The sequence below is a fragment of the Streptomyces roseirectus genome (genome assembly GCF_014489635.1).
Lineage (GTDB): Bacteria > Actinomycetota > Actinomycetes > Streptomycetales > Streptomycetaceae > Streptomyces > Streptomyces roseirectus.
Map to the genome: position 1 here is coordinate 6,308,195 of NZ_CP060828.1, position 57,671 is coordinate 6,365,865.

Annotated in this window: 45 protein-coding genes and 2 tRNA genes (2 of these 47 running past the window's edge); 30 read left to right on the forward strand and 17 right to left on the reverse strand. The window is 70.6% G+C overall.

Translation table 11 applies throughout. The features are described from left to right. A protein-coding gene (locus IAG44_RS26990; protein WP_187749664.1) for a hypothetical protein crosses the window boundary here: on the reverse strand, positions 1–219 show its 5' portion. It extends 39 nt beyond the left edge of the window; 219 of the gene's 258 nt are visible here — the first part of the coding sequence; it begins with the start codon at positions 217–219; its stop codon lies beyond the left edge, outside the window. A gap of 131 nt (positions 220–350) precedes the next feature. Between IAG44_RS26990 and IAG44_RS26995 the strand changes: the two genes are divergently transcribed. Beyond that, a complete protein-coding gene (locus IAG44_RS26995; protein ID WP_187749665.1) occupies positions 351–1,127 on the forward strand; it encodes an SAM-dependent methyltransferase in 777 nt (258 codons plus the stop codon). Positions 1,128–1,242: 115 nt separating this feature from the next. Here IAG44_RS26995 and IAG44_RS27000 read toward each other — a convergent pair whose 3' ends face one another. Further along, the gene (locus IAG44_RS27000; RefSeq protein ID WP_187749666.1) at positions 1,243–1,890 is read right to left on the reverse strand and encodes a superoxide dismutase; all 648 of its coding nucleotides are present in this window, start codon (positions 1,888–1,890) and stop codon (positions 1,243–1,245) included. A gap of 144 nt (positions 1,891–2,034) precedes the next feature. Next, positions 2,035–3,396, reverse strand: coding sequence for an amino acid permease (locus tag IAG44_RS27005; protein ID WP_187749667.1), 1,362 nt, complete (start codon positions 3,394–3,396; stop codon positions 2,035–2,037). A 238-nt stretch (positions 3,397–3,634) separates the two neighbouring features. On the opposite strand from IAG44_RS27005, the gene IAG44_RS27010 reads away from it, so the two are divergent. Then, a complete protein-coding gene (locus IAG44_RS27010; RefSeq protein ID WP_187749668.1) occupies positions 3,635–4,216 on the forward strand; it encodes a biotin transporter BioY in 582 nt (193 codons plus the stop codon). Positions 4,217–4,410: 194 nt separating this feature from the next. Here the strand turns inward: IAG44_RS27010 and IAG44_RS27015 are convergent, their stop codons facing one another. Continuing rightward, on the reverse strand, positions 4,411–5,121 hold the full coding sequence (locus IAG44_RS27015) for an LPXTG cell wall anchor domain-containing protein (RefSeq protein WP_187749669.1): 711 nt from the start codon (positions 5,119–5,121) through the stop codon (positions 4,411–4,413). Between the two features lie 234 nt (positions 5,122–5,355). On the opposite strand from IAG44_RS27015, the gene IAG44_RS27020 reads away from it, so the two are divergent. Further along, positions 5,356–6,798 carry a serine/threonine-protein kinase gene (locus IAG44_RS27020; RefSeq protein WP_246562129.1) on the forward strand — a complete coding sequence of 481 codons (1,443 nt, stop codon included), beginning with the start codon at positions 5,356–5,358 and terminating at the stop codon, positions 6,796–6,798. Between the two features lie 10 nt (positions 6,799–6,808). Here IAG44_RS27020 and IAG44_RS27025 read toward each other — a convergent pair whose 3' ends face one another. Next, positions 6,809–8,242, reverse strand: coding sequence for an amino acid permease (locus IAG44_RS27025; protein WP_187749670.1), 1,434 nt, complete (start codon positions 8,240–8,242; stop codon positions 6,809–6,811). 204 nt (positions 8,243–8,446) lie between these two features. On the opposite strand from IAG44_RS27025, the gene IAG44_RS27030 reads away from it, so the two are divergent. The 4 genes from IAG44_RS27030 to IAG44_RS27045 all read left to right on the forward strand — a co-directional run bounded on the left by IAG44_RS27030 (position 8,447) and on the right by IAG44_RS27045 (position 11,557). Continuing rightward, a complete protein-coding gene (locus IAG44_RS27030) occupies positions 8,447–8,932 on the forward strand; it encodes a ribose-5-phosphate isomerase (RefSeq protein WP_187749671.1) in 486 nt (161 codons plus the stop codon). A 158-nt stretch (positions 8,933–9,090) separates the two neighbouring features. Beyond that, positions 9,091–9,900, forward strand: a complete 810-nt coding sequence (locus tag IAG44_RS27035) for an Fpg/Nei family DNA glycosylase (protein ID WP_187749672.1) — start codon at positions 9,091–9,093, stop codon at positions 9,898–9,900. Between the two features lie 193 nt (positions 9,901–10,093). Then, on the forward strand, positions 10,094–11,275 hold the full coding sequence (locus tag IAG44_RS27040; RefSeq protein ID WP_187749673.1) for a PP2C family protein-serine/threonine phosphatase: 1,182 nt from the start codon (positions 10,094–10,096) through the stop codon (positions 11,273–11,275). A gap of 87 nt (positions 11,276–11,362) precedes the next feature. Beyond that, positions 11,363–11,557: a hypothetical protein gene (locus tag IAG44_RS27045; RefSeq protein WP_187749674.1), complete on the forward strand. Its 195-nt coding sequence runs from the start codon at positions 11,363–11,365 to the stop codon at positions 11,555–11,557. Positions 11,558–11,645: 88 nt separating this feature from the next. Here IAG44_RS27045 and IAG44_RS27050 read toward each other — a convergent pair. Then, positions 11,646–11,716, reverse strand: a tRNA-Gly gene (locus tag IAG44_RS27050). Positions 11,717–11,860: 144 nt separating this feature from the next. Here IAG44_RS27050 and IAG44_RS27055 point away from each other — a divergent pair. From IAG44_RS27055 to clpX, 5 genes are all read left to right on the forward strand, one after another. Continuing rightward, positions 11,861–11,937, forward strand: a tRNA-Pro gene (locus IAG44_RS27055). 170 nt (positions 11,938–12,107) lie between these two features. Next, the gene (gene tig / locus IAG44_RS27060; RefSeq protein ID WP_187749675.1) at positions 12,108–13,496 is read left to right on the forward strand and encodes a trigger factor; all 1,389 of its coding nucleotides are present in this window, start codon (positions 12,108–12,110) and stop codon (positions 13,494–13,496) included. Positions 13,497–13,744: 248 nt separating this feature from the next. Beyond that, on the forward strand, positions 13,745–14,353 hold the full coding sequence (locus IAG44_RS27065; RefSeq protein WP_187752879.1) for an ATP-dependent Clp protease proteolytic subunit: 609 nt from the start codon (positions 13,745–13,747) through the stop codon (positions 14,351–14,353). A gap of 1,035 nt (positions 14,354–15,388) precedes the next feature. Then, complete coding sequence (locus IAG44_RS27070) at positions 15,389–16,069, forward strand: ATP-dependent Clp protease proteolytic subunit (protein ID WP_281404305.1); 681 nt, start codon at positions 15,389–15,391, stop codon at positions 16,067–16,069. A 180-nt stretch (positions 16,070–16,249) separates the two neighbouring features. Beyond that, on the forward strand, positions 16,250–17,539 hold the full coding sequence (gene clpX / locus IAG44_RS27075) for an ATP-dependent Clp protease ATP-binding subunit ClpX (protein WP_187749676.1): 1,290 nt from the start codon (positions 16,250–16,252) through the stop codon (positions 17,537–17,539). A gap of 72 nt (positions 17,540–17,611) precedes the next feature. Here the strand turns inward: clpX and IAG44_RS27080 are convergent, their stop codons facing one another. Then, the gene (locus tag IAG44_RS27080) at positions 17,612–18,670 is read right to left on the reverse strand and encodes a hypothetical protein (protein ID WP_187749677.1); all 1,059 of its coding nucleotides are present in this window, start codon (positions 18,668–18,670) and stop codon (positions 17,612–17,614) included. Between the two features lie 137 nt (positions 18,671–18,807). Here IAG44_RS27080 and IAG44_RS27085 point away from each other — a divergent pair, with 137 nt between their 5' ends. Continuing rightward, entirely contained in the window at positions 18,808–21,429 is a 2,622-nt protein-coding gene (locus IAG44_RS27085; RefSeq protein WP_187749678.1) for a valine--tRNA ligase, read from the forward strand. Between the two features lie 56 nt (positions 21,430–21,485). On the opposite strand, the gene IAG44_RS27090 is transcribed toward IAG44_RS27085, so the two are convergent. Continuing rightward, a complete protein-coding gene (locus IAG44_RS27090; RefSeq protein WP_187749679.1) occupies positions 21,486–21,737 on the reverse strand; it encodes a hypothetical protein in 252 nt (83 codons plus the stop codon). Between the two features lie 156 nt (positions 21,738–21,893). Between IAG44_RS27090 and folC the strand changes: the two genes are divergently transcribed. From folC to obgE, 17 genes are all read left to right on the forward strand, one after another. Beyond that, positions 21,894–23,381 (forward strand): bifunctional tetrahydrofolate synthase/dihydrofolate synthase, encoded by a 1,488-nt coding sequence (folC, locus tag IAG44_RS27095; RefSeq protein ID WP_187749680.1) that lies wholly within the window; start codon positions 21,894–21,896, stop codon positions 23,379–23,381. A 2-nt stretch (positions 23,382–23,383) separates the two neighbouring features. Then, the gene (locus IAG44_RS27100) at positions 23,384–23,740 is read left to right on the forward strand and encodes a DUF4233 domain-containing protein (protein WP_187749681.1); all 357 of its coding nucleotides are present in this window, start codon (positions 23,384–23,386) and stop codon (positions 23,738–23,740) included. Positions 23,741–23,803: 63 nt separating this feature from the next. Then, on the forward strand, positions 23,804–24,217 hold the full coding sequence (gene ndk / locus IAG44_RS27105; RefSeq protein WP_187749682.1) for a nucleoside-diphosphate kinase: 414 nt from the start codon (positions 23,804–23,806) through the stop codon (positions 24,215–24,217). A gap of 331 nt (positions 24,218–24,548) precedes the next feature. After that, a complete protein-coding gene (locus IAG44_RS27110) occupies positions 24,549–25,568 on the forward strand; it encodes a rod shape-determining protein (protein ID WP_055721576.1) in 1,020 nt (339 codons plus the stop codon). 170 nt (positions 25,569–25,738) lie between these two features. Further along, positions 25,739–26,698 (forward strand): rod shape-determining protein MreC, encoded by a 960-nt coding sequence (mreC, locus tag IAG44_RS27115; RefSeq protein WP_187749683.1) that lies wholly within the window; start codon positions 25,739–25,741, stop codon positions 26,696–26,698. A gap of 14 nt (positions 26,699–26,712) precedes the next feature. After that, positions 26,713–27,387: a rod shape-determining protein MreD gene (mreD, locus tag IAG44_RS27120; protein WP_187749684.1), complete on the forward strand. Its 675-nt coding sequence runs from the start codon at positions 26,713–26,715 to the stop codon at positions 27,385–27,387. Between the two features lie 115 nt (positions 27,388–27,502). Further along, positions 27,503–29,845: a penicillin-binding protein 2 gene (gene mrdA / locus IAG44_RS27125; protein ID WP_187749685.1), complete on the forward strand. Its 2,343-nt coding sequence runs from the start codon at positions 27,503–27,505 to the stop codon at positions 29,843–29,845. Further along, positions 29,842–31,038, forward strand: a complete 1,197-nt coding sequence (gene rodA, locus IAG44_RS27130; RefSeq protein ID WP_187749686.1) for a rod shape-determining protein RodA — start codon at positions 29,842–29,844, stop codon at positions 31,036–31,038. The genes mrdA and rodA overlap by 4 nt, the downstream gene beginning before the upstream one ends. 109 nt (positions 31,039–31,147) lie before the next feature. Further along, positions 31,148–32,854: a CYTH and CHAD domain-containing protein gene (locus IAG44_RS27135; protein ID WP_187749687.1), complete on the forward strand. Its 1,707-nt coding sequence runs from the start codon at positions 31,148–31,150 to the stop codon at positions 32,852–32,854. A 72-nt stretch (positions 32,855–32,926) separates the two neighbouring features. Then, the gene (locus tag IAG44_RS27140) at positions 32,927–34,855 is read left to right on the forward strand and encodes a TIGR03960 family B12-binding radical SAM protein (protein ID WP_187749688.1); all 1,929 of its coding nucleotides are present in this window, start codon (positions 32,927–32,929) and stop codon (positions 34,853–34,855) included. A 110-nt stretch (positions 34,856–34,965) separates the two neighbouring features. After that, complete coding sequence (locus IAG44_RS27145) at positions 34,966–36,981, forward strand: restriction endonuclease (protein ID WP_187749689.1); 2,016 nt, start codon at positions 34,966–34,968, stop codon at positions 36,979–36,981. 87 nt (positions 36,982–37,068) lie between these two features. Further along, positions 37,069–38,166, forward strand: a complete 1,098-nt coding sequence (locus IAG44_RS27150) for a hypothetical protein (protein ID WP_187749690.1) — start codon at positions 37,069–37,071, stop codon at positions 38,164–38,166. A 48-nt stretch (positions 38,167–38,214) separates the two neighbouring features. After that, positions 38,215–38,982, forward strand: a complete 768-nt coding sequence (locus IAG44_RS27155) for a TIGR03936 family radical SAM-associated protein (RefSeq protein WP_187749691.1) — start codon at positions 38,215–38,217, stop codon at positions 38,980–38,982. Positions 38,983–39,257: 275 nt separating this feature from the next. Beyond that, a complete protein-coding gene (locus IAG44_RS27160; protein WP_187749692.1) occupies positions 39,258–43,172 on the forward strand; it encodes an Rne/Rng family ribonuclease in 3,915 nt (1,304 codons plus the stop codon). A 340-nt stretch (positions 43,173–43,512) separates the two neighbouring features. Next, positions 43,513–43,833 (forward strand): 50S ribosomal protein L21, encoded by a 321-nt coding sequence (rplU, locus tag IAG44_RS27165; protein ID WP_187749693.1) that lies wholly within the window; start codon positions 43,513–43,515, stop codon positions 43,831–43,833. Between the two features lie 14 nt (positions 43,834–43,847). Continuing rightward, positions 43,848–44,102, forward strand: a complete 255-nt coding sequence (gene rpmA / locus IAG44_RS27170; RefSeq protein ID WP_040253648.1) for a 50S ribosomal protein L27 — start codon at positions 43,848–43,850, stop codon at positions 44,100–44,102. A gap of 116 nt (positions 44,103–44,218) precedes the next feature. Next, entirely contained in the window at positions 44,219–45,655 is a 1,437-nt protein-coding gene (gene obgE, locus IAG44_RS27175; protein WP_187749694.1) for a GTPase ObgE, read from the forward strand. Between the two features lie 93 nt (positions 45,656–45,748). Here obgE and IAG44_RS27180 read toward each other — a convergent pair whose 3' ends face one another. From IAG44_RS27180 to rfbB, 9 genes are all read right to left on the reverse strand, one after another. Beyond that, the gene (locus IAG44_RS27180; protein ID WP_187749695.1) at positions 45,749–47,299 is read right to left on the reverse strand and encodes a DUF6020 family protein; all 1,551 of its coding nucleotides are present in this window, start codon (positions 47,297–47,299) and stop codon (positions 45,749–45,751) included. Between the two features lie 20 nt (positions 47,300–47,319). Further along, positions 47,320–50,862, reverse strand: coding sequence for a bifunctional glycosyltransferase/CDP-glycerol:glycerophosphate glycerophosphotransferase (locus tag IAG44_RS27185; protein ID WP_187749696.1), 3,543 nt, complete (start codon positions 50,860–50,862; stop codon positions 47,320–47,322). A 72-nt stretch (positions 50,863–50,934) separates the two neighbouring features. Next, complete coding sequence (locus tag IAG44_RS27190) at positions 50,935–53,109, reverse strand: bifunctional glycosyltransferase/CDP-glycerol:glycerophosphate glycerophosphotransferase (protein WP_187749697.1); 2,175 nt, start codon at positions 53,107–53,109, stop codon at positions 50,935–50,937. A 131-nt stretch (positions 53,110–53,240) separates the two neighbouring features. Continuing rightward, complete coding sequence (locus IAG44_RS27195) at positions 53,241–54,137, reverse strand: glycosyltransferase family 2 protein (RefSeq protein ID WP_187749698.1); 897 nt, start codon at positions 54,135–54,137, stop codon at positions 53,241–53,243. Continuing rightward, positions 54,134–54,904 (reverse strand): glycosyltransferase family 2 protein, encoded by a 771-nt coding sequence (locus IAG44_RS27200; RefSeq protein WP_187749699.1) that lies wholly within the window; start codon positions 54,902–54,904, stop codon positions 54,134–54,136. Before IAG44_RS27200 ends, IAG44_RS27195 begins: the two co-directional genes overlap by 4 nt. Then, positions 54,901–55,284: a DUF2304 domain-containing protein gene (locus tag IAG44_RS27205; RefSeq protein ID WP_246562130.1), complete on the reverse strand. Its 384-nt coding sequence runs from the start codon at positions 55,282–55,284 to the stop codon at positions 54,901–54,903. The genes IAG44_RS27200 and IAG44_RS27205 overlap by 4 nt, the downstream gene beginning before the upstream one ends. A gap of 163 nt (positions 55,285–55,447) precedes the next feature. Beyond that, a complete protein-coding gene (locus IAG44_RS27210) occupies positions 55,448–56,713 on the reverse strand; it encodes a lipopolysaccharide biosynthesis protein (RefSeq protein ID WP_187749701.1) in 1,266 nt (421 codons plus the stop codon). Then, complete coding sequence (rfbD, locus tag IAG44_RS27215; RefSeq protein WP_187749702.1) at positions 56,710–57,552, reverse strand: dTDP-4-dehydrorhamnose reductase; 843 nt, start codon at positions 57,550–57,552, stop codon at positions 56,710–56,712. Before rfbD ends, IAG44_RS27210 begins: the two co-directional genes overlap by 4 nt. Beyond that, positions 57,549–57,671: the end of a dTDP-glucose 4,6-dehydratase gene (gene rfbB / locus IAG44_RS27220; protein ID WP_187749703.1), read on the reverse strand. 867 nt of this gene lie beyond the right edge of the window; 123 of the gene's 990 nt are visible here — the last part of the coding sequence; its start codon lies off the right edge, out of view; its stop codon occupies positions 57,549–57,551. The genes rfbD and rfbB overlap by 4 nt, the downstream gene beginning before the upstream one ends.

Genomic DNA, 57,671 nt, shown 5'->3' on the forward strand with positions numbered 1-57,671 from the left:
CAGGTTCCCGCCCATCTTCCAGTTGTCCTTCCGCTGCACCCGACGGCACCCCGTCCCCGTGCACCGGTGATACGCCGACGGCCTGAAACGCGCACCGCGCTCGCTCGCACAGTGGCCCATCACCTCCGCCGCGGCGGCGATCTCGTCCCCCTCCAGCTCCCGGAACCGCCGCAGCGGCCCCGCATCACAGGTCGGGTTCGGGCATCGGACGTCGGACACGCATACCTCCTCGCACCGGAAGGAGGAGCATAAAGCGACCCGGCGCCCGCGCGGGAGCCCGGAACCGGACCTTCCGCCCGCCAACGCGAAGTGCTCGCGCACCAGTTCACCCAGAGGGCACCATGGACCGCATGACGAAGATCGACAGCACGGTGCCGCACTCGGCCCGGATCTGGAACTACTGGCTCGGCGGCAAGGACAACTACCCGGTGGACGAGGCGGCGGGCGACGCCTACACGGCCGTCTTCCCCGGCATCGTCACCATCGCGCGCAGCAGCCGCGCCTTCCTCGGCCGCTCCATCCGCCACCTCGTCGAGGAGGCCGGCATCCGCCAGTTCCTGGACGTCGGCACCGGCCTGCCCACGGCCGACAACACGCACGAGGTCGCCCAGCGGTACGCCCCCGAGTCGAAGATCGTGTACGTCGACAACGACCCCCTGATCCTCGCGCACGCCCGCACGCTGCTCTACTCCTCCCCGGAGGGCAAGACCGCGTACGAACACCTCGACCTGTACGACCCGGAGCGCATCGTCGAGGCGGCGGGCAAGACCCTCGACCTCACTCAGCCCGTCGCCCTGATCCTCAGCGGCATCCTCGGCCACGTCGACGGCTACGACCGCGCCCGCGACCTGGTCCGCGCCTTCCTCGCACAGCTCCCCTCGGGCAGCTACCTCTGCCTCAACGAGGGCTCGCGCGGCACCGACCCGGCGTACGAGCACGCCCAGGACGGCTACAACGAGACCGGCGCCGTCCCCTACTTCCTGCGCCCCATCGCCGAGATCGAGGGCTACTTCGAGGGCCTGGAACTCGTCGAACCGGGCGTCGTCTCCGTCCCCCTGTGGCGCCCCGAGCCCGGCGCGGACACGACCCCGATCGGCCAGCACGGCGGCGTCGGCCGTAAGCCGTAAGCGCCCGCACATACAGGAAGCCCCCGTGAGTCACGTCCTCACGGGGGCTTCCCTCAATCCGCCCGCCCCACGTGACAGTTGAGAAGACGATCACGAGGCAGGACGCTCAGAAAAATCACGCACCCAGCAGCAGCACGTCCGCCCGCGCCTTCGTGGCCGCGTAACGCCGCGCCACGTCCTGCCAGTTGACGACCGCCCACATCGCGTCGATGAAGTCGACCTTCTGGTTCTTGTACTGGAGATAGAAGGCGTGCTCCCACGCGTCGAACACGAGGACCGGCACCGACCCCTGCCCCACGTTCCCCTGGTGGTCGTAGACCTGCTCGACGACGAGCCGCCCGCTGAGCGGTTCGTACGCGAGGACGCCCCACCCGGACCCCTGCGTCGTCGCGGCGGCCTTGGTGAGCTGCGCCTTGAACCCGGCGAACGACCCGAACGACTCGGTGATGGCGTCCGCCAGCTCGCCCACGCCGTCGGCGGCCAGCGGCTCGCCGCCGCCGTCCTTGGGGCCGGTCATGTTCTGCCAGTAGATGCTGTGCAGGATGTGCCCGGAGAGGTGGAACGCGAGGTTCTTCTCCAGCCCGTTGATCGAGCCCCAGCTCTCCTTGTCCCGGGCCTCCGCGAGCTGTTCCAGCGTGTCGTTCGCACCCTTCACGTACGCCGCGTGGTGCTTGTCGTGGTGCAGCTCGATGATCTCCGGGCTGATCACGGGGGCCAGCGCGGAGTAGTCGTACGGGAGTTCAGGCAGCGTGTAGACGGGCATGGGGGGTCCTCTCAGAACCTTTCCTGCGCACCACTTCTTATTGCAACTAGCTTGCAGGTGCAGGCTAGCAAGGGGAACCCGCCCCCGCGCAAGAAAGGGCCCCCTTACACGCACTCAGCGCGCAAGGGGGCCCGAAAGAAACGATCAGCGCGAAGCCCGCGCCCGCTGCCACCCGTACCCGGCTCCGGCCAGCACCACCGTCATCGCCCCCGTCCACACCAACTGCGTCCGCGTGTCCGCCTCCCGCGCCATCAGCACGAACACCCCGACCATCCCCGCGAGCGCGACCCACGTCAGCCACGGGAACCCCCACATCCGCACGACCAGCTTCTCCGGCGCCGTCCGCCGCCGCAGCAGCAGTTGCGAGACGGCGATGAAGAACCAGACGACGAGGATGACCGCGCCGATCATGTTCAGCAGCCACATGAAGACGTCGTCCGGCCGCCAGTAGCTCAGCAGCACGCACCCGAACCCGACGACCGATGAGACGAGGACGGCGACCCGGGGCACCCCGCCGGAGACGGCGCCCAGCGCGCGCGGCGCCTGCCCCCGCTCGACCAGCGAGTACGCCATGCGCGAGGCCCCGTAGATGTTCGCGTTCATCGCGGACAGCAGCGCGACCAGCACGATGACGTTCATCAGCTGACCGGCACCCGGGATGCCGAGGTGGTCGAGCGCGGCGACGTACGGGCCCTTCTCGACGACGTCCTTCGAGTCCCACGGCACCAGCGTCACGATGACGGCCATCGAGCCGACGTAGAACAGCGCGATCCGCCACATCGCCGTCCGCACCGCGCTCGCCACCCCCTTCACCGGGTCCTCGGACTCGGCCGCCGCGATGGTGACCGTCTCCAGACCGCCGTACGCGAAGACGGTCGCGAGGAGGCCGACGACGAAGCCCTCGCCGCCGCCCGGCAGGAGGTCACCGAGGTTGGCGGTGCCCGGGGCGTCCGTACCGGGCAGGAGCCCCGCTATCGCGAGCACGCCGAGGATCAGGAACAGGGAGATCGCCCCGACCTTCAGCGCCGCGAACCAGAACTCGAACTCGCCGAAGTTCTTCACGGCCGCCAGGTTCATCCCGCAGAACACGACCATGAACAGCGCGACCCAGGCCCACTCCGGCGTCCCCGGCAGCCACCCCGTCACGATCTTCGCGGCACCGATCCCCTCCAGGCCGACGACCGTGCAGAGCAGGATCCAGAACGCCCAGCCGACCGTGAACCCGGCCCACGGGCCGATCGCCCGCTCGGCGTGCGCCGAGAACGAGCCCGACGACGGATGCGCCGCCGACATCTCGCCCAGCATCCGCATCACCAGCATCACGAGGATCCCGGAGAGGGCGTAGGCGAGGACGATCGACGGACCGGCGGCGGCGATACCGGACCCCGACCCGACGAAGAGACCGGCGCCGATGACGCCGCCGAGGGCGATCATCGACAGATGGCGCTGTTTGAGAGCGTGGGTGAGGCCGGGCGCGGTGGCGCGGGACTCGGTACTGGTGGGCATGGGCGCGGCTCGTCCAATGCGTGAGGTGGGCAAAGAGACCCAGCGTACCGACGGGCATCACATCCGGTCCGTGACCGGAGTCACGTTATGGGGCGGCCCTTTGTCCGGAGCCCACCAACCCCCTGACCTGCCGTTTGTCGACGAGTGACGGTTCTCGGACGCGGGCGCCTGGGATAGCGTCCTTTAGGTCCCTCTTATCAGCCCCGGATTCATTCGTCCCCGAGCCCGCGGAGTCCCCATGAGCACCCTCGCCGCCTCGTCCGCCCCCGGGCGGGTCCTCGCCGACCTCCTCCCGGCCGGCCGCGTCCGTGACATCGCCCTCGTCGCCGGCGGTGCCGCCCTCACCGGCGTCGCCGCGCAGCTCGCCGTCCCGGTCCCCGGCTCGCCCGTCCCGGTCACCGGCCAGACCTTCGCCGCGCTGCTCGTCGGCACCTCGCTCGGCGCCGGGCGCGGCTTCCTCTCCCTCGCGCTGTACGCCCTCGCCGGCGTCGTCGGCGTGCCGTGGTTCGCCGAGGGCGGCTCCGGCGCGGGCATGGTGTCGTTCGGGTACGTCCTCGGGCTGATGCTGGCGGCCACCGTCGTCGGCGCGCTCGCCCGCCGGGGCGCCGACCGTAACGTCTGGCGCATGGCCGGCGCGGTCCTGCTCGGCGAGGCCCTGATCTACGCCGTCGGCGTCCCCTACCTCGCGTACGCCGCCGACATGTCCGCCTCCCAGGCCATCGCCGCCGGCCTCACCCCGTACCTCCTCGGCGACGCCCTCAAGGCGGCCCTCGCGATGGGCCTGGTCCCGGCTGTGTGGAAGCTGCTCGACCGACGCTGAGCGCTCCGCTGGAAGTGCCGCGACGGCCGTCAGCCGGCTGCGGCGCCGTCGTGGCTGGTCGCGCAGTTCCCCGCGCCCCTTCAGGGCGCTGCCGAACCGCCGAGCCTTCGCCCGCCCCGCTCAGCCCCGGATGCCGGCGCCGGCCCCGGATACGCAGGGCCGTACCGCTCAGACGGTACGGCCCTTTCGTGTGCTCACCCCGTGCGGCGCCTCGACCACCACACGCCCGCCGCCCCCGCTGCCAGCAGCGCGGCGCCCGTCGCGCCCAGGGGGAGGAGGTCTTCCGCCGGTCCGGTGCTGGGGAGTTGGCCGGTGCCGGGGGTGACCGGCTTGTTGTCGGTGCCGAGCAGGAGCGGGGTGGCAGGGGCGTTCGGGGCCGGGTTGACGGTGCCGAAGGGGACCGGACCCTGCTGCCAGAACGTCTTCGAACCGTCCGCCGCCTGAACCGGAAGGCAGATCCTCCCCTTTTTCGTCAGGTCGTAGCTCGCGTCGACCGCGTACGACTTCGTGGCGCCCGCCGCGAGATTGTCCAGCGGGCAGTTGAAACCACTGTTCGAACCCTCGGGGAGGTTTTCTTTCGTGAGTGGCGTGCAGCCTTCGACTTTGTTGATCGAAAGGCCGTCGAAACCGACGACCAAGAGCCTGATCTTTCCGCTCTCCTTCGTTCCCTCGTTTTTCACGGTGGCGGTGAGAGAGGTTTTCCTGGTGCTGTTGTCGACCGAGATACGGACGGGCAGTGTGGTCGTGAGTTTCACCCCGGCCGGCGCCGGATCGACCGCCTTGCCGCCCTGCGCACTGCCCGGCTCCTGCCCGTTGGCACCCGCCTGCGGCGCCAGGACCAGCGCCGATACCAGCCCTGCCGAGACAAGGACCCCGGCGACGGCCGCACTGCGACGAGAACTCATGTTCGTCCCCCTTTGACTCCCCCTGAGCCGCGCCTGAATTCGCGGTACTTGAAGAGGTACCACAAGATTTCTCCGCACTATGCTGGTACGGCCTGAAGTGTGACCATTGTGTTTCCGGTGGTACGACCGGTGAAAGGGAGCAGTGGATTGCCGGGGAACAGCAGCAGCGGCGGTGTTGCCGGGCTTTTGGTGGCCGGGCGTTATCGGTTGGTCGAAAGCATCGGGCAGGGAGGAATGGGGCGGGTGTGGCGGGCCGCCGACGAAATACTCGACCGGCTGGTCGCGGTGAAGGAAATACGCATCGACGGCCCCGACGCCGAGGACACCAGGACCCGCCGCGAACGCACCCTGCGCGAGGCCCGCGCCACCGCCCGCATCGACCACCCCAACGTGGTGCGCGTCTACGACGTCGTCGACGAGGGCGAACTCCTGTGGATCATCATGGAGTTGGTCCGCGGCCGCTCCCTGGAACGGGTCACCGCCGACGACGGCCCGCTCGGCCCCGTCGCCGCCGCCCGCGTCGGCCTCGGCCTCGTCGCCGCGCTCCAGCAGGTCCACGCGCGCGGCGTCCTGCACCGGGACATCAAACCCGGGAACGTGCTGGTGGAGGGGGCCGGCGAGCGGATCGTCCTCACCGACTTCGGGATCGCCGCGATGCAGGACGCCAAGGCGCTCACCATGGTCGGGATGCTGGTCGGCTCGCCCGACTACATGGCCCCCGAGCGCGTCGCCGGGCGCCCCCAGGGACCGCCGTCCGACATCTGGTCCGTCGGCGCGACCCTGTGCGCCGCCCTCGCCGGACACTCGCCCTTCGCCCGCGACACGACGCTGGCCACCCTGCACGCCGTCCTCCACGAGGAACCCCGACTCCCCGACAACGTCGGGACGCTGCGCGGCGTCCTGACCGGACTCCTCGCCAAGGACCCCGAACTCCGCCCGGACCTCGCCGAGTTGGAGACGGAACTGAGGCGCACGGCCTTCCCGGAACCGACGCCGACGGTACGGGTGGGGGAGATGCCGCGCGCGGAGCTGCGATCACCCCCGCCCGACCTCGCCACCACCCCCCTCCCACGTCTGCCGGAACACCCCCGGCACCGGCGCACAACAGCCCTCGCCGCGGCAGGAGTCGCCGCGGTCATCGCCATCGTCGTCACCGCCGTCCTCCTCACCTCGGGCGGCACACCCCCCGCCCACGAAGCCGCCGTCACACCCACCCCCACCCCCACCGTCGAAGGCACCGCCCGCACCCGCACCCTGCCGCCCGGCGCCCACGAGGAAGCCGGCGGCTACGCCTGGAAGACCCCGGACGGCTGGCGGCGGGACGTGAAGACCGGCGCCGAGGTGCACTACACGTCCCCCGACGGCACACAGGAACTCCTCGCCAAGTCCTCCCTCGCGCGCGGCAAGTTGATCGACGCGTGGCGCAAGTCCGAGCTGGACGCGCACCGTGGCGAGGACTACCGCAAACTCCGCCTGGCCGAGACCGAGTTCAGGGGGAACCCGGCGGTCGAGTGGGAGTACACGTTCACACTGAAGGGCACCCCCTGGCACGCCCGGCTGCTCGGGTTCGACCAGGACGGGAAGTCGTTCCAGGTGAACACGTGGTACCGGCCGGACGTGGAAGAGAGTGCCCTCAGGGTCTACGCGGAGGTGAAGGCAAGCTTCACGGTGCTGTGACGCCCCCGCGTCACGGCGTGGTGACGCCCTTGCGCACCTTGTCCTTGACCAGCGACACGACCAGCACGCCCGCCGCGACCAACAGCGACAACAGCACCGTCGTCCGCCCGTCATGCTCCGTGTCGGTCAGCATGTAACCCAGCACGAAGACGATCAACCCGGCCGTCGCCCAGGTCAGATACGGGTACAGCCACATCTTCACGACCAGCTTCTCCGGCGCCTCCGCCTGGATGATCTTCCGCATCCGCAGCTGCGAGAAGCAGATCACCAGCCACACGAACAGGGCCACCGCACCGGAGGAGTTGACCAGGAACAGGAACACCGAGTCCGGGTACTGGTAGTTGAAGAACACCGCGACGAACCCGAACACCACGGACGACAGGATCGCCGCCATCGGCACGCCCCGCGAGGTGGTCCGCGCGAACGACTTCGGCGCGTCCCCGCGCTGCCCGAGCGAGAACGCCATCCGCGAGGCCGTGTAGAGACCGGAGTTGAGGCAGGACAGCACCGACGTCAGCACGATGAAGTTCATGATCTGCCCGGCGTGCGCGATGCCGAGCGAGTCCAGGGCCGCGACGTACGAGCCCTCCTCCTTGATCGACGGGTCGTCCCACGGCAGCAGGGTCACCACGACGAAGATCGACCCCAGGTAGAACACCGCGATCCGCCAGATCACACTGTTCGTCGACTTCGTCACCGCCCGCTGCGGGTTCTCAGACTCGCCCGCCGCCAGCGTCGCGATCTCACTGCCCATGAAGGAGAAGACGACGAGCAGGACGCCGGTGAGGATCGCGCCCGGCCCGTTCGGCAGGAAGCCGCCGTGGTCCGTGAGGTTGCCGAGCCCCGCCTTGTCGCTGTCCACCCCGGGCAGCACCCCGAACACGGCCAGCCCGCCGATCACGATGAACGCGGCGATCGCGACGACCTTGATACCGGCGAACCAGAACTCGAACTCGCCGTAGGAGCCGACGGAGACCAGGTTCGTCGCCGTCAGCACGATCATCACGATCAGCGCCCAGCCCCACTGCGGGACGGCCGGGATCCACGACTCCAGGATCGCCGCGCCCGCGGTCGCCTCGACCGCCAGCACCACGACCCAGAAGAACCAGTACAGCCAGCCGATCGTGAACCCCGCCCACGGGCCGAGCGCGCGGTCGGCGTGCGCCGAGAAGGAGCCGGACGTCGGGTTCGCGGCCGACATCTCACCCAGCATCCGCATCACCAGCACCACGAGCGTGCCGACGAGGAAGTACGACAGGAGGATGCCGGGACCGGCGGTCGCGATGCCCGAGCTGGAGCCGACGAACAGACCGGCGCCGATCACGCCACCGATCGCGATCATGGAAAGGTGCCGGTTCTTCAGGCCCGCCTGCAGGCCGGGCCCGGGTTCCTCGGGATTCTCCTGGCCGGAACCGGCCGGTGACAGGGTCGGAGGCGATGCCATGGGGGACGTCCTTTGCGCGGCGTGGGGGAGGGGGGACAGGGGGTGCGGGTGCTGGCGGTCAGTGAAACGGAGGTGAAGGATTTCGTGTACCCGCCATTAAGGATCGGTGACGCCGGTTTTCTCGACGTTTCGTCGAGTTTCCCGATGTGACCGGGGCCCGCACCCCTTCCTCCCTGCCCGCAACCCGCATGTCACACTCGTCCCATGCGCGTGTACCTCGGCTCCGACCATGCCGGCTACGAACTCAAGAACCACCTCGTCGAATGGCTCAAGGCGGCCGGGCACGACCCCGTCGACTGCGGCCCGCACATCTACGACGCCCAGGACGACTACCCCCCCTTCTGCCTCCGCGCCGCCGAACGCACCGCCGCCGACCCCGACTCCCTCGGCATCGTCATCGGCGGCTCCGGCAACGGCGAACAGATCGCCGCGAACAAGGTGAAGGGGGTGCGGGCCGCTCTGGCGTGGAGCGAGGAAACGGCGTCTCTGGGCCGCCAGCACAACAACGCCAACGTCGTCGCCGTGGGCGCCCGCATGCACACCCAGGACGAAGCGACGAAGTTTGTGGAGACCTTCCTCGCAACTCCCTTCTCCGGTGACGAACGCCACATCCGCCGCATCGACATGCTGAGTGGGTACGAGACGACGGGCGTCCTGCCGGAAATCCCGGCACACCACCCGAAGCAGTAACTCCAAAACGCTGGCCGGCATCTCAGCCCGTCCGGCGTTTGAGGACGAGGCCCCTTCAGGGCCGAAGCGGGGTCGAAGGGGCGGCAGCCCCTTCAAAGGATGGGACGGGTAGGGGCGGCGGGGGCGAGAAACCCCCCGCCCCGACGAGAGGAGCCACCGTGCCGGAGGGCCACACAATCCACCGCCTGGCCCAGGACTACGCGTCCCACTTCCAAGGCACACCCCCCGAAGTGACCAGCCCTCAGGGCAAGTTCTCCGACGCCGCCGCCCTCCTCACCGGCACGGAACTCACCACCACCGAAGCCCACGGCAAACACCTCTTCCTGGGCTTCGCACAAACCGGCTGGGTCCACATCCACCTCGGCCTCTTCGGCAAGGTCACCTTCGGCGACACCCCCGCGCCCCCACCCACGGACACCACCCGCCTCCGCCTGCGCAACACCACCTCGTACGTCGACCTCAAGGGCCCCACGACCTGCGCGTTGATCACCCCGGAGGAGAAGCGGGCGATACACACCCGCCTGGGCCCCGACCCCCTGCGCCCCGACGCCGACCCGGCGCAGGCGTACGCCCGCATCCACCGCAGCCGCACGACGATCGCCGCCCTCCTCCTGGACCAGAAGATCATCGCCGGCGTCGGGAACGTCTACCGGGCGGAAGTCCTGTTCCGCCACCACATCGACCCGTACCGCCCCGGCAAGGACCTCACCGAGCAGGAGTGGACGGCGATCTGGACGGACCTGGTCGCGCTGATGCGCGAGGGCGTCCGCAACAACCGCATCGACACGGTCCGCCCGGAACACACCCCCGAGGCCATGAACCGCCCCCCGAGGGTGGACGACCACGGCGGCGAGGTCTACGTCTACCGCCGCACGAACCAGCCCTGCCACCTGTGCGCCACCCCGGTCCGCACGGCGGACCTGGCCGCCCGCAACCTCTTCTGGTGCCCGACCTGCCAGCCGAGCTGACCCCCGACCCGCCGGCCGAGTCGACACCCCGCACCCACCCGTAACCCCCCAACTCCGGACGACCGAGCGAATTTCTCCCTCCTCTCCCGGAGAGCGCTTTCCATGAAGTTCACTGTGAAGTCGAACCTCGGACGGGGGACAAGTGGGACCTCCCGTGCCAAGCGGCGGGTTGGATGGATAGGGTCCCGAACTAATGACAGCAGGACGACAACGGCGCGCGGAAGCCGAGACGTTCACGGCCCGGTTGCGGCACCTCATGCACCGGGTCCGCACCGGCCTGCGCAGAAGCGCCGTGGACTACTTCCGGGGCGACGGCTCGGACTGGGTCGCCCTGGCCGGCCTCCTGCTCACCGTCCCGGTCATCACGACGGCCACCCTCGCGAACTCCGTCTGGTTCTCCCCGGCCGCCCTGGTCCTCCCGATCGTCGCCGGCGGCCTCCTGCTGCGCCCCTCCAGCCTGCTCGCCCTGTACGCGGCGGCGGCGACCGCGCTGATCGTCGAGTCCGTCCAGCTGGGCCCGTACACCGAGGGCCCCTCCCGGGTCACCCCGGGCGTCGTCCTGGTCGTCGCCGCGTGCGGGTTCTTCGGCCTGCTGATCGCCCAGTTCCGCAGCCGCGTCGGCGTCCCCTGGAGACGCGGCGGCACGATGCTCTTCGACCTGCGCGAACGCATCCGCGTCCAGAGCAAGCTGCCGAAGCTCCCGCCGGGCTGGCACCGCGAGATGGCGCTGCGCCCGGCCGGCGGCCAGTCCTTCTCCGGTGACTTCGTCGTCGCGGCCCGCACGAACGGCGGCCGCACGCTGGAGGTCGTCCTCACCGACGTCTCCGGCAAGGGCATGGACGCCGGCTCGCGCGCCCTCCTGCTCTCCGGCGCCTTCGGCGGCCTCCTCGGCTCCCTGCCCCCGCACGCCTTCCTCCCCGCCGCCAACGGCTACCTGCTGCGCCAGGACTGGGACGAGGGCTTCGCGACCTCCATCCACCTCGTCCTCGACCTCGACTCCGGCGACTACGAGCTGTACTCGGCCGGCCATCCCCCGGGCCTCCAGCTCAGCGCCGGCAGCGGCCGCTGGGAGGAGAAGGCGGCCGAGGGCCCGCTGCTCGGCGTCTACGAGGGCGCCCAGTTCGACCCCGTCAAGGGCTCGCTGCGCCCCGGCGACGTCCTCATGCTGTTCACCGACGGCCTCGTCGAGACGTCCGACCGGGACATCGTCGAGGGCATCGACCGGCTGACCGGCGAGGCGGACCGGTACGTCGCCGGCGGCTTCCAGGGCGCGGCCTGGCATCTGATCGAGGCCGTCGCGAAGGACGTCAACGACGACCGGGCGCTGCTGCTGGTGTGCCGGGAGGGTCCCACGGCGTCGTCGGTCCGCTACTGATTGATTCCCAACACCCCGATTGACGGGCCCTTGTTGGTGGCACGATGGTCTCGGGAGAGCGAACCGAACGAGGGTGTGTGATCAGTCGTGGCCATTTCACTGTCAGTGGTGCTGCTGTTGGCGATCATCCTGGTGGTCATGATCAGGGGCGGCAGCATCAAGGGAGGCCCCGCGGTCGTCGCCGTCCTCTTCGGCTTCTTCCTCGCCTCGACCGGCCTCGCGCCGACGATAAACGACCTCATGGACTCGATCACCAAGGCGATCGCCGACATCGATTTCTGACGGCGGCCCGGCGCGAACAACCGCGCCGCATACGACAAGAGCCGGACTCGGAGGGTCAACCTCCGGTCCGGCTCGGGCCGTTGAAGAGAGCGGGCGACGGGAATCGAACCCGCGTAGCCAGTTTGGAAGACTGGGGCTCTACCATTGAGCTACGCCCGCACCAAGCACGCCGCAGGTCAGAGCTCCCCGCGACACAAGACGCATCGTAGCCGCTGAACCCCCTCCGGCGCACACCGCATACCCGCGTACGGAATGCGGCAGCCGGAGCGCGTGCGGCCATGTACCCTACGTGTCGCACCAGCACGGGGTATGGCGCAGCTTGGTAGCGCGTCCGCTTTGGGAGCGGAAGGCCGTGGGTTCAAATCCCGCTACCCCGACCAGCTACGCGATCACTGTCGTGATCGGCTTTGGGGCGTCTCGGCGGCTGCGGTTACTATGCAGGCTGCACGCCCGTGTCTCTCTACTCTCTGGAAGTCTCCGGGCGGCGATCGGCGGACCATTCGAGGTCCCGCCGGCAAACCAAGAAGTCAGCCACCAAGGAGACCGAACCGTGAAGAGCGCCGTGGAGACCCTGAACCCGACTCGGGTTCGGCTCACTGTCGAGGTGCCCTTCGAGGAGCTCAAGGACAGCCTCGACGCGGCGTACAAGAAGATCAACCAGCAGGTCACGGTCAAGGGCTTCCGCAAGGGCAAGATCCCGGCCCGGGTCATCGACCAGCGCTTCGGCCGCGGTGCGGTGCTGGAGGAGGCCGTCAACGACGCCCTCCCGAAGTTCTACACGGACGCGGTCAACGAGGCCGAGCTGAGCGTCCTGGGCCAGCCCGAGGTCGACATCACCGAGCTGAAGGACGGCGAGACGCTGAACTTCACCGCCGAGGTCGACGTCCGCCCCGCCCTTGAGCTCCCCGAGGACTTCTCCTCCATCGAGGTCGAGGTCGACGCGGTCGAGGTCACCGACGAGGACGTCGAGAAGTCGGTCGAGCAGCTGCGCGAGCGCTTCGCCTCCACCTCGCCGGTCGAGCGCGCCGCCGAGGAGGGCGACGTCGTCACCGTCGACCTGGAGGCCAAGGTCGACGGCGAGGTGCTGGAGGACGGCATCGCCAGCGGCGTCTCCTACACCATCGGCTCCGGCGAACTGCTCGAAGGCATCGACGACGCCGTGAAGGGCCTGGAGGCCGGTGGCGAGGCCACCTTCACCTCCGAGCTGAAGGGCGGCACCGGCGCGGGCAAGGAGGCCGAGGTCACCGTCAAGGTCACCCAGGTCGCCGCCCGTGAACTGCCCGAGCTGGACGACGAGTTCGCGCAGCTCGCCTCCGAGTTCGACACGCTGGAGGAGCTGAAGGCGGACAGCCGCAAGCGCCTGGCGAACATGAAGCAGTACGACCAGGCCACGCAGGCCCAGGAGCGCGTCCTGGAGAAGCTGCTGGAGCTCGTCGAGGTCCCCGTCCCCGAGAAGCTTCTCGAGGACGAGGTCAACACCCGCAAGCACAACCTGGAGCACCACCAGCTCCCGCAGATGGGCCTCGACCTCGACAAGTACCTGGAGCTCCAGGGCAAGACCGCCGAGGAGTTCGAGACCGAGACGCGTGACGCCGCGGTCAAGGGCATCAAGACCCAGTTCGTCCTGGACGAGCTGACCAAGCGCGAGAAGCTTTCCGTGAACCAGGAAGAGCTGACCGAGCACCTGATGCGCCGTGCCGCCTCCTCCGGCATGTCCCCCGACCAGTTCGCGCAGGCCGTCGTCGAGGGCAACCAGGTCCAGCTGCTCGTCGGCGAGGTCGCCCGCGGCAAGGCCCTGGCCCTGGTCGTCGAGTCCGCCACGGTGAAGGACACCAACGGCGAGGTCATCGACCTGGACGACGAGGACGAGGACGAGGAGGGCGCCGAGGCGTCCGCCGAGACCGCCGACGCCGCCGCCGAGGAGAAGGCCGACGCCTGAGCCTGACGGCCGGTAGCAGACAGACGGCGAGCCCCGAGCGCACCTCGGGGCTCGCCGCCGTTTTCCGGGCCCCGGTCTACGCCCCCGGCGAACACTGACCTTTGCGGGATTCTCTGAACGGAGCGGCGCGTTAGGGTCCATTGATACGGGGCCGGAGATCTCGGCTGGACCGCCGAGGGCCCCCGCAGGGAAACGTGAGACGGCCCGGCGCCGTCGTAAGACGAGCAGGTGGATACGTGACGAATCTGATGCCCTCCGCCGCCGGCGAGCCCTCCATCGGCGGTGGCCTCGGCGACCATGTCTACAACCGACTGCTCAACGAGCGGATCATCTTCCTCGGCCAGCCGGTCGACGACGACATCGCGAACCGGATCACCGCGCAGTTGCTCCTCCTCGCGGCGGCTGACCCCGCCAAGGACATCAACCTCTACATCAACAGCCCCGGCGGCTCGATCACCGCGGGCATGGCGATCTACGACACCATGCAGTTCATCAAGAACGACGTGGTGACGATCGCGATGGGCCTCGCCGCCTCCATGGGCCAGTTCCTGCTCAGCGCGGGCACCCCCGGCAAGCGGTTCGCGCTGCCGAACGCCGAGATCCTGATCCACCAGCCCTCCGCCGGCCTCGCCGGCTCGGCCTCGGACATCAAGATCCACGCCGAGCGCCTGCTGCACACCAAGAAGCGCATGGCCGAGCTGACCTCCCTGCACACCGGCCAGACGGTCGAGCAGATCACCCGCGACTCGGACCGCGACCGCTGGTTCGACGCGCACGAGGCCAAGGAGTACGGCCTCATCGACGACGTCATCGCCACGGCCGCCGGCATGCCGGGCGGCGGCGGCACCGGAGCGTAGCCCTCCGGGGGTCACCCAGGGTTTGGCCCGGCCCCGCAAGGGGCCGACCCGGAACGCCGTCCCGGCGGGGCCGGCCTCGGAAGGGCCGGGAACCTCGGAGGGACACGAACCCGGCGGGGCCGGTCTCGAAGAAGGGGCCGATTGTCCCGAAGGGACGCGAACCCCGATGGGGCCGGTCCGGAAGGGCCGGGAACCCGGAGGGCCGCGAATCCCGGAGGGGCCAGCCCTGAAGGGGCCGGGAACCCCGAAGGGGTGCGAACCCGATGAGGCCGGTCTCGAAAGGGTCGGGGCCTCGGAGGGGCGCGGACCCGGCGGGGCCGGGCCCTCAAGGGGCCGGGAACCTGAAGGGGCCGTATCCGGAGGGGACTTGCTTCCCCGCCGGCCCGGTCCCGAGGGGTCACGACTCCGAGGGGACGTTCCGGAGGGGCCGAAACTCCGACGGGGCGGTCCGGAAGGGTCGTCGTCCGAGGAGGCCGGTCCGGAAGGGTCGTCGTCCGAGGAGGCCGGTCCGGAAGGGTCGTCGTCCGAGGAGGCCGGTCCGGAAGGGTCGTCGTCCGAGGGAGCCGGTCCGGAAGGGTCGTCGTCCGAGGAGGCCGGTCCGGAAGGGTCGTCGTCCGAGGGAGCCGGTCCGGAAGGGTCGTCGTCCGAGGGAGCCGGTCCGGAAGGGTCGTCGTCCGAGGGAGCCGGGCCGGACAGGGCCGGATCCCCGCAGGGCGGCCCGGACGGTTCGGGGTCCCTGGGAGGATGCCCTCGGCGGACGCGGAGTCCCGGCGAGGCCCCCGGTCCCGGCGGAGCCCTTGTGGTCTCTGGGAGGCCGGCAAGGCCCCGCGAGGGGCCGTGTGGCCAGCCGGACCCCGTAGGCCCCATAGGAACCCCGGAGGACCCCGTGTCCGACGGCCCGCAGGATCCCGTCCCAGCCCTCCGGCCCAGGCCCGTACGCCCCGTACGCCCCACGGTCCCGGCCCCCGAAGACGACGCCCGACGCACCCCCGCCCCACCAGCCACCGCCCAGCACAGCTTTCTCAGGAGAACACCGTGAACAGCTTCCCCGGCAGCGGACTGTACGACCGCGCGCAGGCCGAGTACACCGGCCCCAAGGCCGAGTCCCGCTACGTCATCCCGCGCTTCGTCGAGCGCACCTCGCAGGGCGTCCGTGAGTACGACCCGTACGCGAAGCTCTTCGAGGAGCGCGTCATCTTCCTCGGCGTGCAGATCGACGACGCCTCCGCGAACGACGTCATGGCGCAGCTCCTGTGCCTGGAGTCGATGGACCCGGACCGGGACATCTCGGTCTACATCAACAGCCCCGGCGGCTCCTTCACCGCGCTGACCGCGATCTACGACACGATGCAGTTCGTGAAGCCGGACATCCAGACGGTCTGCATGGGCCAGGCGGCCTCCGCCGCCGCGATCCTGCTCGCCGCCGGTACCCCCGGCAAGCGCATGGCCCTGCCGAACGCCCGCGTCCTGATCCACCAGCCCTACAGCGAGACCGGCCGCGGCCAGGTCTCCGACCTGGAGATCGCCGCCAACGAAATCCTCCGGATGCGCGGCCAGCTGGAGGACATGCTCGCCAAGCACTCCACCACGCCGATCGAGAAGATCCGCGAGGACATCGAGCGCGACAAGATCCTGACCGCCGAGGACGCCCTGTCCTACGGTCTGATCGACCAGATCATCTCCACCCGGAAGATGAACAACTCGTCCATCCGTTGACGGCCGGACGCATTCGTCCGGCGCCCCTTGGCACGGTTTGACCCGGTCCACGGCAAAGTGAACCGTGCCAAGGGGGGCCCGAACGGGGGGCCAGGCAAGGTACCGTCGACATAAGGCAGCACCAGGAGCCGCTGGACTCGTAGCGTCCAGTCGTCTCCCATGGCGAAGGGGAAGCACACCGTGGCACGCATCGGTGACGGCGGCGATCTGCTCAAGTGCTCGTTCTGCGGCAAGAGCCAGAAGCAGGTCAAGAAGCTCATCGCAGGGCCTGGTGTGTACATCTGCGACGAGTGCATCGATCTCTGCAACGAGATCATCGAGGAGGAGCTCGCCGAGACGAGCGAGGTGCGCTGGGAGGAACTGCCCAAGCCCCGCGAGATCTACGAGTTCCTGGAGGGCTACGTCGTCGGCCAGGAGGCCGCGAAGAAGGCCCTCTCGGTAGCGGTCTACAACCACTACAAGCGCGTCCAGGCCGGCGAGAACGGCGGCGGCCAGGGCCGCGAGGACGCCATCGAGCTGGCCAAGTCCAACATCCTCCTGCTCGGCCCCACCGGCTCGGGCAAGACGCTCCTCGCCCAGACCCTCGCGCGCATGCTGAACGTCCCGTTCGCCATCGCCGACGCGACGGCGCTCACCGAGGCCGGGTACGTCGGCGAGGACGTCGAGAACATCCTGCTGAAGCTGATCCAGGCGGCCGACTACGACGTCAAGAAGGCCGAGACCGGGATCATCTACATCGACGAGATCGACAAGGTCGCCCGCAAGAGCGAGAACCCGTCGATCACGCGTGACGTGTCCGGTGAGGGCGTCCAGCAGGCCCTGCTGAAGATCCTGGAGGGCACCACCGCCTCCGTGCCCCCGCAGGGCGGACGCAAGCACCCGCACCAGGAGTTCATCCAGATCGACACGACGAACGTCCTGTTCATCGTGGGCGGCGCCTTCGCGGGCCTGGAGAAGATCATCGAGTCCCGGGCCGGCGCGAAGGGCATCGGCTTCGGCGCGACGATCCGCTCCAAGCGCGAGCTGCAGTCCAAGGACCAGTTCGAGGAGGTCATGCCGGAAGACCTCGTCAAGTTCGGCATGATCCCCGAGTTCATCGGCCGCCTGCCCGTCATCACCTCGGTGCACAACCTCGACCGCGAGGCCCTGCTCCAGATCCTCATCGAGCCGCGCAACGCGCTGGTGAAGCAGTACCAGCGCCTCTTCGAACTCGACGGCGTGGAGCTGGACTTCGAGCGCGAGGCGCTGGAGGCCATCGCCGACCAGGCGATCCTGCGCCAGACCGGCGCCCGCGGCCTGCGCGCCATCATGGAAGAGGTCCTGCAGGGCGTGATGTACGAGGTCCCGTCCCGCAAGGACGTCGCCCGCGTCGTCATCACCGCCGACGTCGTCCTCTCCAACGTCAACCCGACGCTCATCCCGCGCGACTCGCGCGGCGGACGCGGGCCGGGGGAGCAGAAGTCCGCGTGAGCGAACGCCAGTTGTGACGCCGAAGGGCCCCCGGAATCCACGTCCGGGGGCCCTTCGTCATCACCGCACGCCTCACACCTTGACGCGGACTTCCTTGCGCAGCTTGTTCGTCAGGTCGACCGCCGTCGCCTTGTCGGTGCTCTTCGTGTTGTCGCCGGGGGAGACCATCGCGACCGTGCTGTAGTCCGCCCAGACGCAGAACCAGTCCGTGGAGACCTTCTTCGTCAGGGCGTTGACGCTCGACGCCGCCTGGCACTTGGCCACGGCCCCGTCGATGTCGACCTCCTCCGGCTGCCCCTCAAGCGTCGTCTTCGACGCCGTGGCGGACGAGGTGCCGCCCGACTCGGCCTTCTTGTTGTTCGCCTCGATCTGCGCCGAGATCGCCACGAAGTACTTGTCGAGCGTCGTCTTCGGGTCGGCTATCTCGCCGTAACCGCCGAGCAGCGTCACGCCCCGCGCGGTCAGCAGCTCACTCTGCGGCGGGAGGTCGGCCGGGTCGGGGTTCTGCGGGTCGTAGTCCCCGAAGTCCGCCGTCGACCACTGCCCGACGACGGCCTTGCCGTTCTTGACGCCGCTGGTCTGGAGGTATTTGACGGTGTCCCCGTCCGACGTCTCGCCGCCCTTGCCGACCCGCTTGTACTCGCCGACGACCGTCTGCGGGGTGTCCAGCCGGTGCGCCCCGTCGTCCGCCAGCCCGCTCCCACCGCTCCCGCTGGTCACGACGTACGCGCCCACGGCGACCGCCACGACGACGGCGGCGACCCCGACGATCAGTCCCGCGCGCTTCTTCTTGGGCGCCGGGGCGGGCGGCGGCTGCATCGGGGGAGTCCCGTAGGGGGCCTGCCCGTAAGGGGGTTGCTGCCCGTAGGGGGCCTGACCGTACGGCGCCTGCGGGGCCTGGACGCTGCCCATCGGCTGCGTCGGCTGGTTGTACGGGTTGGCCTGCGGCGGGAAACCCTGCGGCGCGCCCTGGGGGGACGGCTGGGGGGACTGCTGGGGGTACCCGTAGCCGGGCTGCGGCGCCTGCGGCGCCTGGCCGTACGGACCCGGCTGCCCGTAGGGGCCCGGCGAGCCGTACGGACCGGGCTGCTGCGGCTGACCGCCGTACGGTCCCGGCTGGTTGTTGCTCATCCCTGGGTTCCCCTCCAGATGTCTCACGTGTTCCTGACATCCTGGCCGAGCCGCGGCCCGCCCACGGCATCGGGGTCCCGGCCGTTACAGAACAATCGCGTTTCTGGACCGCCCGGTGACACCCCTAAACTGGGCCCGTGACCGAGAACGCTCAGCAGCACCCAGCGCCCACCACCGACCTGCCGACCCAGTACGCGCCGGCCGAGGTAGAGGGGCCGCTGTACGAGCGCTGGGTGGAGCGGGGCTACTTCGAGGCACACGCGGACAGCGACAAGCCGCCGTACACGATCGTCATCCCCCCGCCGAACGTCACCGGCTCCCTGCACCTGGGCCACGCCTTCCAGCACACGCTGATGGACGCCCTGGCCCGCCGCAAGCGCATGCAGGGCTTCGAGTCCCTGTGGCTGCCCGGCATGGACCACGCCGGCATCGCCACTCAGAACAAGGTCGAGCAGCAGCTCGCCGAGGAGGGCAAGTCCCGCCACGACCTGGGCCGCGAGGAGTTCACCGCGCGCGTGTGGCAGTGGAAGGACGAGTACGGCGGCAAGATCCTCGGCCAGATGCGCCGCCTCGGCGACGGCGTCGACTGGTCCCGCGAACGCTTCACCATGGACGAGGGCCTGTCCAAGGCCGTCCAGACCATCTTCAAGCGCCTCTACGACGACGAGCTGATCTACCGCGCCGAGCGCATCATCAACTGGTGCCCGCGCTGCCTCACGGCGATCTCCGACATCGAGGTCGAGTACCAGGAGGACGCCGGCGAGCTGGTCTCCATCCGGTACGGCGAGGGCGAGGACAGCCTCGTCGTCGCCACGACCCGCGCCGAGACGATGCTCGGCGACACGGCCGTCGCCGTCCACCCCGACGACGAGCGGTACCAGCACCTCGTCGGCAAGCGGATCAAGCTGCCCCTGACCGACCGCACGATCCCGGTCGTCGCGGACGCGCACGTCGACCCCGAGTTCGGCACCGGCGCCGTCAAGGTGACCCCGGCGCACGACCCGAACGACTTCGAGATCGGCCGCCGGCACGACCTGCCGAACATGACGATCATGGACGAGCACGGGATCATCACCGTCCACGGTCCTTTCCTCGGCCTCGACCGCTTCGAGGCGCGCTCGGCGGTCGTCGGCGCGCTCAAGGAGCAGGGGCGGATCGTCGCCGAGAAGCGGCCGTACATGCACTCCGTGGGCCACTGCTCGCGCTGCAGGACGACCGTCGAGCCCCGGCTGTCCATGCAGTGGTGGGTCAAGGTCGCGCCGCTCGCGAAGGCCGCCGGGGACGCCGTCCGGGACGGGCGCGTCGCGATCCACCCCGAGGACATGTCGAAGCGGTACTTCGACTGGGTCGACAACATGCACGACTGGTGCATCTCGCGCCAGCTGTGGTGGGGCCACCGCATCCCGATCTGGTACGGCCCTGACGGCGAGGTCGTCTGCGTCGGCCCCGACGAGGAGCCGCCCACCGGCGAGGGCTGGACGCAGGACTCCGACGTCCTCGACACCTGGTTCTCCTCCGGCCTGTGGCCCTTCTCCACGCTCGGCTGGCCCGAGAAGACGCCCGACCTGGAGAAGTTCTACTCGACGGACGTCCTGCTCACCGGCCACGACATCATCTTCTTCTGGGTCGCCCGGATGATGATGTTCGGCCTGTACGCGATGGACGGCGAGGTCCCCTTCAAGACCATCGCGCTGACCGGTCTCGTCCGCGACGAGTTCGGCAAGAAGATGTCCAAGTCGAACCCCAACGCCGTCGACCCCCTGGTCTGGATGGACAAGTACGGCTCCGACGCCGTCCGCTTCACCCTCGCCAAGGGCGCCAACCCCGGCGCGGACGTGCCCATCGGCGAGGACTGGGTCCAGGCGTCCCGCAACTTCACCAACAAGGTGTGGAACGCGACGCGGTTCGCCCTCATGAACGGCGCGACCGTCGAGGGCGACCTCCCGCCGGTCGAGCAACTGTCGGCGACCGACCGCTGGATCCTCTCCCGTCTCAACAAGACGGTCGCCGAAGTCGACGCCTTCTACGACGACTTCCAGTTCGCCAAGCTCAGCGAGTCCCTGTACCACTTCGCGTGGGACGAGGTCTTCGACTGGTACGTCGAACTCTCCAAGCCCACCTTCTTCGCGGGCGGCGAGCAGGCGAAGGTCTCGGCCCGCGTCCTGGGCGAGGTCCTGGACGTCATGCTGCGCATCCTGCACCCGGTGATCCCGTTCGTCACGGACACCCTGTGGACGACGCTGACCGGCGGCGAAACCCTGGTCACGGCCGCCTGGCCGGCCGACTCGGGCTTCCGCGACGACGCCGCCGAGCAGGAGATCGCCCTCGTCCAGCAGGTCGTCACCGAGGTCCGCCGCTTCCGCAAGGACCAGGGCCTCAAGGACGGCCAGAAGGTCCCGGCCCGCCTCGACCTCACCGGCACGCCTCTGTCGGCCCACGAGCCCGCCATCCGCCAACTCCTCCGTCTCCAGCCGGAGACCGAAGAGTTCGCGGCCACGGCGACCCTCCCCGTGGCCGGCGCCACGGTCGCCCTCGACCTCTCCGGCACGATCGACGTCGAGGCGGAGCGCAAGCGCCTGACCAAGGATCTGGGGGCGGCCGAGAAGGAGAAGGCCGAGGCCGAGAAGAAGCTCGGCAACGAGGCGTTCGTGGGCAAGGCCCCGGAGCAGGTCGTCGAGAAGATCAAGGCCCGCCTGACCAAGGCGGACGCGGACATCGCGCGGATCACGGCCCAGCTGGAGAACCTGCCGAAGGCGTGAACGACCGAGGGCCCCGGTGCTGCGGAAGCACCGGGGCCCTCGTCGTGCGCGGACGGTCAGCGCATCATGTCGTCCAGGTCGTACGGGGACACCCACCAGCCGTTGCGGCAGATGCGGCCCTCGGGGTCGTGGTCGCCCTCCCGGTACTCGCCGGAGCCCGTCTTCTCGCCGTTGGGACCGGTGAAGTACGACGTGTAGTAGTAGCGGCAGCCCGCGGCGGCGGAGGCGGAGGCCAGGGGAGCGACCGCCACGGTGAGGGTCGTGGCGGCGAAGGACGCGGCCAGCAGCGCGGGGACGAATCTGCGCATGACTGTTCCTTTCTCGAAAAAGGGAACGAACGGGACTGCCGGTGAGCATGGCGGACCGCGTCCCCGCCACGCCCGGGGACGCGCCCGGCGTTCACCGCACTGGGCGATACGCCCCGGACCCACCCGTTGTCGGACCCCGTCCGTAGACTGGACCGCGTGACAGACAGCGACCCGTTCGACGAGATCATCGCCGCCGAGACCGACCGTGACCCCGACCTCGCGGTCATCGAGGCGGGGAGCCGCACACTCCGCACCCAAGGCGCGGGCCAGGCCCAGGCCGACGTCCCGGCACGCCCCGCGGACCCCGAGGTCGAGAAGGCTCTGCGCGAGGTCGAGACGGAGCTGGCCACGCGCTGGGGCGAGACGAAGCTGGAGCCGTCGGTCAAGAGGATCGCCGCGCTGATGGACGTCCTGGGGGAGCCCCAGAACGCGTACCCGTCGATCCACGTCACGGGCACGAACGGCAAGACGTCCACGGCCCGCATGATCGAGTCGCTGCTCGGCGCGTTCGAACTGCGCACCGGCCGCTACACGTCCCCCCACGTCCAGTCGATCACCGAACGCATCAGCCTGGACGGCGCCCCCCTCTCGGCGGAGCGCTTCGTCGAGACGTACCAGGACATCAAGCCGTACGTCGAGATGGTCGACGCCCAGCAGGAGTTCCGCCTCTCCTTCTTCGAGATCCTGACGGCCATGGCGTACGCGGCGTTCGCGGACGCCCCGGTGGACGTCGCGGTCGTCGAGGTCGGCATGGGCGGCACCTGGGACGCGACGAACGTGATCGACGCGGACGTCGCCGTGATCACCCCCATCTCCCTGGACCACACGGACCGCCTGGGCTCCACCCCCGCCGAGATCGCCGGCGAGAAGGGCGGCGTCATCAAGGCGGACGCGACGGTGATCCTGGCCCAGCAGCCGGTGGACGCCGCGCAGGTCCTGCTGAAGCGCGCGGTCGAGGTCGACGCGACGGTCGCGCGCGAGGGCCTGGAGTTCGGGGTCGTCGAGCGGCAGGTCGCCGTCGGCGGCCAGCTGATGACCCTGCGGGGCCTGGGCGGCGAGTACCCCGAGGTCTTCCTCCCGCTGCACGGCGCCCACCAGGCGCACAACGCGGCCGTGGCCCTCGCCGCCGTCGAGGCGTTCTTCGGCGTCGGCGCCGCCCGCGCGGAACCCCTCGACCTCGACGTCGTCCGCAAGGCGTTCGCGGCCGTCACCTCGCCGGGCCGCCTGGAGGTCGTCCGCCGCTCGCCGACGGTCGTCCTGGACGCCGCGCACAACCCGGCGGGCGCGCGCGTGACGGCCGACGCGATCAGTGAGGTGTTCGACTTCAGCCGGCTCATCGGCGTCGTCGGCGCGAGCGGCGACAAGGACGTCCGGGGGCTCCTGGAGGCGTTCGAGCCGATCTTCGCGGAGATTGTCGTCACGCAGAACTCGACGGCGCGCGCGATGGACGCGGACGAGCTGGCGGCGATCGCCGTCGAGGTCTTCGGCGAGGACCGCGTCCAGGTCGAACCCCGCCTCCCCGACGCCCTGGAGGCCGCGATCACGCTGGCCGAGGAGGACGGCGAGTTCTCCGGCGGCGGCGTGCTGGTCACCGGTTCCGTCATCACCGTGGGCGAGGCCCGCGTGCTGCTGGGAGGTCGCTGAGGATGCGCACGCTCTGTTCCTCGACGCTGATCGGCGAGTTCTTCCTCATCGGTTTCGCGGGCCTGGTCGCGATGAAGGACCCGGACCTGTCGATGGGGACGGTCTGGACGGTCTGCGGCGTCCTGATGGGGCTGAGCCTCCTGCTGTGCGGGTTCGTCACCCGCCCCGGCGGCGTCGCCCTCGGCTGGGCCCTGCAGATCGCCCTGATCGTCTCGGGCCTCTTCGTCCCGCTGATGTTCTTCATGGGCGCGGTCTTCGCGGGCCTGTGGTGGGCGTCGGTCCACTACGGCCGCAAGGTGGACGAGGCGAAGGCGAGGTTCGCCGCGCAGGCTGCCCCCACTACACCTGACGCTGCGTGACGGCGGTACCGACACGCCCTGTAACCTCGTGGCACCGCACCTCAGCAGCGAAGGAGCCCATCCGTGAGCCAGCGCACCCTCGTCCTCCTCAAGCCCGACGCCGTCCGTCGTGGCCTGACCGGCGAGATCATCAGCCGTATCGAGCGCAAGGCCGACTGGCGGATCACCGCGCTGGAGCTGCGGACGCTGGGCCGGGAGATCCTGGAGCAGCACTACGGGGAGCACGTGGGGCGGCCGTTCTACGAGCCGCTGATGGAGTTCATGGCGTCCGGTCCGGTCGTCGCGCTGATCGTCGAGGGCGAGCGGGTCATCGAGGGCGTGCGGCAGCTGGCCGGCCCGACGGACCCGATCGCCGCCGCGCCGGGCTCGATCCGGGGTGACTTCGGGGTCATCGTCCGGGAGAACCTGATCCACGCCTCGGACTCGGCGGAGTCGGCGGAGCGCGAGGTCAAGCTGTTCTTCCCGGGCCTCGCCTGAGCGTCTGGATGAACGCGGACCCGCTCACGCGGAGGTTTCGCGGATTTTTCTGAGGGTCAGTCAGAACGCCTGTCCGTCAGCCCGGGGACGGCCGTACATTTTCGGCCGTCCTTCGGCATATGCGATGCCGATCGGGGGAACGCGTGCCCCCGATGGACCGTCTCCACAAGCGAGGCGGGTCGGCACGTGCTGACAATGGCGAAGACCCTCGCGCGGTGTCCGTGAAGGCGCGTCTACGATGTAATCCTTCACGTCACCGCACCCACTTCGCCGTCCTGAGAAGCTGTCGCCAGCTCGTGGGAAGGCCAGACGAATCCTGATGGGGAACTCAATGTCGTTCATCGGCCGTGACATGGCTGTCGACCTCGGGACCGCCAACACGCTGGTGTACGTCAGGGGTCGCGGGATCGTCCTCAACGAGCCGTCCGTGGTCGCGATCAACACCAACACCGGTGGGATCCTCGCGGTCGGCGCCGAGGCGAAGAAGATGATCGGTCGCACCCCCGGCAACATCGTCGCCGTGCGTCCGCTCAAGGACGGCGTCATCGCCGACTTCGAGATCACCGAGCGGATGCTGCGTTACTTCATCCTGAAGATCCACAAGCGCCGCTACCTCGCCCGGCCCCGCGTCGTCGTGTGCGTGCCCAGCGGTATCACCGGCGTCGAGCGCCGCGCCGTCATCGAGGCGTCCACGCAGGCCGGTGCCCGTCAGGTGCACATCATCGAGGAGCCCATGGCCGCGGCCATCGGCTCGGGCCTGCCGGTCCACGAGGCGACCGGCAACATGGTCGTCGACATCGGCGGCGGCACCACCGAGGTCGCCGTCATCTCGCTCGGCGGCATCGTCACCGCCCAGTCCATCCGCGTCGCGGGCGACGAGCTGGACAACGCGATCATCCAGCACATCAAGAAGGAGTACTCCCTCCTCCTCGGTGAGCGCACCGCCGAGCAGATCAAGATCACGATCGGTTCCGCGTACGACCTCGACGACGACGAGCACACCGAGATCCGCGGCCGCGACCTCGTCTCCGGCCTGCCCAAGACGGTCGTCATCTCGGCCGCCGAGGTCCGCAAGGCCATCGAGGAACCGGTCAACGCGATCGTCGACGCCGTCAAGACGACCCTCGACAAGTGCCCGCCCGAACTCTCCGGCGACATCATGGACCGCGGCATCGTCCTCACCGGCGGCGGCGCCCTGCTGCGCGGCCTCGACGAGCGGCTGCGCCGCGAGACCGGCATGCCGATCCACATCGCCGAGGACCCGCTGGACAGCGTCGCCCTCGGCTCCGGCAAGTGCGTCGAGGAGTTCGAGGCGCTCCAGCAGGTGCTGGACGCCGCGCCGCGCAGATGACGTAACGCTTCGATTCCGCCGTACGAGACGATCCCCTCTCGTGCGGCGGATCGTTGATATAGAGGCATAAGCTCCCCCAAAGACCCCTGTTCCCGAACGACTTCGGGGCAGGGCTCCCGGATTTCCACGCATCTCCACGCATCACTACGAGGAAGGCACGGCCGCCGCACGTGAGGGACACACGAGAGAGCCGGCTGCTCCTGGTACTCCTGGTCGCCGTCTCGTTCGCGCTGATCACGGTCGACATCAGGGGAGGTGAGGACTCTCCGGTCGACGGCGCCCGGCAGGCCGCCGCGACGGTCTTCGGCCCCATCGAGAACGGCCTCGCCTCCGCCGTCGACCCCGTCGGCAACGCGGTCTCCGCCGTACGCGACTCCGGCAAGCGCCACGACCGGCTCGCGGCCCTGGAGAAGGAGAACGCCGCCCTCAAGGCCAAGCTCGGCAGCGACGACCGCAACCGCAGCCGCCTCAGCCAGCTCGACAAGATGCTCAAGATCGCCGGCGAGGGCCAGTACGGCATCAAGGGCGCCCAGGTCATCGCCATAGGAGCGGCCCAGGGCTTCTCCTGGACGATCACCATCGACGTCGGCGCGAGCGACGGCATCCAGCGCGACATGACGGTCCTCAACGGCGACGGCCTGGTCGGCCGGGTGACGACCGTCGGCCCCCACACCTCGACCGTGCTGCTCGCCAGCGACCCCGACTTCACCGTCGGCACCCGCATGGAGGCCAGCGACGAACTCGGCTTCGCCTCGGGCCAGGGAGACCGCCCGCTGCGCGTCGAACTCCTCAACGGCAAGGCCGAGGTGAAGAAGGGCGACCGGCTCGTCACCTTCGGCTCCCAGGCCGACAAACCCTTCGTACCGGGCGTCCCCGTGGGCATCGTGTCCCGCGTCGACCCCTCCGGCGGCGACCTCACGCGGACGCTGTACGTCACGCCCTACGTCAGCTTCACCAAGCTCGACATCGTCGGCGTCGTCGTCGAGGCCCCGAAGAAGGACCCGCGCGACACGGTCCTCCCGGCGAAGCCCAAGCCCGTCCCGACGCCCACGGTGACGGTCACGGTGACCCCGGGCGCGAACCCGCCGGACCAGGGCGGGCCGGACGACCCGCAGCAAGAGCAGCAGTAGGAGCTGACGATCCCATGCGCCTCAACCGCGTCCTGCTCGCCACGACCCTCGTCGTCGTGGCCCTGGTCGTCCAGGTCAGCGTCCTCGCCCGGCTCCACCTGCCCGGCGCGGTCCCCGACCTCCTCCTCCTGACGGTCCTCGGCCTCGCGATGGTCTACGGCCACACCAGCGGCGCCCTCGTCGGCTTCGGCGCCGGGCTCCTCGCCGACCTCGCGCCGCCCGCCGACCACGCCGCCGGCCGGTACGCCCTCGTCCTCAGCGTCATCGGGTACGCGGCCGGGCTGATCAAACCCGAGACCGGGCGCCTGAAGTCGGCGACCGCTCCGATGCTGGTCGTCGTCGCCTCCGCGCTCGGCTCGACGCTGCTGTACGCGGGCGTCGGCGCGCTCGTCGGCGACACGACCGCGCGACACGTCGGCCTCGGGGGGCTGCTGTTCAGCGCCGCTCTGTACGACCTGCTGCTCGCGCCGTTCGTCGTCCCCGCGGTGATGTTCCTCGCCCGGCGCGCCGACAACGACCCGCTCGCGGAGGCGAGTTCGGCGTCCAAGGCCGCCGACATCTCCTCGGGCTGGCTGTCCTCGGGAACCGGGCTGCGGATCGGGGGGCAGCGGGGGAGCGGGCTGAAGATGAAGGCGGCGAAGCGGTCGGCCGCGCGGACGGGGCGGATCAAAGGGGTGAAGCGGCTGTGAGGCCGGGGGCATGGAATTCACCCGCAGGGGTGAACGCCGGCGGAACGCGGGCCGGGGGCCCGGCCGTTCATGAGGCGTACGGATTTTCGAATCGGGGCGTCGGAAGGGGGAGGCAGTGACGAACATCCCGGAGACCGGGCGGACGCCAAGGGTCCAGACGCGGCTCGTGGTGATCCAGATCCTGGTCCTGTCCCTGCTCGCGACGCTCGGCGGGCGCCTGTGGTACCTCCAGATCCGCGAGGGCGACGAGTACGCGAAAGAAGCGTCTGGCAACCACGTCCAGCAGGTCGTCCAGCCGGCGGTGCGCGGCTCGATCCTGGACGCGCGCGGAGTCCCCCTCGCCGACAACGAGACCCGCCTCGTGGTCTCCGCGTCCCGCACGGAACTGCTGAAGCAGAAGGACGACGGCAAGGCGGTCCTCGCCAAGCTCGCCGGCGTCCTCGGGATGACCCCCGAGGAGGTCCAGCAGAAGGTCCGCCTCTGCGACAGCGTGACCCCGAAGCCCTGCTGGAACGGCTCCCCGTACCAGCCCATCCCGATCACCGACGAGGCGACGGCCAAACAGGCGCTCCAGATCCGCGAGCGCGCCGAGGACTTCCCCGGCATCACCGCCGAGCCCGAGGCCGTCCGCCGCTACCCGGCCCCCGGCCAGTCCAACACCGCCCAGGTCCTCGGCTACCTCTCCCCGGTCACGGACGACGAGATCCAGCAGGCCAAGGACAGCGACTCGCCCTACCTGCGCTCCGACCAGGTCGGCCGCTCGGGCCTTGAGCGGGAGTACGACAAGGAACTGCGCGGCAAGGCGGGCGTCACGCGCTACGAGGTCGACAACCTCGGCCGCGTCATCGGCCAGGCCGAGGCGACCCCGGCCGAGCCCGGCGCCAACCTCGTCACCAGCATCGACGCCCGGGTGCAGCGCGTCGCGGAGTACGAGCTGAACGACGCGATGAAAGAGGCCCGCAAGCAGTGGGACCGCAACACCAATGAGAGGTACAAGGCGGACTCCGGCGCCGTCGTCGTGATGGAGGCCAAGACCGGGCGCATCGTCGCCATGGCCTCGAACCCGACGTACGACCCGAACGCCTGGGTCGGCGGCATCTCCGCCAAGGACTACCAGCGGCTCACCGGCAAGGACTCCAACTACCCGCTGCTCAACAGGGCCATACAGGGTCAGTCCGCGCCGGGCTCCATCTTCAAGGTGGTCCCCACCGCCGCCGCCGTGAACGCCGGCTACTCCTTCAACGGCCCCTACGAATGCTCCAGTTCGTACTCCATCGGCGGCCAGGTCTTCAAGAACTTCGAGTCCAAGGGATACGGCCCGATCAGCCTCGGCCGCGCCCTGGAGGTCTCCTGCGACACCGTCTTCTATCGCCTCTCCCACGAGGAGTGGAAGAAGGACGGCGGCCTCAAGCCGAAGAAGGACGCCAACAACTGGTTCTACAAGACCGCCCGCCAGTTCGGCCTCGGCGCCACCACCGGCATCGACCTGCCCAACGAGGTCACCGGCCGCATCCCCGACCGCCAGTGGAAGCAGGACTACTGGAAGGCCAACAAGGACGCCTGGTGCAAGTACGGCAAGAAGGGCGGCAGCTACGCCGAGCAGATCGCGTACGAGAACTGCCTCGAAGGCAACCTGATGCGCGCCGGTGACTCCGTCAACTACTCCATCGGCCAGGGCGACACCCTCGTCACCCCCATCCAGATGGCCACCATCTACGCGGCGATCTCCAACGGCGGCACCCTCTACACCCCCTCCGTCGGCAAGGCCGTCGTCAGCCCCGACGGCAAGACCGTCGACGAGATCAAGCCCAAGGCGCACGGCAAGCTGCCCATAGACGGCAAGACGCTCGCCGAGATGGACGACGCCCTCGCCGGCGTCGCCACCCGGGGCACCGCCGCCTGGCGCTTCGCCCAGGTCGGCTGGCCCCAGGCGAAGATCCCCATGCACGCGAAGACGGGTACCGCCGAGGTCTACGGCAAGCAGACGACGTCCTGGTTCGCGACCTACACCAAGGACTACTCGATCGTCATGACGATCTCCCAGGGCGGCACCGGCTCCGGCGCCTCCGGCCCCGCCGTCCGCAACATCTACGACGCCCTGTACGGCGTCGCCGACGACGGCACCATCAACCCCAAGAACGCCCTCCTCCCCACCCCCCAGAAAACCCTCCCCAAGGTCCAGCCCGACGGCACGATCACCTCCCCGAAGCTCCCGAAGGACCCGGCGAAGGACCAGAGGGCAAGCCAGACGGAACAGCCGAAGCAGGACGGAGGCACACTCCCGGCAGGAACGGTGCCGACGAACACGGGTGGCAACCAGGACACACGCCGTCGCCGGAGAAACGGGCCTAAGGGCAGCGGACCCAAGGGGCGCGGGGCCGTATCCATCAGCGGCTCCGCCGCGGGGCGCGACCAGCCACGACGGCGCCGCACCCGAGCTCGGAGGGAAGCCAAATGACCGGCAACTCCTTCTCCGTCTCGGGCTACGGCCCAGAACGCGCCGGCTGGACGAGACTCTTCGCCCGCGACTCCCTCGCGAGGCGCCTCGACTGGCCGATACTCCTCTCGGCCCTGGCCCTCTCCTGTATCGGCTCCCTCCTGGTCTTCTCCGCGACGCGAAACCGCACGGAGATCAACCAGGGCGACCAGTACTACTTCCTGCTCCGCCACCTCATGAACACCGGCATCGGCCTCGCGCTGATGATCGCCACGGTCTGGCTCGGCCACCGCACCCTGCGCAACGCGGTCCCGATCCTGTACGGCCTGTCGGTGTTCGGCATCCTCCTGGTGCTGACCCCCCTGGGGTCGACGGTGAACGGCGCCCACTCATGGATCGTGCTGGGCGGCGGCTTCTCCCTCCAGCCCTCGGAGTTCGTGAAGATCACGATCATCCTGGGCATGGCGATGCTGCTCGCGGCGCGGGTGGACGCCGGCGACAAGCCGTACCCCGACCACCGCACGGTGCTCCAGGCCCTGGGCCTCGCCTCGGTGCCGATGCTGGTCGTCATGCTGATGCCGGACCTGGGTTCGGTGATGGTGATGGTGATGATCGTGCTGGGCGTGCTGCTCGCGTCCGGCGCGTCGAACCGGTGGATCTTCGGCCTGCTCGGCGCGGGCGCCGCCGGCGCGCTCGCGGTGTGGCAGCTGGGGATTCTCGACGAGTACCAGATCGCGCGGTTCGCGGCGTTCGCCAACCCCGAGCTGGACCCCGCGGGCGTCGGCTACAACACGAACCAGGCCCGCATCGCGATCGGCTCCGGCGGCCTCACCGGCGCGGGCCTCTTCCACGGCTCCCAGACGACCGGCCAGTTCGTCCCCGAGCAGCAGACCGACTTCGTCTTCACGGTCGCCGGCGAGGAGCTGGGCTTCGTGGGGGCCGGGCTGATCGTCGTCCTCCTCGGCGTCGTCCTCTGGCGGGCCTGCAAGATCGCCCGTGAGACGACGGAGCTGTACGGCACGATCGTCGCCGCCGGGATCGTCGCCTGGTTCGCCTTCCAGTCGTTCGAGAACATCGGGATGACCCTGGGCATCATGCCGGTCACGGGTCTGCCGCTGCCGTTCGTGTCCTACGGGGGGTCGTCGATGTTCGCGGTGTGGGTCGCGGTGGGGCTCCTCCAGTCCATCAAGGTCCAGAGACCGATGTCGGCGTGAGCCTCCGGCGGCGGGGCCGCGTCCGACGTGCGCTTATCCCGCCGTTCGGCGTGAATTCACCCTTCGTCTCCCTCTGCCGCTCTGCCCCGGGTGGCACTAGATTCAATTCATGGCGGAGACGAAACGCGAGATCGAGCGCAAGTACGAATCCGATGAGAGCGGACTGCCGGACCTGACGGGGGTCGGGGAGATCGAGAGGGTCCTCGACCGGGGCGTGGCCGAGCTGGACGCGACCTACTACGACACGGCGGACGGGCGGCTCGCGGCGGCGTCGATCACGCTGCGGCGGCGGACCGGGGGCTCGGACGCGGGGTGGCATCTGAAGTTCCCCGTGTCGCCGGGCGTGCGGGACGAGGTGCGGGCGCCGCTCTCGGCCGGCCTGCCGCGCAGCCTCGCGGGGCTGGTCAGGTCACGGGTGCGGGACGCCGAGCTGGTCCCGGTGGTGCGGCTGAGGTCGGCGCGGGACGTACGGGAGCTGGTCGACGGCGAGGGCAGGCTCCTCGCCGAGGTCAGCGTGGACGCGGTGCGCGCGGAGCGGCTGAGCGGGGGAGACGGGGCCGCGCAGTGGTCCGAGATCGAGGTGGAGCTGGCCGACGGCGCCGATCCCGTCCTCCTCGACCAGGTCGAGAAACGCCTCCGCAAGGCCGGCGTGCGCCGCTCGGCGTCCGAGTCGAAGCTCGCGCGGGCCCTCGCGGAGACGAGCGGGACCGGGACCGGGGCCGCGAAGAGCCCCGGCAAGCAGGCCAAGTCCGCCGGGCCGGCGTCGTCCGCGAAGTCCGGGAAGGCTGACAAGGGCGCGAAGGCGTCCGGCAAGGTCGGCAAGTCCGGCAAGGTCGAGAAGTCGTCCGGCAAGGCCGGTGAGCCCGTGCCGTCCGCCGAGCCCGTGTCTTCCGCCGGGCCCGGCGAAACCCCCGGCGCGACCCCCGGTAGAACCCCCGCCCACCACACCGCCGCCCACCACGTCCTCGCCTACCTCAGTGCTCAGCGGGACGCGATCGTCGCGCTGGATCCTGCTGTCCGGCAGGACGAGTTCGACTCGGTGCACCGGATGCGGGTGGCCACGCGCAGGGCGCGCAGCGCGTTCCGGTCGTTCGGGAAGGTGCTGGACAGGGCGGTCACGGATCCGATCGGGGAGGAGCTGAAGTGGCTCGCGGGGGAGCTGGGCGTCGACCGGGACCAGGAGGTGCTGGCCGAGCGGATCACCGGCGGGCTGGAGAAGCTGCCGAGGCATCTGGTCGTCGGCCCGGTCCGCACCCGTCTGCGCACCTGGTCCCACGCCCGCCGGGGCGGTTCGCGCAGGCGCCTCATCGCCGTCCTGGACGGCAGGCGGTACCTGGCCCTGCTCGACACGCTGGACGCGCTGATCGCCGGACCCCCGCTGCTGAAGGCCGCGTCCGGTGAGCCGGAGAAGGTGATCGCCGCCGCCGTCCGCAAGGACTTCGCGCGGGTCGCGGCGCTGATCGAGGAGGCGCTGGCGCAGCCGTCGTCCGGGCCCGAGCGGGACTTCGCGTTGCACGAGGCCCGTAAGAAGGCGAAGCGGACCAGGTATTCGGCGGAGGCCGCGCAGTCCGCGCTCGGGGATCCCGCGACCGCGATGGTGAAGGTCGCCCGCTCCCTCCAGAACCTCCTCGGCGACCACCAGGACAGCGTGATGGCCCGCGAAGCGTTGCGAGAGATCGCAGGTCAGGCGCACGCGGCGGGCGAGAGCGGGTTCACGTACGGGCTGCTGTACGGCCGCGAGGAACGCCGCTCGGCGGACGACGAGGCGGAGCTGCCGGGCCTGTGGGAGCGGGTGAAGGGCGGGACCGGGATCTGAGCGGGCGGGCGGACCCTTCCGGCCGCGTTAGGCTGGGAGGCCACCCATATCAGCTCACGAAAGTTCGCCGCGATGTCTGTCGAGTCGGTGTTCCCGCAGCTCGAAGCCCTGCTCCCGCATGTGCAGAAGCCGATCCAGTACGTGGGCGGCGAGCTGAACTCCACCGTCAAGCCCTGGGACGAGTGCGACGTCCACTGGGCCCTGATGTACCCGGACGCCTACGAGGTCGGGCTGCCCAACCAGGGCGTCATGATCCTCTACGAGGTGCTGAACGAGCGGGACGGCGTCCTCGCCGAGCGCACGTACAGCGTGTGGCCGGACCTGGAGGCGCTGATGCGGGAGCACGGCGTCCCGCAGTTCACGGTGGACTCGCACCGCCCGGTGAAGGCGTTCGACGTGTTCGGGCTGTCCTTCTCCACCGAGCTCGGCTACACCAACATGCTCACGGCCCTCGACCTCGCGGGCATCCCGCTGGAGGCGAAGGACCGCGGCCTCGACGACCCGATCGTCCTCGCGGGCGGCCACGCCGCGTTCAACCCCGAGCCGATCGCCGACTTCATCGACGCGGCGGTCATCGGGGACGGCGAGCAGGCCGTCCTCGACATCACGGACATCGTCCGCCAGTGGAAGGCGGAGGGACGCCCCGGCGGCCGCGAGGAGGTGCTGTTCCGCCTCTCGAAGACCGGCAACGTCTACATCCCCCGGTTCTACGACGTCGAGTACCTGGCGGACGGCCGGATCGCCCGCGTCGTCCCCAACCGCAGCGGCGTCCCGTGGCGGGTCTCGAAGCACACCGTCATGGACCTCGACGAGTGGCCCTACCCGAAGCAGCCGCTCGTGCCGCTCGCGGAGACGGTCCACGAGCGGATGTCCGTCGAGATCTTCCGGGGCTGCACGCGCGGCTGCCGGTTCTGCCAGGCCGGGATGATCACGCGGCCCGTGCGGGAGCGGTCGATCACCGGGATCGGCGAGATGGTCGACAAGGGCCTCAAGGCGACCGGCTTCGAGGAGGTCGGCCTGCTGTCCCTGTCCTCCGCCGACCACAGCGAGATCGGCGAGATCGCCAAGGGCCTCGCCGACCGCTACACCGAGGACAAGATCGGCCTCTCCCTGCCGTCCACCCGTGTGGACGCCTTCAACGTCGACCTCGCCAACGAGCTGACCCGCAACGGCCGCCGCTCCGGCCTCACCTTCGCCCCCGAGGGCGGGTCCGAGCGCATGCGCAAGGTCATCAACAAGATGGTCTCCGAGGACGACCTCATCCGTACCGTCGCCACCGCGTACGGCAACGGCTGGCGCCAGGTCAAGCTGTACTTCATGTGCGGCCTGCCGACCGAGACCGACGAGGACGTCCTCCAGATCGCCGACATGGCCGCGAACGTCATCGCCAAGGGCCGTCAGGTCTCCGGCGCGAACGACATCCGCTGCACCGTCTCCATCGGCGGCTTCGTCCCCAAGCCCCACACCCCCTTCCAGTGGGCGCCCCAGCTCTCCGCCGAGGAGACCGACGCCCGCCTCGAAAAGCTCCGCGACAAGATCCGCGGCGACAAGAAGTACGGCCGCTCCATCGGCTTCCGCTACCACGACGGCAAGCCCGGCATCGTCGAGGGCCTGCTGTCGCGCGGCGACCGCCGCGTGGGCGCCGTCATCCGCGCCGTCTACGAGGACGGCGGCCGCTTCGACGGCTGGCGCGAGCACTTCTCCTACGACCGCTGGATGGCCTGCGCCGCCAAGTCCCTCGCCGAGTTCGACCTCGACGTCGACTGGTACACCACCCGCGAGCGCACCTACGAGGAAGTCCTCCCCTGGGACCACCTCGACTCCGGCCTCGACAAGGACTGGCTCTGGGAGGACTGGCAGGACGCCCTCGACGAGACCGAGGTCGACGACTGCCGGTGGACGCCGTGCTTCGACTGCGGGGTGTGCCCGGCGATGGACACGCACATCCAAGTCGGGCCTACGGGCAAGAAGTTGCTGCCGCTGAGCGTCGTCAACAAGTAAGAAGCACCCATGAACGGGCCCTTCCCTCCGGGGGAGGGCCCGTGGCCGTTCCGAGCAGGGGTGATCGCTGGATAGAGTCGGTCAGGCACAGTGGGGAGGGGCGCGGTCCGATGAGTCGTCGCAGGTCCGGAGCGGTCGGTGTCTGGGCCGAGATGCAGCGTCAGCAGCAGCGGCAGGCGCAGGCCGCCGCCCGGCAGGCCAGGGAGCGGGAGCGGCAGGAGCGCGCCTATCAGCGGCAGGCCGCGCAGGACCACAAGGCGTACCGGCAGGCGGAGGCCGCGCGGCGGACCGCCGAGCTGGAGGCGCGGGTGGCCGCGTTGCAGGGGCTGCTGGCGACCGGGTGCCGTGCGGCGGGGTTCCGTCCGGACACGCTGCTGCGCACCGAGCAGGTGCCGCCCTTCGACCCCGGCGCGCTGGCCCAGCCGGTGCTGATGCCGGATCCGAGCCAGTTCCCGGCGCACGGCGGGTGGACCGCCAACGGGCGTGCGCAGGCGCAGGCCGAGGCCCGCGCCCGCTTCGAGCAGGCGTGGTACGCGGCCCAGGCCGCCGAGGCGCGGCGCCAGGAGCAACTTGCCGTCCAGCGGCGGCAGTACGAGCAGTGGGCCGAGGGCCTGCGGACCGAGGTGCGCCGCCACAACGCCGGCGTCACCGAAGCGGCCCGGGGCCTGGAGCGGGGCGAACCGGACGCCGTCGTCGAGTACTTCACCGCCGCGCTGTACGCCTCCCCGTCCTGGCCGGAGGAGTTCCCCCGGCAGCTCTCCGCCGCCTACGACCAGTCGGCACGCCAGCTCGTCCTGGACTGGGAACTCCCCGGCTACGGCGTCGTCCCCGAGGCGAAGGCGGTGCGGTGGTCGCCGGGCGAGGACCAGTTCCGGGAGACCGCGCGCCCCGTGACCCAGCGCCGGGCGCTGTACCGGGAGACGGTGGCGCAGTCCGCGCTGCTCGTCCTGCACGAGCTGTACGCCGCCGACGCCGCCGGCGTGCTGGATTCCGTGGTGTTCAACGGCTTCGTCGACGGACCCGACCCCGCGACCGGCCTGCGCGCCCAGCACGTCCTGGTCACCGCCTTGGCCCGGCGTTCCTCCTTCACGTCCCTGAACCTCGCGCAGGTCGACGCGGTCAGCTGCCTCACGGACGGGCTGCGCGGCCGGCTCTCCGCCAAGCCGGACCAGTTGACCGCCGTCCGCCCGGACCGCCGTCCCCAGGACGTCGGCAACCGCGTGGTCACCCACCAGGACGACGAGCCCGACCTGTACGCCATGGACCCGCTCGCCTTCGAAGACCTCGTCGCGCAGTTGTTCCGGGCGATGGGGATGGAGGCGGTGACGACACAGCGCTCGGGCGACGGCGGGGTGGACGTCGACGCGACCGACCCGGCGCCGATCCGGGGCGGGGCCATAGTCGTGCAGGTGAAGCGGTACCGGAACACGGTGTCGCCCACGGCCGTCCGGGACCTCTACGGCACGGTGCTCGACCGGGGCGCCAACAAGGGCGTCCTGGTCACGACGTCGTCCTTCGGACCCGGCTCGCGCGACTTCGCCACCGGCAAGCCCCTGGAGCTGATCTCAGGACCCGAACTCGTCGACCTCCTGCACCGGCACGGCCTGCGGGGCCGGTTGGGCGAGGGCACCCCATCGGACGACGGGCACAACGTCCTCGGCATGTCCTGGTCCGGCACGGTCGCGCTCGACGTGTGCGCGCTGGTCTGCCGGGGCGGCCGGGTCTTGGACGACGACCACTTCGTCTTCTACAACAACCCGGCGACCCCGGACGGTTCGGTACGCGCCCTGCCACCCACCGCCCCCGACCGGGCCTCCCTCCGCGTCGCCTTCGACGCGCTCCCCGCGACCGCCGACCGCCTCGTCCTCGTCGCCGCCGTCGACCCCGAGACCGACCCCCACGCCGACCTCTCCGGCTTCACCGACGCCCGCATCCGCCTCCTCGACGCCCGCGCCACCGAACTCGGCGTCCTGGAGGTCTCCGACGGCCGCCCCACCGAAACCGCCCTGGTCCTCGGCTCCTTCCGCCGCCGCGACACCGGCGACTGGGACTTCGTCCTGGGCGGAAAGGGCTACCGGGGCGGACTGGAGGAACTGGTCCGCGACTTCGGTCTGGACGTGGAGTAGCCGGGGTCGAGCGGTTGTTGCCGGTTCGATACCGAGCACTGGGGGTTTGGGCGCATCCCTGCCGGTAGGCGTAGCGTCTATGCCGTTATGGACCTGGAGAAGCGCGGACAGTCGCAGGGGGCTCGGCGGGATGCCGAGGGGTGTCTTGTGGTCGCGATCCGGATTCCGGTGCGGATCGTGGTACTGGTGCTGGTCGTGCCCGTGAGGGTGGTGTGGGACGGGCTCGTCGTGGTGGGGCGGGTGGTGCGGGATTCCGTGCTGCGGCCTGTGGGGCGGGGGTTGCTGTGGGTCGCGAAGGCCGTGTTCGTGTGGCCGGTGGTGGGGGTCTGGCGGTATGTCGTCGTGCCGGTGGGGGCGGGGCTCGGGTGGCTCGGGCGGGTGCTCGTCGTCGAGCCCGTTCTGTGGGTCCACCGGAATGTGCTGGTGCCGCTCGGGCGGGGCGTGGTGTGGGTGGTCGCGCCGGTCGGGCGCGGGGTGATGTGGGTGCTGCGCGGGATCGGTACGGGGATCGCCGCGCTCGGCGCCGGGGGCGCCTGGCTGACGCGGTGTCTGGTGGTCGCGCCCGCGCGCTGGTTGTACGCGTGGGTGCTCGCGCCGGTCGGGCGGGGGATCGGGTGGTGTGCCCGAGGGGTGTGGCGGGGGGCCGTGTTCGTCGCCGGCGGCCTGTGGCGTGGAGTCGTCCTGCTGGGTACGGGTGTGTGGCTCGCCCTCTACTGGACCGTCCGCGTGCTGCTCGTCCTGCCGGCCGTCGCGCTGTGGCGGTGGGTCCTCGCGCCGGTGGCGCGGGTGCTCGGGGTGGTCGCGCGGGAGGTGGGGGACGCGCTCGGGCACGCCTGGCGGATCGCCGGGTGGATCTCGCTCGCCGTGTGGCGGTTCCTGGTCGGGGTGTTCCGGTGGGTGTTCGTCGAGCCCGTCCGGTGGGTCTACCGGACGGTGCTGACCCCCGTCGGTCACGTCGTGCGGGACGCCGTCCTGCGGCCCGCCGCCGAGGCCGCGCGGAGTGTGGGGAGGGTCACCCGGCAGGTCCTCGGCGCCGCGCGCGAGACGGTACGGCAGACGCGGGCCGATCTGCGGCGGGCGCTGTTCGGGGGGCCACGGGAGAGGGAAGCGGTGGCTCGGCGGGAACCCGGGAGCGGCGAGGGACGTACTCTTGGTAGAAGTACGACCGCTCTCACTAAGGAATGACTGAAACTGGCGAAGCGACAGCCCGAAGGCCCGCCGCCCGCTCCCGCGGTGCAGCGCATCCGACTGCGTTACACCAAGCGCGGCCGCCTCCGGTTCACCAGCCACCGTGACTTCCAGCGCGCCTTCGAGCGGGCGCTGCGCCGCGCCGAGGTGCCCATGGCGTACTCGGCGGGGTTCACCCCGCACCCGAAGGTGTCGTACGCCAATGCCGCCCCCACCGGCACGGGCAGCGAGGCGGAGTACCTGGAGATCGCGCTGACGGCGCGGCGGGACCCGCAGACCCTGCGGGAACTGCTCGACGAGTCGCTGCCGGACGGCCTCGACATCGTCGACGCCGTCGAGGCCCGGACCTCGGGCCTGGCCGACCGGCTCACCGCGTCCGTGTGGGAGCTGCGGCTGGACGGCGTGGACCCGGCGGACGCCGGGAAAGCGGTGGACGCGTTCAACGCGGCCGAGCTCGTCGAGGTCCAGCGGACCACCAAGAACGGCCTCAGGAATTTCGACGCCCGCGCCGCTGTCGTACACCTTGAAACAACACAGAGTGAAACGGCTGATAGGCCGACCGACCAGCCCTGTGCGATACTGCGGCTGGTTGTTCGGCACGTGACGCCTGCCGTTCGACCCGACGACGTCCTGTCCGGTCTCCGCGCCGTGGCCGACCTGGCGCCGCCGGTCCCCGCAGCGGTGACCAGGCTGGCGCAGGGGCTGCTCGATGAAGAGACCGGCACGGTGACCGACCCGCTCGCGCCCGACCGCGAGGCATCGGAGGCCGGCTCCACAGCCGCACCGACCGCCGCCGCGAAGGCGCCGGTGTAGGGAAGGTCCCGCGAAGGACGGACGTCGTAGCGCCGCCCTCGTACTCGGGAGCCACCTGGGTCGGGCAGCGCACCGACCACAAGACTTTCGCCAGGCCGTACGCAACACGGCGTACGGAACCGGCGAGACAGGACACGGAAAGCTCCCGTGCGGCGCCCGCGCCCCGGCGGCGGTGAACGCGACTCGCGTACCCGCGGACGTCAGCGGCGATCGGCCCTCATGGCTGACGCCGGACCAGGCGCGGCGCCCGGGAGCCTGACGGGAGAAACGCCCGCATGCTCGAATCGACCGACCCCATCGAGGGTTCCGAACAGAACAACACCCCCAGCGACACCCTGCCGCCGCGTCGTCGGCGCCGTGCCGCGTCCCGCCCGGCGGGCCCGCCCACCGGCGCGGAGGGGGCCGCCCCGGCCATACAGGCCGAAGCCGAGACCGTCGTGGCCACGCCCGCGACGGAGACCGCCGCTGCTGCCGCTTCCGAGGAGCAGCCGGCCGAGGCCGCTCCCCGCGCCCGCCGCCGGGTCACCCGCAAGGCGTCCGCGCCGGCCGGTGCCCCGAAGGCCGCCGAGGAGGCCGTGACGGCCACCGAGCCCACCGCTGAGCCCACCGCGCCCGTCGCGGTCGAGCCCGCTGTCGCAGAGGACGCTGAGACCCCCGCCCCGCGCACCCGGCGCCGGGCGACCCGCAAGGCGTCCGCGCCCGCCGGCGCCCCCAAGGCCGCCGGCGCCCCCAAGGCCGCCGACGTCACCGAGGCCCCCGCGCCTGTCGAGCCGCCCGTCGAGGTCCCCGCGCCCGCCGCCGTCGTCGAGGCGCCGGTCGTCGAGGAGGCCGTCGCCGAGGACACCGGCTCGCGCCGGCGCCGCCGTGTCACGCGCCGGGTGACCGCGCCCGCCGGCACGCCCGAGGGCGAGGCCACCGTGGAGCAGACCCCGGCCGCCGAGGCCGAGACGTCCGCGCCCGCCGCTGCCGCCCCCGCCGAGCAGGCCGAGGTGCGCGCCCCCAAGGCCGCCGCCGCACGGACCCGCACCCCCAAGGCCCCCGCCGCAGAGGCCCCGGCCTCGGACGACGCCGCCCCGCGCCGGTCCCGTCGCCGGGTCGTCAGCAAGGCGGCCGGTGGGTTCTCCGAGTCCGCTGCCGCCGTCGACGAGTCGCCGAAGCGCCCCGCGCGCCCGGCCGTCGCCGTCTTCCAGGCGCCCGTGTTCACCGAGCCGAAGTTCCAGACGCCCGAGCGCGCGGCGGCCGAGGCCGCTGCCGCCGTGGTGGAGCCGGAGCCCGAGGCCGAGCTGGACGCCGAGATCGAGGCCGAGGTCACCGAGGCCGAGGCCGTCGAGGCGCCGGTCGTCGAGGAGCCCGCCGAGCCCGCCGGTTCGCGCCGCCGTCGCCGCCGTCGCGGTGCCGCCCCCGTCGAGGAGCCGGCCGCCGAGCAGCCCGTCGTCGAGCAGCCCGTCGTCGAGGACGAGCCCGAGGAGGCGGACGACGCCGAGGACTCCGTCGACGACGAGGCCGAGGAGACCGGTTCGCGCCGTCGCCGCCGTCGCGGTGGCCGTCGCCGGCGCCGCGGTGAGGCGTTCGACGAGGACGCCGACGAGCTGGCCGCCGAGCAGGCTGAGCAGGATGCCGAGGACACCGCCGAGCAGGAGACCGAGGACGACGCGGACGTCGATGAGGGTGCCGCCGGTTCCACCGCCGGTTCGCGCCGTCGGCGCCGTCGGCGTCGTCGCGCCGGAGACTCCGGTGCCGAGGTCGAGCCCGGTGACGGCGACCCCGAGCGGACCGTCGTCAAGGTGCGTGAGCCGCGCAAGCAGGCCGAGCCGTCGGACGAGGTGCAGTCGATCAAGGGGTCGACGCGCCTTGAGGCGAAGAAGCAGCGCCGCCGCGAGGGGCGCGAGCAGGGGCGCCGGCGCGTGCCGATCATCACGGAGGCCGAGTTCCTGGCCCGCCGTGAGGCCGTCGAGCGCGTCATGGTCGTCCGGCAGAGCCACGAGCGCACGCAGATCGGCGTCCTGGAGGACGGGGTGCTCGTCGAGCACTACGTCAACAAGGAGCAGTCGACGTCGTACGTCGGCAACGTCTACCTGGGCAAGGTCCAGAACGTGCTGCCGTCCATGGAGGCCGCGTTCATCGACATCGGCAAGGGGCGCAACGCCGTCCTGTACGCCGGTGAGGTCAACTTCGAGGCGCTGGGGATGGCCAACGGGCCCCGGCGCATCGAGTCGGCGCTGAAGTCGGGCCAGTCGGTGCTCGTGCAGGTCACCAAGGACCCGATCGGGCACAAGGGCGCGCGTCTGACCAGCCAGGTCTCGCTGCCGGGGCGCTACCTCGTGTACGTCCCCGAGGGCTCGATGACCGGCATCAGCCGCAAGCTGCCCGACACCGAGCGGGCGCGCCTGAAGACGATCCTCAAGAAGATCGTCCCCGAGGACGCGGGCGTCATCGTGCGCACGGCGGCCGAGGGCGCGAGCGAGGACGAGCTGCGCCGTGACGTCGAACGGCTCCAGGCGCAGTGGGAGGAGATCCAGAAGAAGGCCAAGACCGGCAACGCGCCCGCGCTGCTGTACGGCGAGCCCGACATGACCGTCCGGGTCGTGCGGGACATCTTCAACGAGGACTTCACCAAGGTCGTCGTCAGCGGTGACGACGCCTGGCAGACCATCCACGGGTACGTGTCGCACGTCGCGCCGGACCTCGCCGGGCGGCTGTCGCGGTGGACGTCCGAGGTCGACGTCTTCGCGACGTACCGGATCGACGAGCAGCTGGCCAAGGCGCTGGATCGCAAGGTGTGGCTGCCGAGCGGTGGCTCGCTGGTGATCGACCGGACCGAGGCGATGGTCGTCGTCGACGTCAACACCGGGAAGTTCACCGGGCAGGGCGGCAACCTCGAAGAGACCGTCACACGCAACAACCTGGAGGCGGCCGAGGAGATCGTCCGTCAGCTGCGGCTGCGGGACCTCGGCGGGATCATCGTCATCGACTTCATCGACATGGTCCTGGAGTCGAACCGGGACCTCGTGCTGCGGCGCCTGCTCGAATGCCTCGGGCGGGACCGGACGAAGCACCAGGTCGCCGAGGTGACGTCGCTCGGGCTCGTGCAGATGACGCGCAAGCGGGTCGGGCAGGGGCTGCTCGAGTCCTTCTCCGAGACGTGCGTGCACTGCAACGGGCGGGGTGTGATCGTGCACCTCGACCAGCCGTCGGCGTCCGGGGGCAAGCGGAAGAAGCGGGGGCGCGGGGGCGACGAGCACGAGCACGTCGAGGCCGTCGCCATGCCGGCGCCGGTGCCGTTCGCGGAGGAGAGTGTGGCGGAGGTCGCCGCTGAGGTGGCCGCGCCGGTCGCTCTCGCCTCGCCCGAGTTCGAGCCTGACGAGGAGCTGTTCAGCAGCGTCGCCGAGGCTGAGGCCGCGGCGTCGCGGGGGCGGGGGAGGCGGCGGGCCAGCCGTCGGGTCTCGTCGCCCGCGGGGGCTGGGCGTAAGGGGCGGGTCGCGGAGGAATCCGTGACCGAGGCGCCTGCTGCCGCTGAGGCCCCGGTCGCCGCTGCTGAGGTGGTGGCCGATCCGGTGGCCGTCGAGGATCCGGTGGCGCCGGTCGTCGAGGAAGCCGCGCCGGTGGTCGAGGAGACCGCGCCGGTGGTCGAAGAGGCTGCCGCGCCTGTCGAGGCCGCTGCTGTGGCTGCCGCTGAGCCTGCGGGGCGTCCGCGTCGGCGGGCCACGCGGAAGGCGTCCGCGCCGGCGGGGTCGCCCGCTGGGGCCGAGGCCGCTGTGGTGACGGTCGTCGAGGCGGCTGCTCCGGTGGAGCCGGTTGCCGAGGTCGCCTCGGGGCCGGTTGCCGAGGTTGCGGCGCCTGCGCGTCCGCGTCGGCGGGCCGTGCGGGAGGTTGCGGCGCCGAGTTCTTCCGAAGAGGCGGCGGTTGTGGTGGTGCCGGCGGCTTCGGAGGCGGGTGCCGGGGCTGAGGCTGAGGCGCCGGTCAAGAAGACCGCTGCGCGGAAGACGGCCAAGAAGGCCACGGCGAAGAAGGCCGCTACCGCGAAGAAGACGGCGGCCAAGAAGACGACCACGGCTGCGAAGAAGACCGCGGCGAAGAAGACGACGGCCAAGAAGGCGACTAAGGCTGCGGCGAAGAAGACCGCTGCGGCTGAGCAGGCGGCTGCGCCGTCGGTGTCGGCTTCGGCGTCTGCTTCGGCTGACGAGAGCTGAGTCGTTCGGCCCGGCATTTCCTGTGGAGCGGGTTGCTTCGCAGGGGGTGCCGGGCTTTGTCGTGGGGCGGCTGCGGGTCTGATGTGGCTTGTCGCGCAGTTCCCCGCGCCCCTAAAGAACAGGGCGTTGCCCAGGCGTCTGTTCAGCTGCTGGCCATCGCCCGGTTTGACCATTGGGTGGGCTAGCTCGTAGCCTTGGTCGTCGGCGTGTTTTTTGTGCGCCACATCCCCGTAAACCTCTTCCTTCCGGGTGCGGCTCGTGACCGGGAGAGGCTGCTCCGTGACTTCACCGGGTGGCTGGCCTGCGGGGGTGCCGTTTTCCGAGCGAAAGAGAGATCCGCGTGTACGCCATCGTGCGCAGCGGTGGTCGCCAGCACAAGGTTGCTGTCGGCGACATCGTTGAGGTTGACAAGATTTCCACTGCCAAGGTTGGCGACACGGTCGAGCTCTCGACCCTGCTCGTTGTCGACGGCGAGTCCGTGACCAGCGACCCGTGGGTGCTGGCCGGGATCAAGGTCCAGGCCGAGGTCGTGGACCACCACAAGGGTGTGAAGATCGACATCCTTCGCTACAAGAACAAGACCGGCTACCGCCGTCGCCAGGGTCACCGTCAGCAGTACACGGCGATCAAGGTCACGTCCATCCCGACGGCCGCGAAGTAAAGAGGGACTGAGCAATGGCACACAAGAAGGGCGCATCGTCCACCCGGAACGGTCGCGACTCCAATGCCCAGCGGCTCGGCGTGAAGCGCTTCGGCGGTCAGGTCGTCAACGCGGGTGAGATCCTGGTCCGTCAGCGCGGCACGCACTTCCACCCGGGTTCGGGTGTCGGTCGTGGCGGCGACGACACGCTGTTCGCGCTCCAGCCCGGTGCGGTGGAGTTCGGTACGTTCCGTGGCCGCAAGGTCGTGAACATCGTTCCGGTCGCCTGAATCGGCTGATTCGGAAAGCTTCGCGAGGCGGACCTCACTTCCCGTTCGGGAAGGCGGGTCCGCCTTTCGCGTGTTGGTATAGGCAACACCCTGTTTCTTCTTTGGAGGCACCTACCATGACCACCTTCGTGGACCGCGTCGAACTGCATGTCGCCGCGGGTAACGGAGGTCACGGCTGTGCCTCCGTCCACCGCGAGAAGTTCAAGCCGCTCGGCGGGCCCGACGGCGGGAACGGGGGACGCGGCGGTGACGTGATCCTCACGGTCGACCAGTCCGTGACGACGCTGCTCGAATACCACCACTCCCCGCACCGCAAGGCGACCAACGGCAAGCCCGGCGAGGGCGGCAACCGGCAGGGCAAGGACGGCCAGGACCTGGTCCTGACGGTCCCGGACGGCACGGTCGTCCTGGACAAGGCGGGCAACGTCCTCGCGGACCTCGTCGGCCACGGCACCTCGTACGTCGCCGCGCAGGGCGGCCGGGGCGGCCTCGGGAACGCGGCGCTGGCGTCGGCCCGCCGCAAGGCGCCCGGGTTCGCGCTGCTGGGCGTGCCGGGTGACGTCCAGGACATCGTCCTCGAACTGAAGACGGTCGCGGACGTCGCGCTCGTCGGGTACCCGAGCGCGGGGAAGTCGTCGCTGATCTCGGTGCTGTCGGCGGCGAAGCCGAAGATCGCCGACTACCCGTTCACGACGCTGGTCCCCAACCTCGGTGTGGTGACGGCCGGTTCGACGGTCTACACGATCGCGGACGTCCCCGGCCTCATCCCCGGCGCCAGCCAGGGCAAGGGGCTCGGCCTGGAGTTCCTGCGGCACGTCGAGCGGTGCAGTGTCCTCGTGCACGTCCTCGACACGGCGACGCTGGAGTCCGAGCGCGACCCCCTCTCCGACCTCGACGTCATCGAGGAGGAGCTGAGGCAGTACGGCGGGCTGGGCGACCGGCCGCGGATCGTCGTCCTCAACAAGACCGACATCCCCGACGGCAAGGACCTCGCGGAGATGGTCCGCCCCGACCTGGAGGCGCGCGGCTACCGCGTCTTCGAGGTGTCCGCCGTCGCACACCTCGGCCTGCGCGAACTCTCCTTCGCCCTCGCCGAGTTGGTGGGCAGGGCGCGGGCCGCGAAGCCGAAGGAGGAGGCGACCCGGATCGTCATCCGGCCCAAGGCCGTGGACGACGCCGGCTTCACCGTCGTGCGCGAGGAGGACGGGCTCTACCGGGTCCGGGGCGAGAAGCCCGAGCGCTGGATCCGCCAGACCGACTTCAACAACGACGAGGCCGTCGGCTACCTCGCCGACCGCCTCAACCGCCTCGGCGTCGAGGACGAACTCCTGAAGGCGGGCGCCCGCTCCGGCGACGGCGTCGCCATCGGCCCCGAGGACAACGCGGTCGTCTTCGACTGGGAGCCCACCGTCATGGCCGGCGCCGAAATGCTCGGCCGCCGAGGCGAGGACCACCGCTTCGAGGCCCCCCGCCCCGCGACCCAGCGCCGCCGCGACAAGCAGGCGGAACGGGACGAGGCGACCCAGGAGTTCGAGGGCTTCGAGCCGTTCTGAGCCGCTGATCCACGCCGCTCACCAGACAGCGAAAGGGCCCGCCCACTGTCCCTCCGGGGGAAGTGGGCGGGCCCTTTCGCTGTGCGGTGTGTCTCAGGCGACCGGCTCCGGGGAAGCCTCGGACTTCTTCGGTTCCGCGGGCTTCGACGGCTCCGGGGAAGTCTCTGCCGACGGCTCCACGGCCACGGCCTCCCGGGCGCGTCCCCACTTGGGGCGGGCGGCCAGCAGCGGGATCGTCATGATGCCCAGGAACATCGGGGCGAACATGTAGCGGGCCAGAGGGGCGGGGTTGGCGGCGACGACCGTCAGCTGGAGGGCCAGCGGAATGGCCAGCATGCCGACCGGCGCCCAGGAGCGGTTGCGGCGGGAGAAGACGTAGAAGACGGCGTAGGCGGCGTAGCACCAGAAGGCGCCCCGGAAGAGGATCCACTGGAGCTGCGGCGCCTTGCTGGCCTTCCACGTGAAGTACGCGGCGTCGTGGAGGGTGTCGCTCAGCGGGCGGATGCGCAGCTCGTCCCGGTAGGGGCTGTCACGCATCTCGGGGTTCCAGTCGGCCCAGCCGTAGAGGTTCTTCGGCACGGACGGGACGGAGATCAGCGTGTCGCCGTCCATCGAGGCGGGCCCGGGGAAGATGCCCCAGGCGATCTGGGAACGGCACAGCCGCGCCCCGATCAGCTTGTCCGGGGTGCGCTCGGCGACCCGGCCCCACAGCTCCAGGAGCTGGTCGTTGAGCTCGGCGGCCTTCTTGCGGTTCATGGGCTTCTTCATCGCCCAGTCGGCGTTCCAGCAGTTCGCCGCGCGCCCGCTCCAGTGGGACAGCGGCGCGACCTCGGCCATGAGCTTCTTGTCGGCGGAGGTGAACGTCCACGGCGCCTCGCCGTACACGACGGCGATGTCCGCGTAGTTGAGGGCGTACACCTGGTCCTTGGTCGGCGTCTGCACACCGAGCGCCGGGTAGATGACCAGTTGCAGCGCGGCGGAGACGACCGTCGGGATGACGGTGGCGACGAGTATCGCGCGTCGCATCCTGGGCAGCACGAGCAGCAGCACCGGGCAGGCGATCACCGCGACGAGCAGCCCGTTGTTGCGGAACAGCCCCATCATCAGGAACCCGGTGAACAGCACCACGACCTGGTCGCGGAACGCCTTGTCGCGTACCGCCTGCCGCTCCCGCATCCGGCGTACGACGAGCCGCCCCGCCGCCCCGAACGCGAGGAGCGCGCCGATGACGAACGGGACGTCCTTCCACACGAAGATCGTGAACGTCCCGATGGACGGCAGCACCGCGCACGCGATCGCCGCGAGCGCGCTGAACTTCCCGGGCACCCCGAAGTGCCGCAGCGTGACGGCGACGTACGCGAGCGCCGCGGCCATGCCGACGGACTGGCCGAACGTCAGCAGCGCCAGGTCGCCGGTGAGCTTGATGGAGAGCCAGACCAGTCCGTCGTACGCGACCGAGTGGTTGGACATCCAGTGCCCGGTGGTGACGTGCCAGACGTAGGAGATCGAGTCGTAGCTCATCCCGCCCGGGTAGAAGGCCGCCCACCACAGCAGGAAGATCACCTGGGTGACGGCGTACACCGTCAGGGGCATGCGGCGTTTCGGCGGGATGCGCTCCCAGCCCTCTCTCAGGCTGGTCCGCATCGACGAGACAGTGGGCACTCTCAACGCTCCGTGGCAGGTCGGTCGGGGTGGGCGAGCTCCAGCATCCGGGTGATGACCCGCTCGGCGGCGTGGCCGTCGTCGAGGTCGCAGAACATCTTCTTGAACTCGGTGTACGCGTCCGCGTAGGAGGCGTGGATGCGCTCGATGTCGCCGAGCGCGTCGATGAGGTCGTCGGAGGTCTGCAGCAGCGGGCCGGGGGCCTGCTGCTCGAAGTCGAAGTAGAAGCCCCGCAGTTGGTCGCGGTAGTACTCGAGGTCGTACGTGAAGAACAGCATCGGACGGCCCGTGTTCGCGAAGTCGAACATGAGCGACGAGTAGTCCGTGACGAGGATGTCGGTGATGAGGTACAGCTCGGCGATGTCCGGGTAGCTGGAGACGTCGAAGACGAAGCCGTCCCCGGCGCCGGGCACCGCGTCGACGATGTTGGAGTGCTTGCGCACCAGCAGGACGTGGTCGTCGCCCAGCTTCTCGCGGGCCTTCTTCACATCGACCCGCAGGTCGAACTTGTAGTTCCCGGCCCGGTAGAACTGGTCGTCGCGCCAGGTCGGCGCGTACAGCACGACCTTCTTGCCCTCGGGCAGCCCGATCCGCTTGCGCACCTCGGCGGCCGTCTCCTCGGTGCCCTTGGCGAGGAGGAGGTCGTTGCGCGGGTAGCCGGACTCCAGGATCTCCCCGTCGAACTGGAACGCCCGCTTCATGATCGGCGTCGAGAACCGGTTCGGGGAGACGAGGAAGCTCCAGCTGGGCGTCTCCTCGGCGACCTTGGAGAGGTACTTGCGGTCGGCGAACTGGACGCTGTCGATGTCGTGGCCGATGCGCTTGAGGGGGGTGCCGTGCCAGGTCTGCACGATGACCTGGCCCTCGCGGCGGCGGATCCAGTGCGGGAGGTGGGTGTTGGTGACGATGTACCGGGAGCGGCCCAGCGCCTCGTACCAGTCGCGGCTCCAGCGCCGGATCACCTTCACGCCCTCGGGGATCTGCGCGCGCTTGTCCTCGACGACCCAGATGTGCTCCAGGTCGTCGCCCCGGCGCAGCAGCTCCTCGTAGACCGCGCGCGGCGAGTCGGAGTACTGGCGGCCGGAGAACGAGGCGTACAGGACGGTGTCGCGCAGCGGGGCCGTACGGGCCACGGCGTACACGCCGGTGCGCAGCTCGCGCTGGCGGAACCAGCCGAACTCGTCGGGCAGCAGGTCGGGCGCGGCCTCGATGAGGAGGCGGTCGAAGAAGCGGTGCGTGAGGGCGTAGTCGCGGCCGCGCACGGTGAAGCGCAGCGGCAGCGCGCCGAGCGCGGCCGGCGCGACCCGCAGCGGCACCTCGGTCCGGCTCTCGGCGGCACGCGCCGTCAGGTACCAGCGGCCCTGCCGGAGCGGGACCTCGCTGATGCTGTCCGGGACGGGCAGGAACTCGGCGCGGAAGACTCCGTCGTCGAGCACGGCCGGCGCGGAGTGCTCCTCGGAGTGGCGGCTGTGCCGCATGACGATCTCGACGGGCTCGTCGAGCGTGACCGGCAGCGCCCCGGCGAGGGTGATCCGCCCCTCGGGGCTGACGGACAGCTCGGTGACCGACGGCTGCGCGGCCTGCGTGCGCAGCGCGAGGCGGCCCACGCCGTCGTCGGCGACGGACACCGAGCGCACCCCCCACACGGCCTCGCCGTCGAAGGGGTACTGGCTGGTCAGGCCCCCCTCGCCGGGCGCGACGGCGACGGGGTGGAAACGCCCGTCGACGGACAGCTCGGCGGTCCACTTGTCGGTGAGGTCCCAGTTGGCGACGTCACGGCCGTCGACGGCGAGGTCGGCGAGCGGGATCCGCGCGGTGAACGTCCGCCCGTCGCGCTCGACGTCGTACGCCAGCGTGTCCTGCGTCGAGCCGTGCGTGAGCCGCAGCCCCAGCGTGCCGTTCACGGCCTCGTGGCCCAGCGCGCCGGTCAGCTCCAGGACGCCGTCCTCGACCCGGTGCCCGGTGAGCTTGCCGCGGACGCGCTCGACGCGCAGGTAGATGTGCTCGTCGGTGACGAACGGCACGACGCGGACGTCGGACTCGACCCAGTACGGCACGGGGCTCTCGGCGCTGCCGCTCTCGCCGGCCTTGAGGCGGGTGCGGCGCACGATGCCCTGCTGGACGGTGGCGACGGTCAGCCGCCACACGCCGTCCCGCCAGCCGCCGCGCGCCTTGAACTTGCGCGGGTCGAGGTCCAGGGAGAACCCGGACCAGTCGTAGTTGTGCAGCGACTGGCCGGACGTCTGCGTGGCGCGCGCGGCCTGGACGCGGTTGGGGCGGACCAGGACCGTGCGGCGGCTGCCGGTCTCGCGCAGCATCAGCACCCGCAGCGTCGTCGGCTGGGGCCGCTCGGCGGCGAGGTTGCGGATGTAGGCGTGGCCCTTGATGCGCAGCCGGCCGTTCTGCCAGACGACCTCCTCGGCGCGGGCGCGCGCCGCGAAGTCGGCGTCGACCCGCAGCACCTCACGCGGCACCGCGCCCTTGCCCGACAGCACCGGGTAGTTCGCGAAGTGCTTGAGGCCCTGGCGGACGACGGGCACGGCGCGCCCGGTCTCCCGCTCGTAGGCCAGCAGCTCCATCAGCTCCTCCAGGCGCTTCTCCTGGATGAGGTGGCACTTCAGGCGCAGCGAGACGGGCAGCCGGGGGAAGACCGTCGGGTCGACACGGCCCAGGAAGTCGGCGGCGCCGGTCATGAACAGCTCACGGAACTCGTCCCCCGCCTCGTCGAGGACGCCCATGAACAGGGGGAGTTCGTCGGTGATGAAGATCTCGTCGTACCAGCGCTTGTGCGCGGCGTACTTCTCGCCGGGCTGGGAGGCGAGGAAGCGGCTCACCGAGTCGCAGGAGCGGATCCGGTCGCGGACGTTGACGGGCTCGGTGCGCCGCTGGGTGATCGAGGGGGCGCCGCCGGTGCGCTGGCGCCACAGGTAGACCGGCTCGCCCAGCACGTCCACCGACTTCGCGAGGAAGTGCGCGGGCAGGGTGACCGGGGCGTCCTCGTAGAGGATGCCGGGGAACTCGAAGCGGTGCTGCTCCCAGAAGGAGCGCCGGAAGACCTTGTTCCACGCGGTGCGGTCGTAGACGAGGTCCTTGTCGCGGCTGATGTGGGTGCGCTCGCGGTCGGTGCGCAGCCGCTTCTGGTGCAGCGGGGACTTGCTGACCTCGCCGGCCCGCAGCAGGTTGACGTTGCCGCTCGCGAAGTCCGAGCCCGTCTTGTCGAGGCTCGCGACGAACCGCTCGTAGGCGTCCGGCAGGACGATGTCGTCGCTGTCGACGAACGCCAGGTACTCGGTGCCCTCGGTGAGGTGGTCGACACCCGTGTTGCGGGCCGGGCCGAGGCCCTGGTTCTTCTGCGGGACGACTCTGATCCGGTCGTCCTTGGCCGCCCACCGCTCGGCGATCGCGAGACTGCCGTCCGTCGAGCCGTCGTCGACCACGACGGCCTCCCAGTCGGTGAACGTCTGGTCCGCGAGGGACTGCAGACACTCGTCGAGGAAGAGTTCCACGTTGTAGACGGGAACGACTACTGACAGACGGGGAGGCATCGGGGTACTGCGCCTTTCTCAAGCTGTGGCGGGCGATGACGGACACGACCGGACTCGCCGGACACCGTGGCACTAGCCTCGCACGGGAGGCTCCGGCTCCTGGCCCAGGAAAACGCGCCGCACCACGCGTTCCGCCGCCCGCCCGTCGTCGAACTCGCAGAACCGCCTGCGGAACTCGGCGCGGGCCTTCGTGGACGTGTCGTCGGACCAGCGTCCCGAGCGGAAGACGTCGATGAGGTCGTCCCTGGTTGCCACCACCGGACCGGGTGACACGGAGTGGATGTCGAAATAGGTGCCGCGGGTGGCGCGGTAGACGTCCCAGTCGTTGGCGTACAGGACGATCGGCCGGTCGAGGATGGCGTAGTCGAACATCAGGGACGAGTAGTCCGTGAGGAGACAGTCCGCGGCGAGGTACAGCTCCTCCACGTTCGGGTGGCCGCTGACGTCGATGACGCCCTCGCTGCCGCCATGAGAAGCGTCGAGGTTGAAGTAGTGGGCGCGCACCAGGACCGTGAACCCGGCGCCGATGCGCTGCGCGAAGTGCTCGACGTCCAGGAGGGGCTGGGGCGTCGACTGGTAGTCGCGGTGGGTGGGGGCGTACAGGACGACCTTCTCGTCCTCGGCCAGCCCCAGCTTCGCGCGGGCCGCCCGGCGGTCGTCCTCGGTGGCGTTGGCGAGGACGTCGTTGCGCGGGTAGCCGTAGTCGAGGGACGTGTACGACGGGGAGGGGTAGGCGCGGTCCCAGATCGCGGTGGTGAAGCTGTTGGAGGAGACGCTGTAGTCCCAGCGGTCGACCCGGTCCATCAGCAGCCGCATGTCCAACTGGGCGGCGCCCAGCGGGTATTCGACCTGGTCGACACCCATCCGCTTGAGCGGCGTGCCGTGGTGGGTCTGCACGAAGACCTGCCCGCGCCGCTTCACCACGCGGGTCGGGAAGTTGACGTTGTTGACGAAGTACTGGGAGCGCGCCATCGCCCGCCAGAACGCGAACGACCCGGGGTGCACGGTCGGTGTCCCGGCCGGCGGCCGGTTGCGCGGGTTCGGCTTCAGCACCCACGTCGGCTTCACGGCCGGCGCCAGCTCCCGCAGCTTCTGGTCGATCGCCGCCGGGTTGCAGGCGTAGTCGGCGTTCCAGTACGCGGCGAACACCGCCGTGTCCTTCTTCACCGGCAGCATCCGCTGAGCCCGGTAGTACGCCATGAGGACGGCCGTGCGCACCGGCTTCTTCAGCTTGGCCGCCGCCCGGTACGCCGTCCGCGCGGGCTTGCGCAGCCGGTTCGGCAGCCGGTTCGCGACCCGGCGGACGCCGGACTTGGCCGGCTTCTTCGCGGGGTCCCGGTAGCCCGCCGGGCGGTGGGTGCGCTCGGCCTCCAGGCGGCGGGCGCGGAACTCGGCGCGGGCGCCCGCGGGCAGCCGTCCCGGCATGCGCTCGATGACGCCGAGGTGGAACGCCATCCGCTCGAACAGCGGGCCCCGCCAGCGGTCGAACTCGGGGTGCGCGGCGAGGAACCCGAAGACCAGGTCGTACTGGTCGAAGACCTCGAAGTGCTTGCGGCTCGCCGAGGACAGGATCGAGCCCTGGCGGCGCTGCCGGTAGTGCACGCACACCCGGTCGAGGACGGCGATGGTCTCGGCGGCCACCAGCACCGGGTAGGTCCAGGGGGTGTCCTCGTAGTAGCCCGTCGGGTAGACGAACCCCCAGCGCTCGATGAAGTCACGCCGGTACGCCTTGTTCCAGGCGACCTGGAGGAGTTCGAGGAGCACCGGGTGGTCGTCGAGGCCGAACGAGCCCGCCGGGGCGTCGGTGAGCGCCTTGCGCTTGGCGTTCGGGGTGATCCGGCCGTCCCAGTAGGTGCGGTCGTAGTCGTAGACCAGCAGCTCCGGGTCGCCGGTGTCCTCCAGGCGGCCCGCGATCGCCTGGAGGGAGCCGGGCAGCATCACGTCGTCGCTGTCGAGGAAGATCAGGTAGTCGCCGCGCGCCCGCTCCATACCGGCGTTGCGCGCCCGGCCCAGCCCCACGTTCCGCGTCAGCTGGACGTCGATCACGCGCGGGTCGGCCGCCGCGTATTCGGACATGATCTCGCCGCAGCCGTCCGGCGAGGCGTCGTTGACCGCGATGATCTCGAAGTCCCCGTACGCCTGCTCCAGCACGGAGTCGAGGCAGTCGCGCAGATACGCCTCCACGCCGTACGCGGGCACGACGATGCTGAAACGCGGGGGCCGGTCTTCGGAACCAGTGGCAGTCATGTGGGGCAGTGGCTTTCGCGACGAGGAGGCGGGCGCCGGGGCTGTTGTGCCTCGGTCTTGAGGAGGGGCCCCGGCGGACTCGGGTTCCTCGGGGCCCGGGAGCAGCAGATGTTTTTAGCGGTTCATGGGGTTCACTCGGCCCGGGTCAGCGCGTACCCGAGCAGCCTGCGCACCGCGTCCGAGCGGCGGTGGCGCAGCGCGCCCGGCAGCATCGTCAGCGCGTGCAGCCGCATCGACAGGTGCCGGCGGGCCGACTTGGCGGCCTTGTGCCAGCCGTGCTCGTCGAGTTCGTCGGCGACCTCGTTGAAGAACCGCACGGCCTCCCCGAACCGCGACCCGGTCGCCGCCTCGGCGGACGACAGGCTCGCGGAGTGGCGGCGGTAGCGGAACGCGGGCGCCGGGTCCACGACCAGGCTCTCGCCGCGCCGGATCAGCTCGATGATCAGCGCCAGGTCCTGGATGACCGACAGCTCCTCGCGGAACCCGATCGCCTTCACGGCGTCCGCGCGCCAGCAGATCGACGGGAAGTACAGCCAGTTCCCGCCCAGCAGGTTCGCCGCCAGCGGCTCGCCCGACAGCACCAGCCGGCGTCCGTCACTGGTCTTCGGCGCGTACAGGCGCCGCTTCACCTCGTCGCCGAGGGTCGTCACCGGCTTGCCGTGCTCGTCGATGACCTCGACGCCCGGCTGGTAGATCGCGGCGCCGGGCTCGGCCTCGATCGCCGCCTTCAGCGTCTCGACGTACGTCGGCATCATCAGGTCGTCGCTGCCGAGCATCGTGAAGTGCGTGGCCTCGACGAGGTCCACGCACTTCTGGAAGTTGCGGGTGATGCCGAGGTTGACCTCGTTGCGCTCGTAGCGCACCCGCTCGTCGCCGAGGGACGCGAACCACTCCGGCACCCCCGGCTCACGGCCGTCGTCGACGACGGTCAGCCGCCAGTCCTTGTCGGTCTGGTCGAGGACGCTCTGCACGGCCGCCTGCATCAGGGCGGTGTCGCCGTAGTGCGGCAGCATGATGTCGATGGTCACGAGCTCTGCTTCTCCCGCGCCGCGGCCTTCGCGGACTGCCGCTTGCGCGCCGGCCCGAGGGCCGAGCGGCGGCTGAACGCCAGCAGCAGGATCATCCCGATCCGGCCCAGGTACAGCGTCGCCTTCCACGGCGACTGGCTCGGCGTCCCGGTGGTCCGCGCCCGCATCGCCACCGGCACCTGCTCGACCTTGTACCCGGCGCGCACGACCGCGATTGTCGACTCGACGGTGTCGCCCAGGTACTCCACCGGGTACCAGCGCGCGAACGCGTCGATCAGATCAGGACCGCAGGCCCGGAAGCCCGAGGTCACGTCGGTCAGCTTGGTGCGCGCCATCCGCGACAGCCAGAACGCCAGCACCAGCATCGCCCAGCGCCGGGGACCGCGCGCCTCGTACTCGCCGGTGCCCGCGAACCGGGCGCCCATCACCAGGTCGGCGCCCGCCTCCAGGCGCTCTATCAGCTCGGGCACGTTGCGCGGGTCGTGCTGGCCGTCCGCGTCGACCTGGATCGCGACGTCGTAGCCGCGGTCGTGCGCGAACTTGTAGCCGGCCCGCATCGCGCCGCCCACGCCCAGGTTGTACGGCAGCTTCATGACCGTCGCCCCGGCCGCGCCCGCGACCTTCGCCGTCTCGTCGCCCGAGCCGTCGTCGACCACCAGGATGTCGACGCCCGGCAGCGTGGCGTAGACCTCCTTGACGACGTCGGCGACGCCGTCGGCCTCGTTCCACGCCGGCATGATGATGAGTACGCGCTTGCCGTCGATCACTTGAGCCTCCCCGAGTCCCCCGAGGTGACGGTCGTCTCGCCCTCGGCCAGTTGTTGCCGCAGCTCCTGGACGTCGATGCGCAGCAGCGCGACCTCCTCGGAGAGCGTGCGCCCCTCCTCCTCCAGGTGCCCGACCTCCCAGCTGAGCTGGAGGCAGACGATGAAGAGGAAGGCGACGCTGAGGAAGAGGATCAGGCTCACACCCGAGCGGACCCCGACGTTGCGCGCCACCCAGTCGAGGCCGGTGGGGAAGAAACCGAGCGGGATGATCACCATGCCGGTGAAGACCCACAGGAACGCGTACTTCTCCTTGAGCTTGCGGCGGCGCAGCAGCTCCACGATGCAGAGCACCAGGAAGACGCCGGTGACCGAAGTCAGCATCCACAGTTGCATGGCTAGAGGGCCTGTCTACTCTTCCGGAAAGGTGTACCAGGGGTGTACTCGGGATGTGCCGGAGTGGACGGCCACAGAAGGGGGCCGCCGGACTGTGGTCCACTGACCGTCACATGGACTACCCGGAGTGAGGGGAAGATGGTCACTCGCGTCAGTGCGGCGAACGGTAGCCTACACGAGCGCGAACAACGAGCGTCATGAAGGCGACGACCGCGAAAGACCCCGCGGTGTAGGCCACCTCGACCCGCGTCCGCAGCTCCAGCGAGCTGAACGTGACCGCCAGCAGCACCGCCGTCCCCACCACCCACGCCAGGAGCTGTTTGCGCGCTCCGCCGCTGGTCAGCAGGGCCTGGCCGAGGACCATCGCCAGCATGTAGAGCGTCGTCCCGAGCGACAGCCACGCGAAGTCGACGGCCGTCAGCACGTCCGGCGCCCCGAACAGCGCGGGCAGCAGCGCGGGACCCAGCGCGGTCGCCCCGATACCGCCCGCGACGCCGAGGCCGCCGGTGATCGTCGCGGCCCGCAGCAGCAGCCGCCGGTACCCCGCCCGGTCGCCCTCGGCGGCGGCCGAGGAGAGCCCGGCCAGCAGGGACACCTGGAACGCCCCGAACACGAACAGCGGGACGCGGGCCAGGACCAGGGCCGACAGCAGCGCCGCGACCAGCGCGTCGTCGTTCGTGGAGATCAGCTTGGTGCTGATCACCGCGATGTTCACCAGCACCTGCGCGAGCAGCGTCGAGCCGACCAGCAGCCCCAGGTGCTCGATCAGGTCCCGCCAGTGCGCCGGGGAGCCGTGATGGCTGCCGCTCAGCACCGGCCGGATCGTCAGCAGGACGGCGATCAGCGGGGCGACCGTCAGGACGGCGGCGAACGCGAACACCGACTTCACGCCGGCGACCGCGAGGATCCCCGGCAGGACGATCCGCAGGGCCCCGTCGAGGCCGAGCTGGGTGCCGTACGCCTGGAAGCGGCCGAGGCCCGCGAGGACGCCGCGCGTCACATAGGCGACCGCCAGCGCCGCGAACGCGCCCCCGAGGGCGAGGACCAGGGACTCGTCGCCGTGGAAGAAGACGTCCGCGATCTTGCCCGAGAACACCGCGAGCGGCACCAGCACCGCCGCGAGCAGGCCCAGCGACAGGGCCGCGCCCCGGCGCAGCACCGGCGCGACCCCGTCGCCGTGCACGGTCCGGGACGCCACGAGCCGGGTGATCTCCTGCTCGACCGGGAAGAACAGGCCGAGCCCGATGGACGACACGACCGTCCACAGCACGGAGAAGCTGGCCATGTCGTCGACGTCGAGGGTGTGCCCGGCCGCCGCGAGGTGCACGTAGCTGGCGATGCCGAGCAGCGCCGTACCCGCCCCGACGAACGCCGTTCCGGTCGGCAGGGCGGTCGTGATCCGGTCGAGGAGGCTCACGCGAGGTACTCCGCGAGCTGCTTCTCCCAGTCGGGCTGCACGGCGATCCCGGCCGCTGCCCAGCGGTCGTGCGCGAGGACGCTGTACGCGGGGCGCGGGGCCGGGCGCACGAACTTCTCGGACGTCGTCGGACGCACCCGCTCGGGGTCCAGGCCGGACAGCGCGTAGGCGGCGCGCGCCAGGTCGAACCAGGTCGCCGTGCCCGACGCGGTGCCGTGGTAGACGCCGGCCGGGGCCGTGCCCGCCACGGCGGCCTCGCCGAGCGCCGCGATCTGCCGGGCCAGCGCCACCGTCCACGTCGGCTGGCCGCGCTGGTCGTTCACGACCTCGACGGTCTCCCGGGACTCGGCGAGCTTCAGCATCGTCGCCACGAAGTTGCGGCCGTGCGCCCCGTACAGCCACGCCGTGCGCACGACATAGCCCGTGTCCGGCAGCAGAAGTTTCACCGCATCCTCACCGACCAGCTTGCCGCGCCCGTAGGCGTTCAGCGGGGCGGTGGGGGAGTCGTGGCGGTAGGGCTCGGTCGCGTCGCCCGGGAAGACGTAGTCGGTGGAGACCTGGATCAGCCGGGCCCCGGACGCCGCGCACGCCTCGGCCAGGACGCGGACGCCCTCGCCGTTCACGCGGGTCGCGGCGGCCTCGTCCGCCTCGGCGCCGTCCACGTCGGTCCACGCGGCGGCGTTGACGACGACGTCGTGGCCCGTGACGGCCTCCCGGACGGCAGCCGGGTCGGTGATGTCCAGGTCGGCCCTGGTCAGCGCGGTGACGTCACCGCGTATCGTCTCGACGAGGTCCCGGCCGAGCATCCCGCCCGCGCCGGTGATCAGCCAGCGCGTCATGCCGGAAGCGCCGCCTTCGCCTTCAGCGGCTCCCACCAGGCGCGGTTGTCGCGGTACCACTGGACGGTGTCGGCGAGGCCCTGCTCGAACGTCACCTGCGGCTCGTAGCCCAGCTCGGC

Coding starts and splice junctions, on each gene's coding strand:
- IAG44_RS26995 (WP_187749665.1), top strand. CDS start 351: ATGACGAAGATCGACAGCACGGTGCCGCACTCGGCCCGGATCTGGAAC.
- IAG44_RS27000 (WP_187749666.1), bottom strand. CDS start 1,890: ATGCCCGTCTACACGCTGCCTGAACTCCCGTACGACTACTCCGCGCTG.
- IAG44_RS27005 (WP_187749667.1), bottom strand. CDS start 3,396: ATGCCCACCAGTACCGAGTCCCGCGCCACCGCGCCCGGCCTCACCCAC.
- IAG44_RS27010 (WP_187749668.1), top strand. CDS start 3,635: ATGAGCACCCTCGCCGCCTCGTCCGCCCCCGGGCGGGTCCTCGCCGAC.
- IAG44_RS27015 (WP_187749669.1), bottom strand. CDS start 5,121: ATGAGTTCTCGTCGCAGTGCGGCCGTCGCCGGGGTCCTTGTCTCGGCA.
- IAG44_RS27020 (WP_246562129.1), top strand. CDS start 5,356: ATGGGGCGGGTGTGGCGGGCCGCCGACGAAATACTCGACCGGCTGGTC.
- IAG44_RS27025 (WP_187749670.1), bottom strand. CDS start 8,242: ATGGCATCGCCTCCGACCCTGTCACCGGCCGGTTCCGGCCAGGAGAAT.
- IAG44_RS27030 (WP_187749671.1), top strand. CDS start 8,447: ATGCGCGTGTACCTCGGCTCCGACCATGCCGGCTACGAACTCAAGAAC.
- IAG44_RS27040 (WP_187749673.1), top strand. CDS start 10,094: ATGACAGCAGGACGACAACGGCGCGCGGAAGCCGAGACGTTCACGGCC.
- IAG44_RS27065 (WP_187752879.1), top strand. CDS start 13,745: ATGCCCTCCGCCGCCGGCGAGCCCTCCATCGGCGGTGGCCTCGGCGAC.
- IAG44_RS27080 (WP_187749677.1), bottom strand. CDS start 18,670: ATGAGCAACAACCAGCCGGGACCGTACGGCGGTCAGCCGCAGCAGCCC.
- IAG44_RS27090 (WP_187749679.1), bottom strand. CDS start 21,737: ATGCGCAGATTCGTCCCCGCGCTGCTGGCCGCGTCCTTCGCCGCCACG.
- IAG44_RS27100 (WP_187749681.1), top strand. CDS start 23,384: ATGCGCACGCTCTGTTCCTCGACGCTGATCGGCGAGTTCTTCCTCATC.
- IAG44_RS27110 (WP_055721576.1), top strand. CDS start 24,549: ATGTCGTTCATCGGCCGTGACATGGCTGTCGACCTCGGGACCGCCAAC.
- mreD (WP_187749684.1), top strand. CDS start 26,713: ATGCGCCTCAACCGCGTCCTGCTCGCCACGACCCTCGTCGTCGTGGCC.
- rodA (WP_187749686.1), top strand. CDS start 29,842: ATGACCGGCAACTCCTTCTCCGTCTCGGGCTACGGCCCAGAACGCGCC.
- IAG44_RS27135 (WP_187749687.1), top strand. CDS start 31,148: ATGGCGGAGACGAAACGCGAGATCGAGCGCAAGTACGAATCCGATGAG.
- IAG44_RS27140 (WP_187749688.1), top strand. CDS start 32,927: ATGTCTGTCGAGTCGGTGTTCCCGCAGCTCGAAGCCCTGCTCCCGCAT.
- IAG44_RS27145 (WP_187749689.1), top strand. CDS start 34,966: ATGAGTCGTCGCAGGTCCGGAGCGGTCGGTGTCTGGGCCGAGATGCAG.
- IAG44_RS27150 (WP_187749690.1), top strand. CDS start 37,069: ATGGACCTGGAGAAGCGCGGACAGTCGCAGGGGGCTCGGCGGGATGCC.
- IAG44_RS27160 (WP_187749692.1), top strand. CDS start 39,258: ATGCTCGAATCGACCGACCCCATCGAGGGTTCCGAACAGAACAACACC.
- rpmA (WP_040253648.1), top strand. CDS start 43,848: ATGGCACACAAGAAGGGCGCATCGTCCACCCGGAACGGTCGCGACTCC.
- obgE (WP_187749694.1), top strand. CDS start 44,219: ATGACCACCTTCGTGGACCGCGTCGAACTGCATGTCGCCGCGGGTAAC.
- IAG44_RS27180 (WP_187749695.1), bottom strand. CDS start 47,299: ATGCGGACCAGCCTGAGAGAGGGCTGGGAGCGCATCCCGCCGAAACGC.
- IAG44_RS27185 (WP_187749696.1), bottom strand. CDS start 50,862: ATGCCTCCCCGTCTGTCAGTAGTCGTTCCCGTCTACAACGTGGAACTC.
- IAG44_RS27190 (WP_187749697.1), bottom strand. CDS start 53,109: ATGACTGCCACTGGTTCCGAAGACCGGCCCCCGCGTTTCAGCATCGTC.
- IAG44_RS27205 (WP_246562130.1), bottom strand. CDS start 55,284: ATGCTGACTTCGGTCACCGGCGTCTTCCTGGTGCTCTGCATCGTGGAG.
- rfbD (WP_187749702.1), bottom strand. CDS start 57,552: ATGACGCGCTGGCTGATCACCGGCGCGGGCGGGATGCTCGGCCGGGAC.